Here is a 57,671-nt window from a genome sequence, read left to right as displayed (position 1 = left end):
TCCGCCCTGCATGAAGAGTACAGCGTAATCATCTGATACTCCGGCCAATTCACGCAGATCTTGCTCGGCCATTTCGGCAATTTCCACAAACTCATCACTGCGATGGCTCATTTCCATTACCGACATGCCCGTGCCACGCCAGTCCAGCATTTCATCCCGTGCCTGTGCCAGCACACTTTCCGGCAAGGTTGCCGGACCTGCACAAAAGTTATACGCCCTGCTCATGTTCCTGTGGTCTCTCACGTCTTGCGGATTCGGTGTTCGGCAGTGCCGGCTTATTCCTCGCCAGCATCCTGTTCCGGACTGTTGTTTGCGTTTTCATCTGTTGAGGCATCTTCCATGTCGTCATCGTCGGTTTCGGCAATTCGCTCAACACCTACCAAACGCTCGTCTTCCTGACTCAACCTGATCAGGCGCACACCTTGCGTGTTCCGGCTAAGAACCGATACTTCATCCGTGCGGGTACGAACCAGCGTGCCCTTGTCGGAAATCAGCATCATCTCGTCGCCTTCGAATAACTGCAACGCGGTGACAAGATTGCCGTTACGCTCGGAGCATTGCATAGCAATAACGCCTTGGCTGCCACGACCGTACGTTGGGAACTCTTCAAGCGCAGTCCGCTTGCCGTAACCATTCTCGCTGGCTGTCAGAATAACTCCGCCTTCCTGAGGAATGATCAAAGACACAACATGATGCCCTTCTGGCATTCTGATACCACGCACACCACGGGCAGTTCGACTTAGCGGGCGAACGGCTTCTTCGTTGAAACGAACCGCTTTACCTGCTGTAGAGAACAGCATGATTTCAGCATCGCCTTCGGTAATCGCAGCGCCAATCAGCGTATCGCCTTCATCAAGAGACAAGGCAATCAAACCACTGCTCCGCGGGCGTGAGAAGTTCGGCAAAGGTGTTTTCTTAACGACGCCCGCAGACGTTGCCATCAGAACAAACTGGTTTTCCGGATAATCGCGCACCGGCAGGAAGGTGGTAATACGCTCACCTTCATCCAACGGCAGAATATTTACCATCGGCCTACCACGAGATGCGCGGCTGGCGCGGGGAATCTCGAACACGCGCAACCAGTACACCTTGCCACGGTTGGAGAAGCACAAAATGGTGTCGTGGGAGTTAGCGACCAGTAGCTTTTCAACGAAATCTTCGTCTTTCATGGAAGTCGCAGCTTTACCACGGCCACCACGGCGCTGGGCCTGATAATCCTCAACCGCTTGAGTCTTGGCGTAACCACTGTGGGAAATCGTGACAACCAGTTCTTCTTCATCAATCAGGTCGGCGATCGTAAGATCACGCTGAGAGCTGGTTATTTCTGTACGACGCTCATCACCAAACTCTTCTACTACGGCTTCCAGCTCCTCACGGATAACCTGCATCAAGCGATCCGGGTCACCTAAGATTTCCAGCAGTCCGGCAATTTTCTCAAGGATTTCCTTGTACTCGTTCTGGAGCTTTTCAGTTTCCAGACCGGTCAGACGGTGAAGACGCATGTCCAGGATCGCCTGAGTCTGCTCCGGAGACATAAAGTACAGGCCGTCACGCAGGCCGTAGATTTCCGGCAGATCGTCCGGGCGGCAAGCGTCTTCGCCGGCTCGCTCAAGCATCGCCATTACGTCACCCGGCGCCCAGCCGCGGGCCATCAGCTTCTCTTTGGCTTCCACTGAGCTTGGGGAGGCCTTGATCAGTTCGATCATCTCATCGATGTTGGCCAGTGCTACAGTCAGGCCTTCAAGAATGTGGCCACGCTCGCGGGCTTTACGCAGCTCAAAGATGGTACGGCGGGTCACCACTTCACGGCGGTGGCGCACGAACGCATCCAGCATTTCCTTGAGATTCAGGATTCGTGGCTCGCCGTTGATCAGCGCAACCATGTTGATGCCGAATACCGTCTGCAACTGGGTGTGCTTGAACAGGTTGTTGACCACAACCTCCGGATTTTCACCACGGCGCAACTCGATAAAGATGCGGATACCTTCCTTGTTGGACTCGTCCCGCAGCTCGGTAATACCTTCCAGACGCTTTTCCTTCACCAGCTCGGCGATCTTTTCGATCAGACGGGCCTTGTTCAGCTGATACGGCAGCTCGGTAATGATGATGGCGTCGCGGTTGGTCTTCTTGTCGGTTTCAATCTCGTGGCGGGCGCGAATGTAAATGCGGCCACGACCGGTGCGATAGGCTTCAACAATGCCGGCACGGCCATTGATAATGCCTTCGGTCGGGAAATCCGGGCCCGGAATGAACTCCATTAGTTCATCACAGGTGAGATCCGGATTATCAATCAGCGCCAAACAACCGTTAACCACTTCTGTCAGGTTATGGGGCGGAATATTGGTCGCCATACCTACAGCGATACCGGAGGAGCCATTCACCAGCAGGTTAGGAACCCGGGTAGGCATAACCTCTGGAATACGCTCTGTGCCGTCGTAGTTGTCGACAAAATCTACGGTTTCTTTATCGAGATCCGCCAGCAACGAGTGGGCAATTTTCTTCATACGGATTTCGGTGTAACGCATGGCTGCCGCGTTATCACCGTCGATAGAACCAAAGTTGCCCTGACCATCTACCAGCGGATACCGCAGAGAGAAAGGCTGAGCCATACGAACGATGGTGTCGTAAACAGCAGAGTCACCATGCGGGTGGTATTTACCAATAACATCACCCACCACACGGGCAGACTTCTTGTAGGCCTTGTTCCAGTCGTTGTTCAGTTCAGACATAGCGAACAGAACACGACGGTGAACCGGCTTGAGGCCATCCCGCACGTCAGGAAGCGCTCGCCCGACGATGACGCTCATGGCGTAATCCAGGTAAGACTGCTTCAGTTCGTCTTCAATATTGACCGGCAGGATCTCTTTGGCTAATTCACCCATCGAGAAAGGTTCCTTTGCGTTATCTGGAAGTCGTTTAGGGCAGCTTCTGGGCCCCGTAGTTATTCTTCATCAAGCCGCCGATTCTAGCACAGTCACGCCCTTCAAGGGCATCTGTGAGGCAGCCTTAATCAAATACTACTGTCTTGTTTTCGTGGGTAATCACACGATCTTCGATATGAGAGCGCAATCCCCGGGCAAGAACATTTTTCTCTACATCCTTACCCAGACGCACCATGTCTTCGATGGTATCGCTGTGATTAATGCGTATAACGTCCTGCTCAATAATCGGGCCCTCGTCAAGATCCTGAGTCACGTAATGACAGGTAGCACCAATCAACTTCACTCCGCGACTGTACGCCTGATGATAGGGCCGCGCTCCGGCAAAGGATGGTAGAAAGCTATGGTGTATGTTGATCACCTTGCCAGAATACTTTGCACAAAGCTCCGCAGGTAAAATCTGCATATAGCGCGCAAGCACCACTACATCGGCTTCATAATTCTGGAAAAGTTCGTCAATTTGGGCGAATGCTTCGTCACGGTTAGCCTTACCCACCGGAATGTGATGGTATGGAATACCGTGCCACTCCACCATAGGGCGTAAATCGTCATGATTGGAGATAACCGCAACAATTTCCGCGTTGATTTCGTTGCTGTGCCAACGGTACAGGAGGTCGGCCACACAGTGGGACTCCTTACTGCACATGAGAATCACTTTTTTGGGCTGGGCCGAATCGGCGATATGCCAATTCATATCGAATTCCCGGGCAATCGGCGCAAATGCAGCACGGAACTGCTCAAGACCAAACGGAATAGACTCGGCTTTAATTTCGTGACGCATGAAAAACCAACCACTGTGGGTATCGGAGTGGTGGCTTGCTTCGGTTATCCAGCCATTGTAAGTGGACAGAAAATTACTCACCTTGGCGACAATTCCCACCCCATCCGGGCAAGAAATCACAAGACGATAGGTATGCTCCATGAAAGCCTTTCCTTAACTGAAAAACGGGAAAGCAGATGCGACGGAAACCATTACCAGAAACGGCAGCTCGAAAAGGAACCAAGGTTAGCGGTACGCACCCTATAAAATGACGGGCTATCATAGCCTATATGATCATCAGAAACGAGGAGTGGAGACATGGACAGAGACCTACACCAGCAATCAGGAAAAACCCGCCTTACCGGGCGCTCAAGCGCCTTACGCGTACTAACCCTAAGCCTCTGCCTTACAACTCTGGCAACGCCGGTTCTTAGCCAAGCCATTCTCGAAGGCGAGCGCTTTCATCCTGCCAGCGCACGTAACGGCATGGTGGCGACTAGCCACACCTTAGCCACCGAGGTAGCGTTAAACGTGCTGAAAAACGGTGGCAACGCCGTAGATGCGGCGGTAACGGCCGGGTTTGCCTTGGCCGTCACCCAGCCAAGGTCCGGAAACATCGGCGGCGGTGGCTTCATGCTGATATCCAAAGGCGACGGCTCCGAGCCGGAAGCTATAGATTACCGCGAAAAAGCACCCTCAGGCGCCACCGAAACCATGTATCAGGATGAATCCGGCGAGGTAGTAAAGAACCGCAGCCGGTTTACGCATCTGGCCGCAGGCGTCCCCGGTACTGTGGCAGGACTTGCCCTGGCTCTTGAACGCCATGGCACCCTTTCCCTGAAACAGGCGCTGGCACCGGCCATCAAACTTGCCCGTGATGGCTTCATTGTTCCCAAGCGTTTCAATGAAGGGCTTGAACAAGCGCGAGAGCGTCTTCAGCGCTGGCCTGCAACCCGGGCAACCTTTTACAAAGAAGACGGCTCTGCCTGGCAAGCCGGTGAGCGCTTTCGCCAGCCAGAACTGGCCGATACGCTGCAACGTATTGCCGATGATGGCGTAAAAGGGTTTTACCAAGGTGAAACCGCAAAACTGATTGTTGAAGAAATGGAAAGGCACGGCGGCCTCATTACCCGGCAGGATCTTGAAAACTATCAGCCGGCTGTGCGCACGCCGGTGCATGGAAGTTATCGTGGCTACGATATCTACTCCATGTCACCGCCCTCCTCTGGCGGCGCTCACATTGTGCAGATACTGAATGTACTTGAAGGCTTCCCGATTTCAGAGCTGGGCCACAACTCGGCGGATACGATTCACTATATGGCTGAAGCCATGAAACTGGCCTATGCCGACCGATCCGAATATTTGGGCGATACGGATTATGTTGACGTGCCCCTGAAAGGGCTGACCAGCAAATATTATGCAGAAGAATTACGGCGAGGCATCAAACAAGACAAGGCGCGCCCTGCCCAAGACGTTCGCCACGGCCAGCCAGCGACCTACGAAAGCCCCGAAACCACCCACTTTTCAGTAGTAGACAAGTGGGGCAATGCGGTATCGAACACTTACACCATCAACTTCAGTTATGGCTCAGGCATTACCGTTAAGGGCGCGGGCTTTTTACTCAATAACGAAATGGACGATTTCAGCGCCAAACCGGGCGTGCCCAATGCCTACGGCTTGATTGGCGGAGCAGCAAACAAAGTGGAGCCTGGTAAGCGTATGCTCAGTTCCATGTCGCCCACCATCGTTCGCAAAGGCGAGCGCAACTTTCTGGTCACCGGCAGCCCTGGCGGTTCGCGCATTATCACGACAACCCTGCAGGTAATTATGAACGTGATTGACCACGGCATGAATATACAAACTGCCGTCAACGCGCCCCGTATCCACCACCAGTGGTTACCGGATGAAATCAGAATCGAGCAAGGTATCAGCAAAGACTCAGTGCGCCTGCTGGAAAGCCGCGGCCACAAGGTGGTCACCAACTCGGCTATGGGGGCTATTCAGAGTATTATGATAGGAGACGATGGTACCTTGTACGGTGGCGCAGATCCGAGACGCAGCACGTCCTCGGCCATGGGTTACTGATACAGTCACCACTGGGCAATACTGTGCCAAATACGAAAGCTGGAGGTGTTTATGTTCCTGTCTGTACAACTGAGCTGTTATCCCCTCAAGGATGACTACAAACAACCCATCTGGGATCTCATCGCCCGGCTGGAAGAGACCGGCCTGCAAGTTGTCGCTGGCCGCATGAGTACAGAAATCTTCGGCGAGTACGACGAGGTTATGAAAGTACTCTCCGACACCATGAAGTGGTCGTTCGAGACCTATGGAAAATCCGTTTTCGTGGCCAAGATCATGGAGGGCGACCGGAGACCAAAATGACCAACCCCAACCGTTCCGGAAACCAGACACCGCCTGCTGACCAGAAGCCCGAGGTACCCAAGCAGTACTCCTTTCTCTGGCTTAGCGCAGCCATCTTCCTGGCATTTATGTGGTTGCAGGACAGCGGTACTCCCAAACTTCAGGAGCTGGCGTATTCCGAATTCAAAACTGCCGTGGCTAACAACCAGGTGTCCGAGGTAACGCTGAAGGAAGAGAACATAACCGGCCTGTTCAGCGATCAGGGCCGAGCCTCTTTCAACTCTGAAAACGCATCGCAAAACTCAAGTCCCGGGTTCAACACCACCCGTCCACCCATGGATGATCCGGAACTGCTCTCTCTGCTGGAAGCCCAGGATGTCACTATCCGGGCCCAGTCTGCGGGGCTGCTGTGGTGGCAGGAACTGATTCGTGGCTTTCTGCCCTGGATACTGTTGCTGGCCCTGATGTACTGGTTCTGGGGATCTGCCCAGAAGCGCATGATGCAGGGTGGCGGCATGTTTAACCAGGGCCAGTCGAAAGCCCGTCGGGCGATAAAAGAAACGTCCACCACCACACTGAATGATGTAGCAGGCATTGAATCGGCCAAACGGGAAATTGCGGAAATTATCGACTTCCTGAAATCACCGGACAAGTACCGGGCACTGGGCGCATCCATGCCCAAAGGCGTGCTTATGGTGGGCCCGCCGGGGACTGGTAAAACCCTGCTTGCCCGCGCTATTGCCGGTGAAGCGGAAGTGCCCTTCTTCAGTGTGAGCGCCTCGGAGTTTATCGAGATGTTTGTGGGCGTGGGCGCCTCAAGGGTTCGGGACATGTTCGAGAATGCCCGCAAGGAAGCCCCGGCACTGATATTTATTGACGAACTCGACGCCATCGGCCGCTCCCGGGGCGCAGGCCTGGGTGGTGGGCACGATGAAAGAGAACAGACACTGAACCAGATTCTTACGGAAATGGACGGCTTTGAATCCCACGAGAACATTCTTGTGCTGGCCGCTACCAACCGCCCCGATGTTCTGGACAGCGCCCTGCTCCGGCCCGGCCGCTTTGACCGCAAGATTACTCTGGATCTCCCGCACAAGGATGCACGGGACGCTATTCTTGCAGTGCATGTGCGTAAAGTGCCCCTGGCCTCAGATGTAGATCTGGAACAACTGGCGGCCCGCACCATAGGTTTTTCCGGTGCCGACCTGAAGAACCTGGTGAACGAAGCTGCCCTGACAGCCGCCCGGGAAAACCTCAAAGAAGTCACGGCTCGTTGTTTCGAGATTGCCCGGGACCGCATCGTTCTGGGGGAAAAGCGTGACGCAAGACTGTCGCCGGAAGAACGGGAGGTGGTGGCCTACCACGAGAGTGGTCACGCGATTATGGCCTATTACATGCCAAAAGCTGACCCTCTCACACGGCTTACCATTATCCCCCATGGCATGGCTTTGGGCGTCACCGAGCAAACGCCAACGGAAGATCGCTACAACTACTCCGAAAGCTACCTCAGGGATCGCATCAAGGTAATGCTCGGTGGGCGTTCCGCAGAAAAAATCATCTACGGAGAAGTGACCACCGGTGCCCAGAACGATCTCAAGGAAGCCACTAAACTCATCCGCCGCATGATCGGCCAATGGGGCATGAACGATAAGATTGGCCCGGTAGGTCTGAGCATTGGAGAGGAACACGTATTCCTGGGGCGCGAAATGGGTGCTAGCCGGGAATACAGTGAGAAGATGGCGGAGCTTATTGACGCAGAAATCCAGTCAGAACTTCTGGCCATGGAAGCAGCCACCATCGAATTTCTGACGGATAACAGGGACCAGCTTGAGGCGCTGGCCAATGCCGCGCTCAAGAAGGAAAACCTCTCGGCGGAAGAGATTGAGAAAATCCTTAACAAAAAGTCCACACGTAAAATTGCCTGAGTTATCGGGCCCGGGCCTGAAGCTTTCCTACAAGCCTCAGGCCTGCGTAACCAACATATCGCTGAACAATGCCAGGCAAAATCCCAGCACCGCACCAAGCGGAGGCCCCCAGTGCTTGTCCAGCCGGGACTGAGGCGCTATATCCTGGAAAATCAGATACAGAATCCCGCCAGACGCCACCAGCATTATGGTTCCCAGCACTACGGGCTGCTCAGACAGGAAGAAGTACCCAAGAAGCCCTGCGGCCGGCCCGGCCATTGCGAGACTGGACATGACAGCCAGAGTTTTCTTCGGTGTATAGCCCGGCTTATCCAGAAACTCCCGATAGGCGTTAAAGCCCTCAGGCAGATTTTGCATAGCAATCAGCACCGCCATCAAGGGCGCGAGGCTTGGGTTTACTATGATCAACCCACCCAAAGCGGCGGCTTCAGGTACAAAATCCAGCATTACGCCCATTAGCTGTGGTGATTCCCGGTGATGAACGCCAAGCATTCGCTCTACCCAGAAAAACAGCACGCCACCAGCTATGATCGCTGGGATAGCCCAGAACGAATTACCGATACTCGACTGCCCTTCCGGTATCAGCACTATGGTCACGGCGCCCAGCAAAATGCCACCACCCAAGGCAATCAGGAAGTGCCGGAACTCCTGTTCCAGCCAGTTGGGACCAATGCGCTCAACACTTGCCAGTAATCCGCCAAGTGGAATGCAGATACCGGCAAGTGCCGTCAAACCAACGATGTAGGCAATATCAGACATCATCAAAAAGCCTGAGTTGAGTCAAAGTTGGATAATCAGGAATCTTCTGAGGCACCAGCAAGTTTATCCTGGGTTTTGTGCTCAAAATCGCTCGCATCATGGCGTTCATGCAACTGGGTTTCTGGCTCACCCCAGGCGCGGTTCACCATGCGCCCACGCTGAACGGCTGGCCGTTTTTTAATTTCCAGAGCCCAGCGCATCACATTGGTATAGGTGTGTGCTTCAAGAAACTCTGCGGCATCGTAAACGGCGTTAGTCACCAGAGCGCCATACCAAGGCCAGGCCGCCATATCGGCAATAGTGTATTCATCGCCGGCAATATACTGATTATTGGCCAACTGACGATCCAGTACATCCAACTGCCGTTTCACTTCCATGGTGTATCGATTAATCGGGTACTCGTACTTCTCAGGTGCATAAGCAAAGAAATGTCCAAAGCCCCCGCCTACAAAGGCCGCACTGCCCATTTGCCAGAATAGCCAGTTAAGGGTCTCGGTACGAGCTGTGATATCCGTCGGCAGGAACTTATCAAACTTCTCTGCCAGATAGAGCAAGATGGAACCCGATTCAAATACTCGAACAGCTGGGCCCTGAGAGTGATCAAACAACGCCGGAATCTTGGAGTTGGGGTTAACGCCCACAAACCCACTGCCGAACTGCTCGCCTTCATTGATGCGAATCAGCCAGCCGTCATATTCAGCCTCACTGATGCCCAATTCCAGAAGCTCTTCCAGCATTATTGTTACTTTCACACCGTTGGGGGTAGCCAGCGAATAAAGCTGAAAAGGATGCTTGCCAACCGGAAGCTCTTTGTTGTGGGTGGGGCCTGCAATGGGGCGGTTGATATTTGAAAAAGCGCCACCGCTTGCAGACTCCCACTTCCAGACCTTGGGCGGGATGTAACTGGAATCGCTCATAATGACGGGCTCCTTGAATGCTGTTTTTGCTAGTGGGTGTATTCTGCGCTGATCCCGGAACCTTAAACAGGCCCGTTAGTGATCTTCGACAAGTCCATATTCACATCAAAAATCTTGCCATGAACCTTTTCAACACCAAGCCCTTTGAGCCTTTCTGTGTGCTTCTCAAGATAAGCTTGAGCCGTTTCTTCTGTTTCAAAAAGGTAAATCCCGCCAGCATCGTTTTCAGACGCATTCTCTGTCCATATCTTCCAGATAAAGCCAGGCTCTTCAGTGATAGAAACGGCAAGATCTTTCAGTGCCTCAGCCATTTCTGCACCAAAAGGACCAGTAAACGGAAAATCAACCTGTAATAACTTTGCCATCTGATAGAACTCCTGTTTTTAGCATACACTGCCATAATGCATGATAAGGAATGGAATGTTCTGCCAATCCGGCCGGGACATTCCACTATAGAAAAACACTTCTACTACACGACAACAACCAAAAAGGGAGCCTGACCCATGCCAATGATAGGCTGGATATTTATACTCGTTGCCTTGGGCCTGGTCTTGGGCAGCCTATTCATGCTTCGGGATTCGGCCAGCAAAATGCATATCCCGAAGGACAAGCTGGAGAAAGTCCGCAAGCGAAAAGCAGAACTTGAAGCCCAAGAGAAAAAAGACGATCAGTGGTAAGCCGAGTCTGTTCTCGCGGCCATGATGAAATCGTTTTTGTGTAACCCACCAATTGCGTGGGTCCACCAGCTTACGGTTGATTTGCCATACTCCAGCAAGATGGCCGGGTGATGGTTTTCTCTCTCAGCCAGCTCCCCCACCTTGTTGGTAAAAGCCAAGGCTTGAGAAAAATTCTTGAACTTGAATATCCGGCGTAACTGTTCTTCACCATCGACGCTGAGAATCTCCCAGTCCTGAACGTCTTTATGCAGTGACAGCTTTTCTTCATCAGCTACCTTGGGGGCGTTCGCATTACACGCCTCACAGCGTTGTTCAGCCAATCCATTCATGCTCAACCTCCGAGCTGATATCCGAGTTTTTACCGCTACACACCATACAACATGGGTCCGGCCACTCATTTTATCAACTGGCGTCTTGAAATCAGCGCCTCATCGGAATACTGTATATTTAAACAGTATTCCGAGATTACACCATGAGCGAGCTTCTTAACACGCTAATGAAAGACGCCCGTGTCTGGCAGGGGCACAGGCATACAAAAACCACTCAAGCGGCAGAACCGACCGGTTATCAGGCTCTGGATAACCAACTCGGAGGGCTTGGCTGGCCCCGAGGCGCTTTGAGCGAATGCTTACTGGATGCCCCCGGTATTGGCGAGCTGACTTTGTTAATGCCGCTGATGCAGAAGCTGTCGCAGACCGGTAAAACCGTGTTCTGGTTGAATCCGCCACATACGCCCTATGCCCCGGCACTGGCACGGGAAGGTATCAATCTGGATCATGTCATCATGGTCCACACTGAAGACAAAGGCGATTTCCTATGGACTCTGGAAAACTGCCTGCGCTCCCCGGTTACGGGCCTGGTTATAGCCTGGCCCGGCAAACTGGCCGCTCGGGAAATCCGGCGTTTACAGTTGGCGGCCGAGGCCGGAAGCAATGTGTGCGTGCTTTTCCGTGATCGCCACTATGCCGAACAGAACTCCCCGGCAGCCTTGCGCCTTGATTTGGAGCCTGACGTTCAACAGGGCCTGAAAGTGAATGTGGTAAAGCGCCGTGGCAGTTGGCCAGGCCAGCGTTGCTCGCTGGCGATGGCTCACCGGGCCAGCTTATTTCATCATGAAACACCCCGAGTGGTTCAAGGCCCCTGGCCCGCGGCGACACGGTAATCTTCATGCTTTGGCTGCACTTGCACTTCCCTCACTTGCTGCTGGATCACATTCGCCGTTCCGGTGAAAACGTTGCTGCCCTGGTGATTGTTGAGGGCTCCGGGCAGAAAGTAATACAGGCCTGCCCAACGGCCAGAAACCTGGGTGTAAAGATTGGGATGCGGCTGAAAACAGCCATTAGCCTTGTGCCTGAGCTGGGAATAGTAAGAGCAGACCCGCCACAAGAAGCCCGCATTCTGGAAGACCAGGCCCGCTGGTTATACCGCTATGTGGCTAACATTGTGCTGGTTCCAACTAACGGCTTGCTGGCTGAAATCGGCAGCCTGCAGCGAATGTACGGTGGCCTTCCTGCTGTTTGGCGAACAATAGAAGAAGTCCTACACGAACGTCAGCTTACCGCCTGGATAGGCATTGGTCACACACCGCTAGCCGCGGGTCTGGTCGCACGCAATGGCTTGGGTGAATGCTCATCCGACACAGGCCGTATTCTCCAGATCTTAGGCACGATGCCACTGCTGGCTGCGGAGTTTGACGGGCGCACCTGCACACGCCTGCAAAGGCTTGGCCTGAATACCCTGGGCGAAGTATTCAACTTACCTCCGGCAGAAATGGCGCGCAGGTTGTCGCCGGAAACCCTGGCCTATATCCAGAAAATTCAGGGCGCCAGACCAGATCCTCAAGCACCCTGGCAACCGCCTCACTACTTTCGGCAACAGGCAGACTTTGTGCAGGATATTGAGCAATCACAAGGATTGATGTTTCCCTTGCGCCGCATATTGACTGAGCTTGAGAAGGATCTGTGTTGGCGCCAGCAGGATACCGATTGTTTGCTGCTGGTACTTCAACACAGACGCGGGGAACCAACGCGCCTGCGCATCCGCACATCCGGCCCCGAACATCGGGCGGAAGCCTTCCTGAATCTGATCAGCCTGCGATTTGAGCAGCAGCCATTACAGGCTCCGGTCGCCTCACTACGCCTGACGGTTAAGCGGTTTCTGGGGCGGGAAGTGCCCGGCGGGCAGGACCTGCTGGGCGAAACTCAGGATCTGAACGAAGCCTGGCATACTCTGATCAGCCGCTTGCAAGCCAGACTTGGGGCCACTGCACTCAAGCAGCTAGCACCCAATGCTGATCATCGGCCTGAGCGGGCATGGCGCACGTCGGAAGTGCGGCGACCAAGCCCAGCAACAATAGCAGCAACAGACCAACTGCCTCGCCGCCCTCTGTGGCTTCTACAAGGCCCCCAACCACTTACAGAAACTCCGAAAGCATGGTTTACCGGCCCGGAAAGGATCAGTGGCGGCTGGTGGGACGGTCAGCGTGTACAGCGGGATTATTACATTGCCCAACTGAATAGCGGGCAGCTTGCATGGGTATTCCGGGATATGCGGGAAGGCTGGTTTATACATGGCTGGTTTGGCTGATGAATGAACCTCCTTATGCTGAGTTGTTTTGCTTCAGCAATTTCACCTTTCTGACCGGAGCTTCTCATCCCCATGAGCTGGCAGAGCGCGCCGCAGAGCTTGGGTATACCGCACTGGCCATTACCGACGCCTGTTCGGTTGCAGGCATTCCCCGCGCCTGGGCGGCACTGAAAGAAAGCCCGGTAAAACTGATTACCGGAAGCTGGTTTGAGTTGGCTGATAGCCCAGCCGGTGCCAGCGCCCCCCGATTCATTCTTCTGGCCCGTACCCGAAAAGGTTACGGCCAGCTTTGCCAGTTTATAACCACCGGCCGGCGCCGGGCCGAAAAAGGCCAATATCAGCTTTTCCATAGCGATGCGGAAACCCATGCTCTGGATGACTGCCTGTGCCTGTGGTTGCCGCCCTCACCAGCTGAAGCCGATGCCGATCAGGCTCTGGCCTGTGGCGAATGGTTGCTCCGGCTGTTTGAACACCGCCTTTGGATTGCCGCCGCCCGAACCCTGGAATCTGGCGAAGAGCAACAACTGGCCAGAGCCCGCTGGCTTAGTGACCATTTACGATGCCCGATTACGGCCGTTGGCGAAGCTCACATGCACAACCGGCAACGCCAGCCCTTGCAAGACGTGCTCACAGCCCTCCGTAATCACACCAGCCTTGAAAAGGCCGGCCATTGCCTGTTCCAGAATGGCGAGCGCTACCTACGCCCCCTATCGGTATTGCACCGGTTGTTCCCGGAAGCCTGGCTGCAAGAATCTGTACGCATTGCTCAACAGTGCACCTTTGAGCCAGGCAGCTTGCGTTACGAATATCCCCCAGACCTGGTTCCAGAGGGTGAAACCCCGGCTGCCTATCTGAAGCGTTTAACGCAGCAAGGTGAACAGAAACGCTATCCGTCAGGCACGCCATTGTCTGTTCAGGCCCTGATCCACAAAGAATTGGGGCTGATTTCCGAGATGAAGTACGAACACTACTTCCTCACCATCCACGACATAGTTGCCTTCGCACGCAGTCAGGGCATTCTATGTCAGGGACGAGGCTCTGCAGCCAACTCCGCCGTGTGCTATTGCCTGGGCATTACCGAAGTAAACCCGGCCCAGGTCGACCTGCTGTTTGAACGCTTCATCTCCAAAGACAGAAACGAGCCGCCGGATATCGACGTGGACTTTGAACACGAACGCCGGGAAGAAGTGATTCAGTACATCTACCAACGCTATAGCCGAGGGCGGGCGGCATTGGCAGCCACAGTTATCCGCTATCGCCCAAAGAGCGCTATTCGCGACGTTGGTAAGGCTCTGGGGTTTGATCCAGCACTAGTGGAACAACTGCTGGAAGGCATCGACTGGCGAGACAAAGCCACCAACTGGCGCCAGCAGATTCTCGACAAACGCCTGACCCGCAACCCGAAAGTCGCAGACCAGTTCTTTGCTCTGGTGAACACCCTGCTCGGCTTCCCCCGCCACCTCTCTCAACATGTGGGGGGCTTTGTTATCAGCTCTGGCCCGCTAAGCGAATTGGTGCCCGTGGAAAACGCCGCCATGGCAGACCGCACTGTTATCCAGTGGGACAAAGACGACCTGGAAAGCCTGGGTCTGATGAAAGTGGACGTACTCGCACTGGGCATGCTCACGGCCATCCGCAAGGCTCTCGAACTAATCAGCCAGCAGAAAGGTCACCCCTTTCGCATGCAGGACATTCCACGAGAAGACCGGGCTACCTACAACATGCTGCAAAAAGGCGACAGCATTGGCGTATTTCAGGTGGAATCCCGCGCCCAGATCAACATGCTGCCGAGACTGAAACCCGAAACTTTCTACGACCTGGTGATCGAAGTAGCCATAGTCCGCCCTGGCCCCATCCAGGGCGACATGGTGCACCCCTACCTGCGCCGCAAACACGGACTGGAGCCAGTGGACTACCCCAACGACGCCATCCGTGGCGTGTTGGAACGCACGCTAGGCGTGCCCATTTTCCAGGAACAGGTCATCAAACTCGCCATGGTTGCCGCGGGTTTTACCGCTGGCGAAGCCGACCAACTCCGCCGCGCCATGGCCGCCTGGAAATCCCACGGCGACATGACCCCCTTCCGGGAAAAACTCATCAACGGCATGCTGGCACGTGGCCACAATGCCGACTTTGCCGAACGACTCTACCTGCAGATCTGCGGCTTCGGTGGCTATGGTTTCCCCGAATCCCACGCCGCCAGCTTCGCTCTGCTCGTTTACGTCTCCGCCTGGATCAAACGCCACTACCCAGCAGCCTTCTACTGCGCCCTACTCAACAGCCAACCCATGGGATTCTACTCTCCGTCGCAACTGCTACAGGATGCCAAACGCCATAACGTAGTGGCACTGCCCCCAGACATTAACAAGAGCCAGTGGGACCACACTCTAGAGGGCGCTGACCTGCAACTGCGCTTGGGTTTAAGAATTATCCGGGGTCTCTCGGAAAACGCATCACAACGCCTGAACCTGCACCGCCCAGCAACCGGCTACCGCTCCTCATCCGAACTACGCCGTCTGGCAGACCTCAATCAAAGGGAAATGGAACTCCTCGCCGGTACCAACGCCATGCCTGCTTTCTCCAGCAACCGCCACCAAGCTTACTGGCAACTACTGGCCCATGAAAAACCCAGTGAACTTTTTGCCGGGATAGAAGCAGCAGAAGACAAAGAAAACTACGAACCGGAAACCTGCGACCTGCTACCGGAACCCACAGAAGGCCAAAACATCCTCGCCGACTACGCCAGCCAAGGCCTAACCCTCCAACGCCACCCACTGGCCCTGCTTCGGGAACAAGGCCACCTACAGCTCTGCCTGAGCGCCGAACAACTCAAAACCACCAAGGCTGGCATCCCCGTACAGGTAGCCGGGTTGGTAACCGGCCGCCAACGCCCCGGCTCCGCCTCCGGCGTTACCTTCGTAACCCTGGAAGACGAAACCGGCAACGTAAACGTTGTCGTCTGGCTCGAAACCGCCCGCCGCCAGCGCAAACCGTTACTCACCGCACGGTTGCTGCACGTAAAAGGCATTCTGGAAAGAGAGGGAGAGATTGTTCATGTTATGGCGGGAAAACTCTCGGACCTGAGTCATCTGATACAGGCGCTTCCAGTCACCTCACGAGATTTTCATTAAATCAGTCTTTAAGAAGGCGAATACCGAAGATCAAAGAGTTGGTGCGGGGCTGATTTTCAGGAATGTCGTAGGCCAAGGACGGCCGGAGACAAGCCACAGGGGTGAGGCAAGCGTTTATGAAGCGAAGCTTCATGCGCAGCCGAACGACAGCAATCTATGATTGCTGTCCGGACCCGCTTGCGGGTGCTCGAAGCGGTTCCTGAAAGAAGGCGCCTCTCCGGCTCAGACACCCAAGTTAACAGGCCCAGAAAGCAGAAAACCCCGCACAAAGGCGGGGTCTTCCGTAAAGCACTGCAAGAGCAACAATCAGCTAAGCAATTTGATCATCACACCCGCAGCAACAGCCGAACCAATAACACCAGCAACGTTCGGCCCCATAGCATGCATCAGCAGGAAGTTCTGCGGATTCGCCTCAAGACCAACCTTGTTGGAAACCCGCGCTGCCATCGGCACCGCAGATACACCAGCAGAACCAATCAACGGGTTGATCGGATCCTTACTGACCTTATTCATCAGCTTGGCCATCAGAACACCGCAAGCAGTACCAACACCAAACGCTACGATACCCAGCCCCAGAATACCCAGAGTTTGAGCGTCCAGAAACTTGTCTGCCATCAGCTTGGAGCCAACAGACAAACCAAGGAAAATAGTAGTAATGTTGATCAGGGCATTCTGTGCAGTGTCACTCAAGCGCTCCACCACACCACACTCACGCATCAGATTACCAAAGCAGAACATACCCAGCAGAGGCGCAGCATCTGGCAAGAACAGAACCACAGCGATCAAAACAACCAGCGGGAAAACAATCTTTTCACGCTTGCTGACAGGGCGCAGCTGGGACATCTTGATAGCCCGCTCTTTCTCAGTAGTCAGCGCCTTCATGATCGGCGGCTGAATCATAGGAACCATCGCCATGTACGCATACGCGGAGACAGCAATTGCACCCAACAGATGCGGAGCCAGAACACTGGAAACGTAGATGGATGTTGGACCATCAGCACCACCAATGATACCGATAGCAGCGGCTTCCAGAATGGTAAAATCAAGAATACCTAGCCAGTCCAGCAGTGCAGCACCCAAAACCGTACCAAAAATACCGAACTGGGCCGCTGCACCCAGCAGCATGGTTTTCGGGTTAGCCAGCAACGGACCGAAATCCGTCATTGCACCAACACCCATGAAAATCACCAGAGGCCCGATGGTGCTGCCGATAACTACTGAATAGAAGTTATACAGCATGCCATTACCATAACCGGCATCCTGAGCGACCGTATTCGCTGCCGCCATTTCGGAATAGCTAGCTTCTTTCACGGCCAGCTTGAAGGCTTCTTTCAGCTCGGGCGTAATTGCTTGCCCAGCCTGATAAGCCACATCCAGAGGCGCAGCCAGCGTAGCCAGCAACTCCCCTTTCCCGCCACTCATGGCAAGATGGATAGCATTTTCCGCCGCAGTCAGAGCAAGCCCTGCCTCCGGAATATTCGCCAGAATGCCACCAAACCCGATAGGCACCAGCAGCAATGGCTCAAACCCTTTGCGAATTGCAAGGAACAGAAGAAGCAGGCCAACGGCGATCATAATCACCTGACCGAGTTCTATATTGAACAGGCCACTACCTGTCCATAACGTCATTAACTTATCCATGGAATGCTGGCCCTTTATGCGATTGTCAGCATTTCATCATCAGGGGAGACGGCATCACCGACCTTGATGAAGACTTCGCCGACAGTGCCGGCTTTCGGTGCACGAATCTCAGTTTCCATTTTCATGGCCTCGAGAATAATCAGCACATCGCCTTCTTCAACGGCATCACCCGGTGAAACCAGTACCTTGAAGATATTGCCGCCCAGAGGTGCGATAACAGGCTCACCTTCACCAGCCGCCGGAGCAGGCGCAGAAGCTGCCGCTGGAGCGGATGCAGCACCGCCCTCGCCTTGAATCTGGGTGATTTCACCGCCTTCAGACACAGCAACCACGAACTTTTTGCCGTTGACATCAACAGTGTAGGTTTCTGGGCCGCCAGCCTTCTTGGCAGGCGCCGCATCTTCTGCGGAAGGAACCGGCTCAAAGGCATCTGGGTTGTTGCGGTTTTCAAGGTACTTCAGGCCGATCTGCGGGAACAGTGCATAGGTCAGAACGTCATCAACAACGTTATCTGCCAGCTTGATTCCCTTTTCGTCGGCCAGCTTCTTCAGCTCGTCGGTCAACTTGTCCATTTCCGACTCAATGTTGTCCGCCGGACGACAGGTGATAGCTTCTTTGCCATCCAGAACACGCTCTTGCAGTTCCTTGTTCATCGGCGCCGGAGCAGCACCATACTCACCTTTCAGGATGGCAGAGGTTTCTTTCGAAATGGATTTGTAGCGCTCGCCGGTTAGAACATTCAGGACCGCTTGGGTACCAACAATTTGGGAAGTCGGCGTTACCAGCGGGATGAAACCCAGATCCTCACGCACCTTAGGAATCTCAGCCAATACTTGGTCGAACTTGTCCGCAGCGTTCTGTTCCTTGAGCTGGTTTTCCATGTTAGTAAGCATGCCACCCGGCACCTGAGCAATCAGGATGCGGGAGTCAGTGCCACGAAGGCTGCCTTCAAACTTCGCATACTTCTTGCGCACTTCGCGGAAGTAGCTGGCAATTTCTTCCAACAGTACCAAATCCAGCCCGGTGTCACGCTCGGTGCCTTCAAGAATGGCTACAACCGCCTCAGTGGGCGAATGACCGTAGGTCATGCTCATAGAAGAAATGGCTGTATCCACGTTATCAATACCGGCTTCCGCGGCCTTGATGGCTGTAGCGGTAGACATGCCGGTGGTCGCGTGGCACTGCATGTGAATCGGGATATCGAGTTCTTTCTTCAGGCGACTAACTAGATCAAACGCCACGTACGGCTTTAGAATACCCGCCATATCCTTGATCGCGATGGAGTCTGCACCCATGTCCGCAACTTCTTTTGCCAACTCAACCCACATCTCGATAGTGTGTACCGGGCTTGTGGTGTAGGCAATAGTGCCTTGAGCGTGTTTGCCGGTTTTGCGAACGGCCTTGATGGCGCGATCCATGTTACGGGGATCGTTCATCGCATCGAAAATACGGAACACATCCACGCCGTTTTCGGCTGCACGCTCACAGAAACGGTCTACCACATCATCTGCATAATGCCGGTAACCCAAAAGGTTCTGGCCACGCAGCAACATTTGTTGGGGCGTGTTAGGCATTACTTTTTTCAGTTCGCGGATACGCTCCCAAGGATCTTCACCCAAATAACGAATGCAGGAGTCGAAGGTAGCGCCGCCCCAAGATTCCAAAGACCAGAAACCGACTTTGTCGAGTTTCTCGGCAATGGGCAGCATATCGTCAAGCCGCATACGGGTGGCAAGCAGGGACTGGTGGGCGTCACGCAGGATAACGTCCGTAATCCCCAGCGGTTTCTTTGTGTCAGTCATCGTGTCAGCCTTCTGTTTAAAGGTTGTATCTAATCGGGTGCCAGATCACTTCTTGTGGCGTGACCGGAATTGTGCAATCGCCTTTTTAATAGCCTCGGCTGTATCAGGGTCTACTGATGCAGGCGCCTTAGGCTTGGCACGAGGAGTTCTGGCCGGGGTCACCGGCTCTGGTGGAGCAAACCGGGTAAGCAGTTTGGACATAAGCAGGGTCGCGAACACCAGAATAATCAGGAACACGAACACAAAGCCCATACCCGCAACCATCAGATCGACGGCTTGTGACATCAGGTCATCCATATTGAACAGCTACCTGTATTGGTTTATGGATTTTCCCCGGAGCAACGGAGCCGCATAAGACCTATGTCTTAGCCGCGTCAGAGCAAACCGGGAGGCAAAATCCTGCGTAATTTACCGGTTTCGCAGGCTGTGAGCAACCAAAATGCAAATGACTATACGGAGTTTCCGAGCGTTGCTCGACGGCTCTAACTTGCCGAGAAACCCTGTGACAACAGTTCTCAGACTAGTCTGACTCTTAGTTTGCGACCTTTTATTTTTCCATCCTCAAGGCGCTTTAGGGCGCGTTTGGCCTGTTTAGCCTCTACAGCGACAAAGCACTGAAAGTCAAACAAATCAATCTTGCCGACGGATTGGCCATCCAGCCCCGCTTCGCCGGTGAGGGCGCCCAACACATCCCCTCTCCGGAGCTTGTCCTTGCGCCCGGCAGCAATGCAAAGAGTTCTCATGGCCGGAGGAACAGGCTCTGCAGGCATTGAAAGTAGAATTTCCGCATCCCCCCAGACGACCGAGGTGCCGCGTTCACTCTCAAGACGATTGATTTTGTGCCCCTGGGCCGGGCTACATAGGGTAACAGCCAAACCAGCCTCTCCCGCACGCCCGGTGCGCCCTATCCTGTGGGTATGCACTTCCGGATCCCGCGCGGGTTCGGCATTGATAACCAGCGGCAACGCTTTGATATCCAATCCGCGGGCTGCAACGTCTGTTGCCACCAAAACCTGACAGCTCTGATTGGCAAAGCGCACCAGCACGCTGTCCCGCTCACGTTGTTCAAGGTCACCGTGCAATGCCAGCGCCGAAAAACCTTGAGCACCTAACTCTGCGGCCAACTCATCACACTGTTGCTTCATGGCGCAGAACACCAAGCAGGATGCAGGTTGATATTCGGACAGCAAACTCACAATGGCATGTGTACGCTCAGGTGCAGGAATTTCATAAAACAGTTCGCGGATATCGCTATTCATGCTTTGAGCCTCTGCCCTCACATCAACAGGATCCCGCTGAAAACCCGCGCTTAGCTTTCGAATAGACTCTGGCCAGGTAGCAGAAAACATTAGCGTCTGACGCTTTTTAGGCATGTAACTCAGCATTTCTTCCATAGCAGGCTGAAAACCCATATCGAGCATTCTGTCTGCCTCATCCAGCACCAAAGTAGAGAGGCGCTTTAAATCCAGAGTTCCTTTGCGCAGATGATCCGCAATTCGTCCTGGCGTACCTACAACGATATGAGCGCCATGGGCCAGCGAGCCAATTTGCGGACCAATAGACACGCCGCCACATAGGGTGAGTATCTTTACGTTTTCCTGCGCTCTTGCCATTTCCCGCAATGCTTTCGCAACTTGGTCCGCCAGCTCACGGGTGGGGCATAGAACCAGCCCCTGAACCGCAAACAGCTTCGGCTTGAGGCTTTCAATTAACCCGATACCAAACGCAGCCGTCTTACCACTGCCGGTTTGCGCCATTGCGATCACATCACGACCCGCCAAGCAATGTGGCAAAGCCCTGGCCTGAATATCTGTAGGCTGTGAAAAGCCTAACTGGGCAAGATTGGCCTGCATGGCTGCAGACAGATCAAGATCTTTAAAGGATGGCATACAAGAAAATCCCGGAATCAGCGGTTGCTGGTTAAGAAGGTAAGCTCGAGGGCGTATACTAGCGCGATAGAGTATCAGAAATCATGACCAATTAATGGAGTTATCCCATGGCGTCCCTGCAGGATCAGCTATTGAAGGCGGGCTTGGCCGATCAGAAAAAGGCCAAAGCGATTCGCAATGAAAAACACAAGCAGCGCAAGCAGCAGCCGAAAGGCGCAGTGCAGATAAACGAGACCGAAGTCCGTGCTCGTCAGGCCCGCGAGGAAAAAGCCGAGCGAGACCGCCAGCTGAACCTTAAACGCCAGGAGGAGGCTGAAAAAAAGGCCATTCAAGCCCAGATTCGCCAACTCGTGGATACGAACCGGTTGGATCGTAGCCGAGGCGAAACGTCTTACCAATTCGTTCACGACAAAAAGATCAAAAAACTGTATGTGGACGATACTATGGCCGATCAACTCTCACGAGGCCGCTTAGCTATTGTGTTTGTGAATGGCCAGTATGAGATTGTCGCCGAGGGAGTGGCACGCAAAATTATCGAGCGCGACGCGCAAGCGGTTGTAGTGCTTCACGACCGCAAGAAGGACGATGTGGGTGACGATGATCCATACGCGGGTTATGAGATTCCTGACGACCTGATGTGGTAAACGGTCGTGCGAAAGCGCAACCTAAGCTAGCCGTCAGGCCGCCAGCGCTTGACGGATAGCTTTCACTGCAGCAATGGACTCTGGGTTATCACCGTGGACACACAGAGTGTCTGCCTCAAGAGAAAGCGACTTACCGTCGATCGTCTGGATCGCACGCCCACGGGCAATGGCTACAGCTTGATTCAGAATAATATCCGAGTCCTGATGAACAGCTCCCGCCATATTGCGCGACACTATGTAGCCGTTTTCATCGTAGGCGCGGTCTGCAAAGGCTTCTAATAGCAACTTCACGCCGTACTCGGCACACAGATCCTTTAACGGCTCATTATTTGCGGTCGTCATCGCCATAAGCGCAAGCCCGCCAATGGACTGACTCAGTGCGCCGAGAATAGCACGCAGCACTTTTTCGTCCCGCATCATATCGTTATACAGCGCGCCGTGGGGCTTAACGTAGCTGAGACTCCCACCCTGCGCTGCTGCAATCTGGCCCAGAGCACCCACCTGATAAAGCACCATGGCGTGAATTTCTTCGGGGCTGCACACCATGGGGCGTCGACCAAAACCCTGAAGATCCGGGTAGGCCGGGTGTGCCCCCATAATCACCTTGTGCTGAAGTGCCAACCGTACCGTGTTGTGCATAACAAGAGGATCACTGGCGTGAAACCCACAGGCGATGTTTGCCTGATCTATGAATGGCATTACCTGATCGTCCAGCCCCATGGTCCAGGCGCCGTAACTTTCGCCGATATCACAATTCAATAGCATATCTGCACCCAATTAGTTTTTTTGGAAACCAAATGTCACGACCAACAATAGCCCGAAAAAGGAACTCATGGGAGCCTCTGGGGTCGTAGACCTGCCAATCATAAACAAGGAGCGAAGATGTTATCGGTTAACTTGGGCCCTCTGAGCCTGTCTCTGGCTCACCTTTTGCTGATCAGCGCCTTCGCCATCGCGCTGATTGTTGGCGCTATTAGTGGACGCAAACAAAGCATACCTATTGCCGGAACCCTGTCTGACATATTTCTGGCGTCCATGGTGGCAGCGCGCATAGGGTTTGTTATCCAATACTTCGAACACTATCAAGAAAACCTCTGGGACATTATTGACATACGGGATGGTGGCTTTCACGTTATCGCCGGCCTAATTGGCGCATTGGCACTGACCGTCTGGAAGCTCTGGCGCCACCCCGCAATACGCAGGCCACTCTCACTTGCGGTAACCTCGGGCTTGATAACCTGGGGCTCTATTTCACTACTGACAGCATTGATAGAAACCAGCTCCCGAGGGCTGCCTGAAGCCAGCTTCACACTACTGGACGGTACTCCTGTTACCTTGGCTGAAGTAGCCCAAGACAAGCCAATCGTTGTCAACTTATGGGCTAGTTGGTGCCCACCCTGCATCCGTGAAATGCCAGTATTAGAAAAAGCCCAACAGGACAATCCCGACATCACCTTTGTATATGTAAACCAAGGTGAGCAGCCTGAAACAGTCACCCACTTTATGAGCCAGCACAACCTCTCGCTGCAGAATGTGCTAACCGACACCAGCGCCAGACTTGGCCGCATAACCGGCAGCCAGGCGCTACCGACGACACTGTTCTACGATGCCAGCGGTCAACAGGTCAATGCCCACCTCGGAGAGCTCTCGAAGGCCTCTCTGGCACACAACTTAAGAAGCTTCTAACACCTATCGAAAAGAGATAAAACAACCATGAGCAGCTCTGGAGCCTAGCGCTGGGCTGTTCATTACGGCCAACCAATACTCAATAAGAGCATTTTATTGATAACTTACCAATAAAATCACGATACTTTCTTGATGATTTTTAGCAATAAGTTTGACAGCTGCCTGCCGTACAACTAGTTTTGATCAGACAAAGCACTCAGAAAAATACAACAATAGACACAACTGACACCCACCGTGTGGGCCAGTGCCAGGAGCCAAGCACTATGCAAACAAACACCAGATCCTCACACCAAACACAGGGTTCTACCCCTTATAGAAAGCGCCTTGGCGGTGTGCTCACAGCCGCAGCACTAACGTTTTGCGTCGGCAGCGCTCAGGCCACAGACTGGGATATGCCAACACCCTACGGTGATTCAAATTTTCACACTGTTAACATCCTCCAGTTTGCTGATGACGTGCGGGAAGCTACCGACGGCGAGCTAGATATCACCATCCACAGCAGCGGCTCTTTGATTAAGCATCAGGAAATCAAAAATTCTGTGCGCCGTGGATTGGTTCCCATTGGCGAGCTGATTATGTCGCGTCTAGCAAACGAAGACCCGCTGTTTGAAGTCGACTCAGTACCCTACCTTGCCAGTGATTATGATCAGGCGTGGAAACTCTGGCAGGCATCGAAAGATGTGCTCGCTCAGCGTCTCGAAGGCCAGCGCCTGAAGCTACTCTTTGCAGTACCCTGGCCTCCCCAAGGCATTTACACCCAGTTTGCAGTAAACACCGGCGAAGAATTGAAGGGCGTTAAAATGCGCGCCTACAATAAATCTAGTGAACAGCTTGCCGACCTGCTTGGCGCACTACCAACTCAGGTTGAAGTGCCTGACATTCCTACTGCTTTTGGCACAGGCCGTGTTGACGCGATGATTACCTCTCCCTCTACCGGCGCCAATACCCGAGCCTGGGACTACCTGACACACTTCAACCATGCCCAACTGTGGCTTCCCAAGAACATGGTCGTTGTGAACGTAAAAGCTTTCGACAGCCTGTCGGAAGAAGCACAGAAAGCGCTGGAAAGCGCCGCTGAAGTGGCAGAAAAGCGGGGCTGGGAAGCGAGTAAAGCGGAAACCGAAGCTAAAATAAAAATCATGCGGGATAACGGCATCGAGGTCTCGGAGCCCTCACCGCAGTTGGTCAAGCATCTGCAAAAAATTGGCGAAGCCATGACAGAGGAATGGCTCGGGCGTGCAGGCGAAAGCGGTCAGGCTCTGCTTGACGCTTATAACAAGCAGTAATCGCAAAGCAACGTCACAGCACCCTGTGGCCGGGTGCTGTGGCATTTGAACGACTCCCTCCCTGCAATACGGGTCACAACAAGAGGACAGGCCCATGCGCAGAGCACTTGATGCCTTTTACAAACTGGGGGGCGCGCTTTCCGCAGTGCACCTGACTCTCATTATGGCATTGATTGTGGCTCAGGTGCTGGGCCGCGTTCTGGATAAACTGCTGGGGTGGGCGGGCTTTGATGCTCTCGGGCTCAACGTGCCAGGGCTTGCGGAAATTGCTGCGTTCATGCTGCTTGGCGCAACTTTTTTTGGTCTTGCGTATACGTTCTGGCAAGGCGGTCACATCCGCGTCACCTTGATAATTCAGTATCTACCCAAACCCTTGCATCGCGTCATGGATATAGCGGTAACTCTGGTTGCTGTTTCGATCACGGGCTTTGCGGCTTGGCACAGCGCACGGCTGGCTCTCGACAGCCACAACTATGGCGACCTCTCAATCGGTATGGTGCCGGTGCCACTGTGGATTCCACAGGCCGTTATGACACTTGGTCTAGTTTGGCTGTTAATTGCCCTTCTGGACGCACTAATTCTACTTGCCAGTGGCAGGATCACCCAGCTCAAAAACGAAACGCCTCAGGAGTAAGCTCATGGAAATGATCTGGATGAGTTTACTGTTGCTATGCGTACTTCTGGCGCTTCTTGCCAGCGGCCTGTGGGTTGCGTTCTCACTAACCACTATTGGCTGCATTGCACTGTTTTTTTTCAGCGGCATCCCTGTCGGAGACAGTCTTTCCACAGCCTTTTACAGCGCAAGTGTATCCTGGGATCTGGCAGCGCTTCCCATGTTCATCTGGATGGGGGAGGTTCTGTTTCGCTCGCGCCTGTCCGAAGAGATGTTCCGAGGCATATCCCCCTGGGTTGGCAAGGTACCCGGGCGCCTGCTGCATACCAACATTTTAGGCTGCGGCATTTTCGCGGCAATTTCCGGCTCTTCTGCCGCAACCGCCGCAACAATCGGCAAAATGTCGATACCGGAGCTCACCAACCGTGGTTACAACAAGAACCAGATTCTCGGTACGCTGGCCGGCTCCGCGACTCTGGGCTTGCTGATCCCCCCCTCCATCATTCTGATTGTATACGGAGTAGCCACGGAACAGTCCATCGCCCGTCTTTTCGTTGCTGGCATACTGCCCGGGTTGATGCTCATATCCCTGTTTGCTGGGTACGTCATGATCTGGTCCATGATGAACCCGTCCGGCGTGCCCGCTGGTGAAGCCGAATCCTTCTCCTTTGGTGAAAAAGTACGTCGTAGCCGCCCTCTTATTCCCGTAATGCTGCTGATTGTTGGCGTTATTGGCTCAATTTACACGGGGTTGGCGTCGCCCACGGAGTCAGCTGCGATCGGTGTGGCTCTGGCGCACCTTCTATCCTGGAAAAGCGGCTCACTGAACTGGAACACCTTTTCAACCGGGCTGATGGGAACCGTAAAGACCTCATCAATGATTGCCTTCATCCTTATAGGTGCTCATTTCCTGACTAGCGCTATGGGCTTCACCGGTATCCCGCGCGAGCTTGCGGCTTGGATCGACACTCTGGGCCTGTCACCTTATATGTTGTTGGTGGCACTGACCCTGTTCTTCGTTCTCCTAGGCTGCTTTCTTGACGGTATTTCAGTTGTGGTGCTGACCACTTCGGTCATTCTACCAATGGTTGAGGCTGCGGGTATTGACCCACTGTGGTTCGGCATTTACCTCGTAATCGTTGTTGAAATGAGCCAGATTACTCCGCCTGTAGGGTTCAACCTTTTCGTCATCCAAGGGCTGACCGGAGAGAACATTCTGCGAATTGCTTGGGCCGCACTGCCCTACTTCCTTCTGATCCTGAGTGGCGTAATTCTCATTACCCTGTTCCCGGAGATTGTGACCTACCTGCCAGGGAAAATGGGCAACTAGTGGAGTTCGTGGCGGACAACCTAAAGAAACTCCGTTAATAAAGAGCACTTGTTTTATCATGAAAAAAACTAGAGATTCTTCGCAAAGTCCAGATCAGAGCGCAGCGCAGCGTAAAGTGGGCCCCATTGTGTCATCTGCTCACCTCGCCTCCGACAGTGCAATGGAATTATCCGAGCTAGAATTCGGGCTGATCGTGGCCAGCAACGCCTTCAACCGATGGATGGTTCGCTGCATGAACGCGGCTGGCCTACCTGAATTAAGCCCTTTAGACATATTGGTTTTACACAGCGTAAACCACCGCGATCGCGCGAAGAAAACCGCTGACATTTGTCTGGTGTTGAACGTGGAAGACAGCCATACCGTGACCTACGCGCTCAAGAAGTTGTTAAAACACGGAGTGGTTGCTTCGGAGAAACACGGTAAAGAGACTTTCTATTCAGCCACGGAAAAGGGCAAGACTGTCTGCCGTCGCTACCGCGAAATCCGTGAAGAGTGCCTTATAGATTCGCTACGGACATTAGGGTTCTCTGGGTCCGACACCGGGGCTGTAGCGGGCTTCTTGAGAGGGATATCGGGGCTTTACGACCAAGCGGCGCGTTCTGCTGCGTCGCTTTGAGTCGTTACATACGTAGCGTCATGCAGGGTTAGAAAGCAAAACGCCTCAGGATGTGAAGTTCACAAGCTGAGGCGCTTTGATCTTAATATGGCGCGGCTGGGAGGATTCGAACCTCCGACCGCTCGGTTCGTAGCCGAGTACTCTATCCAGCTGAGCTACAGCCGCCGATAACTTTTTATCCTGCCCGGATGGGTGTGAGCCAATGGGAGGATTATTCGGGCTTTCAGCCCTCACCCCTTCGGGGCCGCCGTCGCTTCGCTCTGGCGTTCCTCAACCTGCTTTGCAGGTTTCGGTCGAACCTCTTTTCGGTTCAAATCCTGTCTGACTTGTGAGCCTGACTCTAAAGCAGGGTTCATTCATCAGTGTTCTTAAAAGTGGCGCGGCTGGGAGGATTCGAACCTCCGACCGCTCGGTTCGTAGCCGAGTACTCTATCCAGCTGAGCTACAGCCGCGCATTGATCACTTTTTCTGGTTGAAAGCAACTTCAACCTGTTCCGCTTTTCTTATCAAAAAGAAAATGGCGGAGAGGGAGGGATTCGAACCCTCGGTACGATTGCTCGTACGGTTCCTTAGCAGGGAACTGGTTTCAGCCACTCACCCACCTCTCCTTCAGAACGGGGCGTATACTACCATAATTTTTCTGTTTTCATAGGGTTGACACGATTTTTTTAGCCTTCGTTTTCCCTAAATACAAAAAAGCCGCTCAGATTCACCCTGAACGGCCTTTTTTCGCTACTCAGCTGTTGCCGGGTTCCTGCTCATCCACGCCTTTTTCAGACTGAATACGCTGGTAAATTTCTTCACGGTGTACAGCAACTTCTTTCGGTGCATTTACCCCAATCCGCACTTGGTTACCTTTTACCCCGAGTACGGTTACGGTGATGTCATCACCAACCATCAAAGTTTCGCCAACGCGGCGAGTTAGAATCAACATATTCCTTACTCCCTATCCTGAGCTACCTGTTCCGACAAGTAATTTTTTAATTGGTTCTACGTTTATAGTGAGATCACTGGCCGACCAAAAGCCGCACATTCCCTTATACGGTCCCGTGCGATCATAAGGTCAGAAAATAAACCTCTTTTTATAACGCCCTGCAAACCAGACAAATGCCCATGTTACAGGGTTTCTTCTACCCCAGGCTTGTCTAGTTCAAACGCACTGTGCAGGGCGCGAACCGCAAGCTCAAGATATTTCTCGTCAATCACCACAGAAATCTTAATTTCCGATGTGGAGATCATCTGAATATTGATGCCTTCAACCGAAAGGGCTTCGAACATTTTGGTTGCCACACCAGCATGGGAGCGCATACCAACACCAACAATACTGACCTTTGCAATCTTGGTGTCACCGCTTACACCGCGTGCACCCAGTTCGTCTGAAACTTTCTGGAGAACGCTTTTTGCGCGATTGAAATCATTGCGGTGAACCGTAAAGGTAAAGGCTGTCCGGTTGTCTTCACCTACGTTCTGGACAATCATGTCCACATCGATATTGGCATCACTGATTGGCTTTAGAATGCCCAGCGCACTACCCGGGGTATCGGGCACGCCCGAGATAGTAACTTTGGCTTCATCACGGTTAAAAGCGATGCCGGAAACGACCGGTTGTTCCATGGCGATTTCTTCCTCAAATGTAATCAGAGTGCCCTCACCTTCTTTAAAGCTGGAGAGAACCCTTAACGGAACGTTGTATTTGCCCGCAAACTCTACGGCGCGAATCTGGAGCACTTTGGAACCAAGACTCGCCATTTCCATCATTTCTTCAAATGTGATCCGCTCTAGACGGCGAGCACTGTCCACAACTCTGGGGTCAGTGGTGTAAACACCATCCACATCGGTATAAATCTGGCATTCATCAGCCTTTAACGCTGCCGCCAATGCAACGGCTGTGGTGTCTGAGCCGCCCCGGCCCAGCGTTGTGATATTGCCGTGTTCATCAACACCCTGAAATCCGGCAACCACCACCACGCGGCCAGCATCGAGATCTTCGCGCATGCGCTGCTCGTCGATCTGCTTGATACGGGCTTTAGTGTGCATACTGTCAGTCAATATGCGCACCTGAGAACCCGTATAGGAGCGCGCATCACAACCTTGCTTCTGCAGTGCCATGCAAAGAAGTGCGATCGTTACCTGCTCCCCGGTGGAGACCAGAACGTCCATCTCACGCGGTGTAGGCTCTTCCGTAATACTGTTGGCCAGAGCAATCAACCGATTGGTTTCGCCACTCATGGCAGAAACCACGACCACCACACCATGACCTTCGTTACGGAAGCCGCAAACTTTTTCAGCAACCGCTTCTATCCTCTCGGCTGTTCCCACCGAGGTGCCACCAAATTTCTGAACCAACAGAGCCATTGTCTTTCCAGTATCCGAATCAGAGATCTGTGGCAGGGCGGAGCGCCCTGCCAGTCAGTAAACAAGCGGCCAGAATTATAAACCCCGACCGCTTCAGAAAAATAGTTGCTTAAGCGAGATTTTTTTCAACCCATTCAGGCACACCAGCAAGAGCCTCGGCAAGCTTGGAAGGATCATTACCTCCGCCTTGCGCCATGTCAGGTCGACCGCCACCTTTACCATCGACCAAGCCAGCAAGGTGCTTCATCAAATCGCCGGCTTTGATCTTACCCGTTGCAGACTTGGTTACACCTGCAACTAGAGTTACCTTCCCGTCATCAACACTGGCAAGCACCACAACGCCTTCACCAAGCTTGTTTTTAAGCTGGTCAGTGGTTTCCATAAGTGCTTTTCGATCTGCACCTGCAAGCTCAGAGGCAACGACCTTTAGGCCCGCAACGTCTACCGCAGAGTCAGCCAGATCGCTACCTGCGGAGCTAGCAAGCTTAGCTTTCAAGGCATCAACGTCTTTTTCGAGCTGGCGATTGCGCTCAACCGTTTGCTGCACCTTGTCGACAACCGTTTCCCGACTGCCTTTTACCAAGCGGGCAGTTTCACGCAGAGTGCGCTCGGTATCGTCTATCCACTCAAGCGCTCCCAAGCCAGTCACTGCCTCAATACGACGAACACCGGAGGATATGCCACTTTCGGAAGTGATGCGAAGCAACCCAATATCGCCGGTGCGTGATACGTGTGTACCACCACACAGCTCTACAGAGTAGTTGTCTGAACCCATGCTCAATACACGAACTACATCGCCATACTTTTCACCAAACAGCGCCATGGCGCCTTTGGCCTGCGCCTGCTCCATATCCGTAATGTCAGTTTCTACAGCTGTGTTGCCGAGAATCTGTTCATTTACCTGAAGTTCGATTTCCTTCAACTGTTCCGGGGTAACGGCCTCAAAATGAGAGAAATCAAAACGCAGTTTATCCGGGTCGACAAGTGAGCCTTTCTGCCCTACATGCTCACCTAACACTTTGCGTAATGCTGCGTGTAATAAGTGTGTGGCAGAGTGATTTCGACGAATCCGCTCACGCCGCGCGTGGTCAATCCGTGCATCAACTTCCAGCCCTTCGAATAACTCACCCTCGATAAGTGTGCCCACATGTAGGTGGTTATCGCCGTCTTTGCGGGTATCGGTTACCTTGAAGCGTCCACCACTCCAGGTAAGCAAACCGGTATCGCCTACCTGACCACCAGACTCTGCGTAAAATGGCGTGCGTTCCAGCACTACAACGGCTTCATCGCCAGCTTCTGCGGTTTTCTGCTCACCGGCAACAATCACCGCGCGTATGCGCTCATGACCATCAATATGTTCGTGGCCAGTGAATTCGGTTTTACCATCGATGCTTAGACCCGCTGCGTTGTAATCTATTCCGAACTTACTGGCTGCCCGCGCACGTTCACGCTGGCTTTCCATAGCTTTTTCGTAGCCTTCATAATCAAGCGTCAGGCCGCGCTCACGTGCTATATCATTGGTGAGATCCACGGGGAATCCGAAGGTGTCATACAGTGTAAACACCGTCTCGCCGGGAATAACATCGCCTTTCAGCTCGGCGATATCCTGCTCCAAAAGGCGCAAACCTTTATCAAGCGTTTTCACAAACTGCTCTTCTTCCTGAAGCAACACTTTCTCTATTTGCTTCTGGCTGCTCACCAACTGCGGGAACGCCTCGCCCATCAACTCAACCAAAGCAGCAGTTAACTTGTAGAAGAAGGGACCAGTGGCACCCAGCTTGTTGCCGTGTCGCGCTGCTCGACGAATAATCCGGCGGAGAACAAAGCCTCGCCCTTCATTGGAAGGCATAACGCCATCAGAAATCAGGAACGCGCAGGAACGAATGTGATCAGCCACTACTCGCAAGCTAGCCTCGGTTTTTGCGGCGCCGCCCAAGATGGCTGATGCGGCTTTCAGCAAATCATCAAACAGGTCAATTTCATAGTTGCTGTGCACACCTTGCAAAACTGCTGTTACCCGCTCCAATCCCATGCCCGTATCCACGGAGGGCTTCGGAAGGTTAAGCATTTCACCATCTGCGGTGCGGTTATACTGCATAAAGACCACGTTCCAGATCTCAATGTAGCGGTCTCCGTCCTCCTCGGGGCTTCCGGGAGGGCCTCCGGCTACATTGGGGCCGTGGTCGTAGAAAATCTCAGTACAGGGGCCGCAAGGGCCGGTATCACCCATCTGCCAGAAGTTGTCTGAAGCATAGGGAGCACCTCCGTTATCCCCGATACGCACAATGCGATCTGCTGGCACGCCTACTTCTTTATTCCAGATATCGTAGGCTTCGTCGTCGTCTGCGTAGACGGTTACCCAGAGCTTTTCAGAAGGCAGATTCAGCCATTGTTCTCCAGTCAGGAAGGTCCACGCGTAGTTAATGGCTTCGCGCTTGAAATAGTCGCCGAAGCTGAAGTTGCCCAGCATTTCGAAGAATGTATGATGGCGCGCCGTGTAACCCACGTTTTCCAAGTCGTTATGCTTGCCGCCAGCACGAACGCATTTTTGAGAACTGGTCGCGCGGTTGTAGTCGCGCTCCTCACGGCCCAAAAATACATCTTTGAACTGGTTCATTCCCGCATTGGTAAACAGCAGTGTCGGATCATCTGCCGGCACCAACGAGCTGCTTGAAACAATGGAGTGACCTTGCTGTTTGAAATAATCGAGAAATGCCTGTCGCAACTCTGCGGTTTTCATAGCCCTTTGATACCTTTCCAGAAATCCCACCGTAAATCGGCCGGATCCGCGATTGAATACGAATACTTACATGCGTGTGCAAATCGGCTACTCTAGCACACGCCGGTTATAGGAAAAATGAATACAGGAAAAACGTGAAACATCACAGGAGACCCCATGCCCCGCCGCTTCGACGCTGCTGACGAACTACTTCCGCCAGCCACATTCCTAAAAAGATCATTGGCCATCATCTACGACGGTTTGATCAGCATCGCTGTGCTTTTGGTTACCACATGGATTTACACCCTGATCACCGGCTGGATTACAGGCTGGGATCGTCTTGAACAAAAAGCAGAAGCAGGCCAGTTATCCGGAGACCCCGGCCTGACGTTCGTGTTGTTTCTGGTGATGTATTTGTTCTTTGCTTACTTCTGGACGCGAATCGGGCAGACACTGGGCATGCAGGTTTGGCGCGTTCGTATTCAAAATATCGACGGGTCTTCTGTGAGCTGGAGCCAAGCACTTCGGCGTTACGTTACCGCTGCCGCAGTGTTTTTTTTGGCGCTTTTAGCAGGTCACTATCTTGGGTCTGCAACTCTATTTCTCTCCGTACCGGCCATGATCGCTTTGTTCTACCCCATCAACGGGCTTTCGGTAACAGACAGGTTTTCAGACAGTGTAGTTGTTGCTCTGCCCGCAAAAGCTAAGGCGGGTTGAAAAAGAGTGCCGGGCAGCTAACCTGCCCGGCGCATTAACAAGGCCCCCACCGCTGCATTTACAGCAATCGGCGCTGCAACCGCCAGTATTGGGTTAAACCCGAAGACCAAGCTCATCGGGCCCAGCAAGTCCTGCATATATTTAAACAACAGCCCCACCAGGAGCCCGGTAAAAATACGAAAACCCATGGTTACCGAGCGCAGCGGCCCGAATATAAAAGAAATCGCCACCAGTACCATCACGCCGGTACCCAAGGGCATTAGTGTCTTTTTCCAAAAAGCCAGCCAGTAGGGCGCGCCATTTAGTTCCTGATCACCAAGATAGGTGGCATAGGTGTATAGGCCTGTCATTGACAGGTTTTCCGGCTTAACGATCAGCACGCTCAACACACTTGGGGAAAGGCCTGTATCCCAGCGCAGGCTCTGATCGTCCACACGGCTGGTCGAGACACCCTCAAGCCGGGTAGTTTTGGTGTTTTGCAGAATCCAATGATCGCCCTGAAAAATCGCGCGCTCAGAAAAACTGGCCGCTACTAGCTGCCTCTGTTCATCGAAACGGAACAAGGAAACGCCATGTAGAACTCCGTTCGTTTGCACCGCGTTTAGATGCATAAAAACGTTACCTTCGCGGTGCCATACCCCATGAGCCGCTGCAACATTTTGGCCCGCGCCCAGGGCAACTGCCTTGTGGCTCTGAGCGGCTCGTTCTGCAGGCGGCGCCAAATACTCACCTATAAGCACACCCGCCAAAACAATCACCAGTGCTGGCTTCATGGCTGACCAAACAACTCGTTTTATAGAAACCCCGGCAGCACGAATAACCGTAAGCTCAGAGGAACTGGCCATGCCACCCAACCCAATGAGGCACCCCATAAAGGCACCCAGCGGCAGGTAATCGTAAATTCTGCGCGGTAAAGTGAGGGCCACATACCAGAGCGCATCCAGAATCTGGTAATTGTTCCGGGTGTCCTCCAGCTCGGCAACAAAGGCAAAAATAAGATCCAGAGACAGCACCACAACCATGACCAAAAACATGGCGCCGCCAACATTGCGCATCACATAACGATCAATTTTACGCACTAGCCACAGCCTCCCGCTTCACTTTTCTTTTGTGAAACCAGGCTGGGCCAAAATGCAGCCAAAGGCCAAGCGCTAGGAAAATAGCGTGCACCCAAAGCATGCCGAGCCACTCAGGCACCTTATCCTCAGCCATGGCGTCGCGGGCGACAATCAGCAAGCCAAGGTAAGCAACATAAACGAGCATGGCAGGTAAAAGGTGGAAAAACCGCCCTTGGCGGGGGTTTACCCGGCTAAGCCGAACCGCTAACAGCGCCACTATGGGTACAATCAACGGCAACGAGAAGCGCCAATGCAACAAAGCTCTATCTCGCGGGTCGTCGGAACGCATAAGTTGGCCAGTAGTAACCCCTTCATCCAACTCCACATCGCCGCTACTACCGCTGCGAATCTTCAATCCATAGGCCTCGAAGCCGGTAATCTGATAATCCAGTTTGCCCGGAATGCCATCGAAACGAGCCCCGTTTTCAAGAATAAGAAAGCGACTGCCGGTTTCTTCATCAATTAACTGCGAGCCGGAATCAGCAGTAATAACGCTTACGCCGGTCCCGCCTTGGCCGTACTCGGCAATAAAAACTCCTTTCAAACGGCGTTTATCATCACTAAGAGCTTCGGTATAGGTGACTCGACCACCCGATGAGAGCTTCTGAAATCGCCCCGGCGCAAGCAAATCGAACTCAGTTGCCTTCGCTTGTTCCGCAAAAATTTTCTCAACCTGTTTCATCCCCCAGGGCGAAACCATCAGGCTCATGCTTCCAACGATCAACATCACAAAAAGGCTGCCAATTAGAGTTTTTGCAAGCAGCTGGCGATCACTCACGCCACAGGCGTAGAGCACCGTCATTTCGCTTTCCATGTACATACGGCCGTAGGCGAGCAAAATGCCAATGAACAAGCCCAGTGGGAGGATGAGTTCGAGAAATCCTGGAAAGCGGTACGCCATAATTTCAAACAGCACACCCGGCGCAATCTTGCCCTCGGCAGCACCCGCCAAGTATTTGATAAAACGCCCGCTCATGAATACCAGCAAAAGGATGCCCGAAACGGCAACCATGCTGACCATAACTTGTCGTATGAGATAGCGAAAAATAATGCTCAAAACGGTTTCTCTGCCCGTGTAAACCGGAACATGGAGGAATAGGAAAACTGCGCGTATTCTATGTAACCTTAGGGCCGAATGACAGTGTAGCAGCGTTAAGGTAACTACAGATTATGCCCCAATAAACCGAATCAACCTGCTAACTCAACTTGATAATCCACCTGCAAACCCCAATGCTTAGTGGAACAGAATCGAATCAATTCTGCCGCATACATTTGCGGCCTTTCCCGGACAACTATAGGAGTTTCCATGAACTTCAGCCTTAATAATAATGCCATTGCGAGCACCAAAGCCGACTGCTTAGTTGTCGCCCTTCCGGAACAAGGCGACTGGCCAGCCTCGACCACCGAGGCCGACAGCGCATTAGGCGGGCTGATCAGCAAACTCCAGAAAGCCGGTGATATCAATGGCAAGAATGCTGAGACAAATCAGGTTCCACTCGTCGACCAGCCATGGAATAGATTGCTTGTAGTTGGCACTGGAAAAGATGCCGAGCGCAACAGCGCATACTTCCGCAAGGCATTGATTGCAATGATGGGTGCCCTTAAAGGCGGCCCTTCAAAAAGCGTGCTGATTGCCCTAACCGATACCAATGTCACCGGAGACGATAGCGTTAGCTCTGAACAGGCGAAACTCAGCTTGATTGGCCGTACTCTTGAAGACCAGCTCTACATATTCAGCGAATTTAAAAGCGAAAAGCCGACCGACCGCAAACTCAACAAGGTTTTGGTAAATGCGTCAGAGGCGGGCAAAACTCGAAAAGAAGCCTTTAATCTGGGCTTGGCAACCGGTCGCGGCATGAATCTGGCCCGTGATCTGGGCAATATGCCACCGAATATCTGCCACCCTTCATGGCTGGCAGAGCGAGCCAACAAACTGGCCACCGAGCACGATTGCATCAAGACCGAAGTGCTTGATGAAAAGCAGATGAAAGAACTCGGCATGAACTCCCTTTTGGCCGTTGGCCAGGGCAGTGCTCAGCCACCCCGCCTGATCATCATGGAATACCGCGGCGGCAATGCTAAAGACAAGCCTCATGTTCTGGTAGGCAAAGGCATTACCTTCGATACTGGCGGCATCAGCCTCAAGCCGGGCGCTGGCATGGATGAAATGAAATACGATATGGGCGGCTCTGCCGCTGTATTCGGCGCCATGCAAGTTCTTGCGGAAACCCAACCCAAAATCAACGTGGTTGCGGTTATCGCTGCTGCTGAAAACATGCCAGACGGGAATGCCACCCGCCCCGGCGATATCGTAACCACCATGTCCGGCCAAACGGTAGAGATCCTCAACACAGACGCCGAAGGCCGTCTGGTATTGTGCGATGCCCTCACCTACGTGAAGAAGTTCGATCCGGAAGTGGTCATTGATCTGGCAACACTTACCGGTGCCTGCATCATTGCACTTGGCCACGAGACAACAGGCCTGATGGCAAACAACGACGATCTGGCCAACGAACTGCTGGCTGCAAGCGAGCGCGCTAGCGACAAAGCCTGGCGCCTGCCTATTTGGGATGAGTACCAGAGCCTGTTGGACAGCAACTTTGCAGATATGGCCAACATCGGTGGCCGCACCGCGGGTACCATTACCGCGGCCTGCTTCTTGGCACGTTTCACTAAAGATTACCGCTGGGCGCATCTGGACATCGCTGGCACTGCTTGGCACTCAGGTAAAGCCAAAGGCTCTTCTGGCCGCCCGGTTCCCCTGCTGGTGGATTACCTGATGTCCCGTGCTGGTAAGTAATGGAAAGCAATGAGACACAAAGACCCGGCAGCCCGGCTGCCGGTAACTCCCAGTCCGCGTCCGCGCAGGAAGATAAAAACCAGCGTTACTGGTTTCACATTCTTCTGCAAGACACCCCTGCCGCCCGCCACTTGCATGCTACAAAGCTTGTAAACAAGGCCTGGCAGCAGGGTGACCGGGTTTGCATCGTGTGCGACACCCAGCAACAAGCTGAAGAACTGGACGAACTAATCTGGAACTTTAGCCCGGACGCGTTTATCCCGCACAGTGTCATTCTCGATACCGGCACACCCTGCACCGAACCTGTCGGCATACTGCTGTGCCCGCCGGTAGCGGAGGACTGGGATACAGTGATCATTCTCTCCGAGACGCTTCCTGCGAACGCGGACAAATTCAAACGCCTCGCCTTGGTGGCCCATAACAATCCCGCGGTTCTCAATCAGGCTCGATCGCACTTCAGGCAGCTTAGGGCTCTGGGGATTGAGCCCAGAGTTCACGATCAGAGAAACCGCTGAACCTATTAAGCGAATAGCACAATGCCTGAATGTGAGCACGGCAGGGCTGTGCCAAAACTGTAGAGGGCCAAGGACGGCCCGAAACAAGCGCACAGGGATGTGCTTGTAGCGTGTTTTGGTACAGCCCTGCCGTGCTCGCAGTACTCCCAACGTCCAGTCCTGAGTAGAAAGCAACGACCCAAGGTTCGCCCGACAGAAGGCGACCATGTATAATCCAGCGTTTCAATTTCCCCTTGTGAATCAATCAAACGGTCGCCAGAAAAACCCATGGAAAAAACCTACCAGCCAGAAAACATTGAGCGCCAGTGGTACCAAAACTGGGAATCCAAAGGCTACTTCCGCCCCAGCGGAGAGGGCGAGTCCTACAGCATCGCCATTCCGCCACCCAATGTGACCGGCAGCCTGCACATGGGCCATGCCTTTCAGCACACCATCATGGACACCCTCACCCGCTACAAGCGCATGCAGGGCCATAACACCCTATGGCAAGTGGGCAGCGACCACGCAGGTATCGCTACTCAAATGGTGGTTGAGCGCAAGCTGGCGGCCGAAGAAGGCAAAACCCGGCACGACTTGGGTCGCGACGAGTTCATCAAGCGTATCTGGGAATGGAAGGAAGAATCGGGTGGCACCATCACCGGCCAGATGCGCCGGTTAGGCAACTCCGTTGATTGGGACACCGAACGCTTCACCATGGACGACGGCTTTTACAAAGCTGTACAGGAAGTGTTTGTGCGCCTGTACGAAGACGGCCTGGTATACCGAGGCAAGCGTCTGGTGAACTGGGATCCGAAGCTGCACACCGCCATTTCAGACCTGGAAGTTGAGAACAAGGAAGAAAAAGGCTTTTTCTGGCACCTGCGCTATCCACTGGCCGATGGCGCCACCACTCAGGATGGTAAAGACTATCTGGTTGTGGCCACTACCCGCCCTGAAACCATGTTGGGCGATACCGCCGTAGCCGTTCACCCAGATGACGAGCGTTACCAGCACCTGATTGGCAAGTTCGTGATGCTGCCGCTGGTAAACCGTCGCATACCGGTGATTGCCGACCACCACGCCGACCCTGAGAAAGGTTCCGGCTGCGTGAAGATTACGCCAGCACACGACTTTAACGATTACGCCGTAGGCAAACGTAACAATCTGCCAATGATGAACGTGCTGACTCAGGATGCAGATATCCGTGAGCAGGCCGAAGTGTTCAACAGCGACGGTACAGAAAACACCGAACTGGATGCCAGCCTACCCGCAGCTTACGCGGGTCTGAGCCGGGAGGACGCCCGCAAACAGATAGTGGCCGATATGGAATCTGCCGATCTGGTTCAGCAAGTGGAAGATCACGTACTGAGCGTACCCCGTGGTGACCGCTCTGGCCTGATCATCGAGCCGATGCTGACCGACCAGTGGTTTGCCGATGCGAAGAAACTAGCCGAGCCTGCCATTGAGGCGGTCGAAGACGGTCGCATTCAATTTGTGCCCAAGCAGTACGAGAACATGTACTTCTCCTGGATGCGTGACATTCAGGACTGGTGTATTTCCCGCCAGCTTTGGTGGGGCCACCGCATTCCTGCCTGGTACGACGCCGAAGGCAATATTTATGTGGGTCGCAGTGAGGAGGAAGTCCGCCAGAAGCATAATCTGGCCGCCGACTTCGGCCTAAAGCAGGACGACGATGTGCTGGACACCTGGTTTAGCTCTGCCCTTTGGACATTCGGCACACTGGGCTGGCCAGAAATCACCGAGCGCCTTAAAACCTTCCACCCGACGGATGTTCTGGTGACCGGTTTTGACATCATTTTCTTCTGGGTTGCCCGGATGATCATGATGACCATGCACTTCATGAAAAATGAAGACGGCACCCCGCAGGTTCCCTTCAAAACCGTTTACGTCACGGGCCTGATCCGCGACGAGCACGGCGACAAGATGTCCAAATCCAAGGGTAACGTGATTGACCCTCTGGATATGATTGACGGCATCGATCTTGCCCCGCTGCTGGAAAAGCGCACCGGCAACATGATGCAGCCCAAGCTGGCGAAGAAAATTGCCAAGCAGACTGAAAAGGAGTTCCCGGAAGGTATTTCTGCCCACGGCACCGATGCCCTGCGCTTCACTCTGGCAGCCATGGCAACGACTGGTCGCGACATCAACTGGGATATGAAGCGCCTGGAGGGCTACCGCAACTTCTGCAACAAGCTGTGGAACGCTGCCCGTTACGTGCTGATGAACGTGGAAGGCGAAGACTGCGGCGTGAATGGCGAGCCGGTAGAGCTGTCTTTGGCCGATCGCTGGATTATCAGCGCCCTGCAGCAGTGCGAGCAGGATGTAACCCGCCATTTAGATCAGTACCGTTTCGATCTGGCCTCTCACGCTCTGTATGAGTTTATCTGGAATGAATACTGCGACTGGTATCTGGAGCTTTCCAAGCCTTGCCTGAGCGACGACAGCGGTAGTGTTGAAGCGAAGCGCGGCACCCGCCGCACTTTGGTGCGCGTGCTGGAAACCGTTCTGCGCCTGGCGCACCCGATCATGCCGTTTATCACGGAAGAAATTTGGCAGCGCATTGCACCGCTGGCTGGCAAATCCGGCGACAGCATCATGTTGCAGCCTTTCCCGCAGGTGGATACCAGCAAGCACGATGCTAAAGCCGTCGAAGATATTGAATGGCTTAAGGGTGTGATTGTGGCCGTGCGTAACATTCGCGGCGAGATGAATATTTCCCCGGCGAAGAAGATTCCGGTTCTGTTCCGTGGCAACAGTGCGGAAGGTCAGCGCCGAATGAATGAAAATCGTCAATTCCTGAGTTCTCTGGCCAAACTGGAGAGCCTTGAGTGGTTTGAGGGTGACAATGCGCCCATGTGTGCCACTCAGCTGGTTGGCGATATGGAAGTGTTGGTGCCTATGGCTGGGCTGATTGATAAGGATGCGGAGCTGAAGCGGCTGGATAAGGAGCTTGAGCGTTTGCAGAAAGAGATCGGGCGTCTTGAGGGTAAGCTGAACAATGAGAAGTTTACTGCTAAGGCACCTGCGGAAGTTGTGGCCAAGGAGCAGGAGAAGCTGGCTGAGGCTCAGGGTAATATGGGCCGGTTGCAGCAGCAGCGCGCAGATATTGAGGCCATGTAGGCATGGTGTCTGCGGATGAGCGTTCCGGGGGTGGCGGGGTGATTGCCATTCTTGGAGCGGGTTCTTTGGGGCGGCTTTGGGCCGCCCTTTTGCCGTCTGGCCAATGTGGCTTTTTGCCTCGGTGCTCTGGTGGTGAACTTCGGAGAAGCTTCAGCCTTCAGGAAGTCCCTCCCGAAACACGCTGTGAATACATCCTTGTACACTCTGCTCCGCCATCCATGGCTCCGCAAGGTTTCGGGAGGGACTTCCTGAAGGCTTCGCCGGACTCGGGTGAAGCCTGCATCCATGTTGATTTGCCTTGGCTTAGGTCAGCTGAGAATGTAAAGCTTCTGCTCGTAACCACCAAGGCTGGCGATACGCTTACGGGCCTTAATGACTGGTTACCTCATACTCCGGACGACACCCCCGTTGTTTTGTTTCAAAACGGCTTAGGCAGCCAGCAAGCAGTTGCTGAGCGCTGGCCGCAACGGCCGATTTTGGCTGCCAGCACTACCGAAGGGGCGAATCGGCCATCGCAGGATGTGCTGGTTCATGCCGGGGCTGGTGACACCTGGGTAGGTGCACTTACTGCTTCTGCGGCTGAACATGTAACAGGTGTCGTTCAACAGTTGACTGAAACCGGTCTGCGAATTCATGCTGAGAACAAGATTCTGCAGCGGCTTTGGCAAAAGCTGGTGGTTAATGCCGGGATAAATCCTTTTACCGCCCTGCTCGACTGCCCTAATGGCGATATTCTGGCCTTGCCACTCTATCAACAGAATATTGACGGGCTTTGTTCAGAGATATCTCTTCTGCTGCAGGCCGAAACCTCGGAGGCTGTAGCGCCGTTGGTCCTTCGGGAGCGTATTGAGAAAGTGGCGAGAAATACCGCCGGCAACACTTCGTCCATGCGCGCAGACGTTATAGCTAGGCGTAAAACCGAGATTAATTTTATCAACGGCTATCTTGTGCAGTGCGGAAAGCGCCATGGTATTGCTACGCCGGTAAACCAAATGCTGACCGAGCGAGTAAAAGGTCTCTAACGCTTTAAATAAATGGGTTTTAAACAGGAGCACTCATCATGGGCAATCGCCTTTCCAAGATATACACCCGCACAGGTGACGACGGTACCACCGGCCTGGCCGATGGCAACCGTATTGCCAAAAATGCTCAGCGTGTTGAAGCCATGGGCATGGCCGATGAACTGAACTGCCATATCGGCCTGCTGATTGAAACCTTGGACAGCGACGACGAGATGCTGGAATCCATGCGTCGCATTCAGCATCACCTGTTTGATCTGGGCGGTGAATTTGCGATTCCGGGAAGCAAGGCGATCACTGAAGACCATATTAGCTGGCTGGAAAACCTGCTGGATGAAATGAACGAGCCTCTCCCACCTCTGAAGAACTTCATCCTACCCGGCGGAAGCCCTGCAGCAGCCCAGTGCCACTTAGCCCGCGCCGTTTGCCGACGAGCAGAGCGTGTGGTGGTAGCCCTCAGCCATGAGGACTCCATCAACCCGCTGGGACGCCAGTACTTGAACCGTTTATCAGACTTGTTGTTTGTAGCTTCAAGGGTGTTAGCGCGCAGAGAAGGCGCTGAAGAGATTTTGTGGGATCAAAAGAAGTCGGGGATGTAACACTCACTACGACTAGAAGTGCGTGACGGCCTGCACCAAAATCAGGTCAGGTAGCGGTATTAACTTCAGAAACTGTGCGTAGCCATGGATGGCGGAGCCAAGCATACAAGGACGTATTCACAGCGTGTTTCTGAAGTTAATACCGCTACCTGACCGTCTTAACTTAAACCTTAAATGCCTCAACAAGCCTCTGCAAAGAAGCCGTCAAATCTGACATTTCCCTAGACGAAGCCAGAGTTTCTTCCGCATTAGTAGCGGTGGAAGCGCCCAACTCGCCAATATGCGCAACGCTAGCATTCACATCCTTGGAAACCGCCGACTGCTCCTCAGCAGCCTGAGCAATCTGGTGGCTCATATCCACAATCACCGAGATGCCTTGCGCAATCCGAGTCAACGCTTCTGTCACCTCTCCCGATTTCTGAACCGTTGCCTGAGTAACATCATGGCTATTGGTCATGGCTGCCACGGCATCTTTCACGCCGCTCTGAAGACGCGTAATCATGCCCTCGATTTCTTCAGTAGACTTGTGAGTGCGTTGCGACAAGGAACGCACTTCATCAGCCACCACCGCAAACCCACGCCCCTGCTCACCAGCTCTGGCTGCCTCAATGGCGGCGTTAAGCGCTAAGAGGTTGGTCTGTTCGGCAATAGCTTTGATTTCTACCAAAACCTGACTGATATTGTTGCTGTCTTCACTCACCCGGTTAATTACATCCACAGCGCCCGAAATCTCGGTCGCAAGGCGATTGATGGTTTCCACGGTATCAGAGACAACGCCGCGGCCGGTTTCTGTGTCTTGTTCTGCTGCGGTCGCACTGTCTGCAACCCGGTGGGCGCTTTCAGTTACTTCACTCACCGCTTCTACCATCTGGCTCATGGCTTCATTGATTTGGCCGCTTTCGGCCATTTGGTGAGCTACCGCTTCGCTATTGGCAGACGCTGTTTCATTAACGCGAGCGGCTTGCTGGTCAACTTCCGATGTTGTCTGGCCGACCGACCTTATAAGCTCGGCAATGCGATCAGTCATGTTATTGAACTCGCCGGTAAGCTCGCCCAGCTCATCACGGTTATCGAGGGAAATACGAGTCGTCATATCGCCTGCAGCCACCTTGCGAGCCGCTTCACTAAAGCGATTGATCGCTGTGCGCACAGACATAAAGAAGCCAATATAGAGATAAACGACAAACAACAACACCACAACCAACGCCACCACAATGATGCGGCGCTGACTTACTTCCTGCTCCAATTTGGCGCTCAAATTCGCATCTATTACATCAAATGCTGCACCTTTCAGCTCACCGTAACTCGCCAACTCTGCAGAAACGCGGGATTCGAACTCCTGCCAAGTCATCTCTAGCCGCATCGGAGTAATAATATTTACATCAAGCAGTTCACGCACATTCAGAAGGCTCTCATCGACCTGTTGAAGCGCTCGGTCAGCCTGAGATGCCAGAGCAGGAGAAGCATCGGCAGTCAGTGTCAGCGCAGGAGAAAGGAGCGAACTTCGGTTGGTTAAAGCGTCATAGATTTCGTTAAAGTTTTCGCTAAGGGCAAAGCCTACCTGGCCATCAACCAGAGCAAACAAACTGTACGAATGAGCCTGCCCAATTACGCTGCGGGCCTCAGGCAAGGTTTCCCGGATAAGCCCCAAGATAAGTAAATTTTCTCTTGAAGCACCCTGCCCCAACCCTGATGTCTCAATAGTAGCTGGCAGCAACGCGAGTGCTTTCTGCACAAACTCATGAAAGTATTTGAATTGAGGGTCAAAGTTGGTCTGGTAATTATCATCGGCACGAAGGGCTTGCCACTGAGCCTTGAGACCTTCGACTTGATCAGCCCAGGCTCCAGATGTATCGAACGAGCGGGGCTGGGCCGTTAGCGCTTCCAGAGTAGAGCTTATCTCGCTTGCGGCTTCGTCGGACAGTTTCTTAATGGCGTCGTCATTTTTGGCTACTGCCGGCGCACGGTAATCGCGGTAGTCCATGGAAGCATCAACAAGGCGGTCGATGTGGCGCAACTGCTCTAACCCTTCTACGCCACGAGTCATGGTCGCAACCGAGCGATTTAACTCGGTCATCACAAGCCAGGATAAGCCACCAATCGGCAAGAGGAACAAGATGCTGATGAGACTGAACTTATACAGCATCGGCAACCGGTTCATCAGTGCTACTGCGGGATAAATGAGTTGCTTCACATCGGCCCTCTCTTTGAAACGCAAACAATTGAATGCATGTTCTTTTTTTATTATCGCCCAAATACCGGAAAACTTAAGCTTTATTTACTACAACCCTGCTATTCAGACAACGCCTGCAATCACCAGCAAAGCCAAAGTGCAAATCCATACCAGCATACTCCGGTTGAGCAAATCCCTCACCGCGCTCAGGCTGCGCCCGCCATAATTGGCCCACTCATCCGGGTGAATTTGGGAAAAGCGCGCCGGATCAAGCGCATAACCGGTTAACGACCCATTGGCAGAAATCATGAGGATTTCTGATGTCTTTTTCGTGATACCCGCAATAGCCACTCTCGCCTCACCCAGCCACCCTGACAGATCACCGGCGATACCAAAGGTTATTGAAAGCAGCCGCACAGGTATCCAGTTAAACCACTCGCAAACTGCCATATACCGAGGTCTCGCGGCCGCCTGAGGCCACTGTTCCGACAGCGCCACCAGCCCGCGCACAAAAATCGCAAATCCGATGCCGCCCACCACGTACCAGAAGGCAATCAGGAAGAATCGCTGAAATACTGCCAACATAAGCGCTTTGCTCAAAGAAAGATGCATAAGCTCAGGCGATGCAGCAGCTCCGCGCTCGCTGGCAGGCAGGCGTTCCTGAATAAGGTGCCAAGCCGCCTGCATGTCTCCTTTATGCCAAGCCAGCGCATAGGGCTCAACCGATTGCCGCCACCCGGGCGTGCCCATCATCAATACAAGTACGAGAGTTTCGATCGGATAGGCTGCGATTCGCCAACCGTACAACGCCAAAATATAAACACCTAAGGCCGCGAGGAAGGCTGGCACAAACACTAAAATCAGGCCATTCCAGATCCCTGACTCGTGACCGGCCTTGACAACGCTCCCTTGACGAAACCAGCGCCGCCAAAGCTCGTCACTGGAGACGGCATTTAAGCTATCAAGCCGACGCCGCACCAAATAGGCAAAAAGAAATACCACAAAAACCATTCACACGACTCCTTTACTGGGCGGCTCATCGCTGTGCTGACCAGACTTAGCTTCTGCCAAAGCAACCCGGAAGTAGTGCCATTTAAAGGCAGGCCCAGGATCGGTCTTGCGGCCAGGGGCGATATCGCAGTGGCCAGTAATACGGTCGTTGCTAATGTCCGGCCAGGCCACGCAGATCACCGCTGAGAGCTCAGCCAGTGCCCGGTACTGCTCGGGGGTGTACGGAATATCGTCTGTGCCCTCCAGCTCAACTCCGATCGAGTAGTCGTTGCACTCTTCTATCCCCTGAAAGCAAGAGCGTCCAGCGTGCCAGGCCCTGTCGAGCAGGCTGACAAATTGAGTCAAGCTTCCATCTCGGCGGATCAACACGTGGGCCGAAACGCGCATGTCGGCGATGGTTTCAAAGTATGGGTGTTGAGCGGGGTTCAGGTTGTTCGTGAAAAAATCTTCAATATAACGGCCGCCAAACTCGCCTGGCGGCAAGCTGATGCTGTGCACTACCAGAAGACTTATTGAAGCGCCATATGGGCGCGGGCCGTAATTAGGCGACGGACACCAACGGGCAGCTGAAAGACGCCCCGTTCGACGGAGAGCGCTTACATCTTCGCTGAAAACGGTCGCGCTTAGGGAATTTCGGGCTGAATAGGACAATATGAATCCATAGCTATCAGAGCGTTACAATGTGGATTGATTGAATCACAAAGTAAGGCTTGTTACTACGGATCAATCCCTACGACTGCTGCGAAGATTGTCGATAATGGACTCAAGCGCCCTGTCAAAAATGAGCCCATCATCAAGCATGCTTATGGCTCCATTTGCCATAGCGGCGGCCAGCTCCGGTCGATGGTATTCCGCAACCTTTGCACCGCTGCGATTAACGAAGATGTACTTACCCGTAGCCCTTATCACGGCCGCCAGCTTGCAACGAAGCTTAGTTCCATCTCGACTGAGCTCAATCCATGCACCAACACGGAGTCTATCCGCCTGAATCAGCCATTGTTCGGCAACCTCTTCCATTTCCGGTTCGGCCGAGGCTTCCGCTTGAGGTTCTGCAACATTAAGCTGGGGCTGTGACTCTGCAAATGTCTCGCTCGGTTCGTTCAGTACGCCAAAGGGCTTATCGATGACCGGTACAGCTGCTTCTGGATCTGAATTTTCAGCAGGCTCAGACCAGACCTCTGTTCCAGCTTCTTCCGGAGCTGATGCCGCGGTACTGGAAGGCGCTGTTGCCAAGCTCTGTAATACATCAACGTGAGCCAACTCCAGATCACGTACTGCCGTATCCGTTGCAAACGGGTCCCACGAGATTTCCTGAAGAGCTAAGCGGAAGTCGTCCACAATTGCCGGGATAGCACGGAGCAGGTCGCTACGGGTGGAGCTTTCAACCGGCTGCGGGTCAACACTCCATACCAGATGCCCTGTTAGCTCTTTAGCGTCTGCCCAGCGCTCACCATCTTCACCTTCACGCAATACCACCCACTGCAAGTACTTTGTCCATGCTTCGTTGAGCATCGCAAGAACAGGCTCGGGAATATCTCTACCAAACGTGTGTTCCTTCACTAACGACTCGGCAATCTGGGTGGCCTGCTCCTGTCGTGCCCGGCCTTCTTCGGCATCTCGCAACCGCTGCTCTACAAGCTCTCGGCGACGACGATCGAGATCGGTGAAATGGCAAAAATCCTCTAGCAACTCGTCGAAAAGCGACACATTGGTGCTAAATTCACTCAATACCCGATCGACAACCGACTCAATTTTTTCATGCAAAGGATCACGCTGGCCGGGGCGCTTTTCGCTCCAACCAATAGCAGACAATGCCAGCTCATTCAATAGCTTACGAACCGGATGCCCACCACGATTGAAGAAATTTTTATCGCTTAGGGCAACCTTCAATACGGGGATCTGGAGACGCCCGATAAGTGCCTTCATAACCGGGTGAAGCTGTCGGTCTTCCAAAATAAAATCGAACAGCATCGAGACTAGGTTGATAACATCATTGTCTACCTGTCCAACACTCGCCTTTTGGCCATTGGCTGCCGTGAGAACAGGTTGAAGGCGTTGATCGAGAGAAGCAACTTCACCACCTTCCCACTGATCGTAAGACGACTGTGCCTCGCTGAGAAGCGCCATCAACCGCTCGGTATCAAGGTAGGCTTCATCAGCCTTATCCGGCTCAACCACAGATTGGGTTGCACCCCGCTGGTGCAGGAGCGCGCTCAATTCGGAAAACGTTGCATAGGAAGCACCGCCCTGAATCTGGTCGTGACTATAATACTGGCTGCCAGCCACCTCATTCGACAGACCGCTGGCCGCCCCATGCTGCGAAGAGCTCGGCGGCACAGGGGCCGAGGTTGCAGACCGAGCACCTGAAGGGGCAACGGGTGAACGTACTGGAGGCCGCTTTGCATCCGGCAAGACACCTTCCGCAGCCAAAGTCCGGTTCGCTTCTTGATAAAAATCACCGAGCTTATCCCCCAGCAATCGATCGAACAGCTTGAGCACCACAAGCTTTGCTCGGATATCTATATCGAGATCTGAACAGGCTTCAGCCAGACCTCCACAGATAACTTCCGGGCTCAGTGGCATCTGATTGTCTGCCAACTCCACGCTCGGCACCAGATGGTTCACCCGCACAGACAAAAGCTGAATAGGGGTCTGGTACTTATTACGCATTTTATTGATCAAGTTGTCGATGGCGACCTGCTGCTCCAGATCTGAATGCTCAACAAGGCTCAAAGAATCTTGATCAACCTCGTCCAATGCACCACCGGACTGCTTGGGCCGAAACTGGCCAATATCGTTAAATGCCTGACTGACGTATTGCAGCACAGAAACCACCATGGCTTTGCGTCTGAGACGCAATTCCCGCATGGCATCAAAATAGATGGTTTGATCTGTGTTGGAACCGGCGCGATCTGCGAGCTCGAACAAGGCGTCGTCGGCACGCTCGAAAAAACGTTCGAGAACGCCTTTTAGAGTTTGTCCGGAGGTATCACGCAGGCGAACAAGAGCAGGCGGCAGATCAAACCGTGAGAACGGCTTCTGGCCTGAAAAGCTGACAACCTTGTTTTCCTGTTTCATCGACTGATCTCCCGGCCGTTGCATCTGAAGCACCTGACCATAAACTTCAAACTACTCTGATTACACATCATACGATTAGACCGTGTCATCTTGTGTCAGAAATTGTCACCTTTTGTGTACGCCTGTCTCAGATCACGTTTCTGGCATAATTTGGCGAAACCGTTGTCGAACTATAGAATCGTTCATCCGGAATATTTCAGAACCATTTAGCCAGTCACAAGCGGATGCAAAACCATGAATTTCAGTGAACGCCAACGCCAGTCACTCATCGAAACAGTAGCCGCTAGCTTGCGCGAAGATATCGGTGATGGCGATATCACGGCCCAACTTATTCCTGCGGATAAACAGGGCTCCGGCCATGTCATAACGCGGGAGCACGCAACAATAGCTGGGCGAGCATGGGTGGACGAAGTTTTTCGTCAGGTGGACACGTCAGTAGCGATAGAGTGGCTAGTTGAGGATGGCGAGCGAGTGAGCCCCAATCAGGTTCTATTCCGCATGAAAGGAACCGCAAGAAGCCTGCTTACCGCCGAGAGGACTGCACTGAATTGGCTGCAAACGCTTTCAGCTGTTGCGACAAGCTGCGCTGGTTATGCCGAGCGGGTTGCTCATACACCCGTGCGCCTACTCGACACTAGAAAGACTCTACCCGGCTTACGATTTGCACAAAAGTATGCTGTGACTTGCGGCGGCTGCCACAACCATAGAATCGGCCTGTGGGACGCTTTCTTGATCAAGGAAAACCATATTTCCGCATGTGGTTCCATCGCCGCAGCTATCGCAGAAGCTCATAGAATCGCACCGGGCAAGCCTGTCGAGGTGGAAACCGAGAATATGGCGGAACTGGAGCAAGCACTCCGAGCTGGCGCTGACATCATCATGCTCGATGAGTTTTCCATGGAAGATTTGCGGGCTGCAGTCGCAATGAATGAAGGACGCGCAAAGCTCGAAGCTTCCGGGGGTATCAACTCAGGCTCATTGGTTCCCATTGCAGAAACCGGAGTCGATTATATTTCTATCGGCGCCCTCACCAAAGACGTCAAAGCGGTAGACTTGTCGATGCGCCTAGACTGACGTGAATGGTCAGCATCAATAGGCGTTGGTCAGCTCCCCGAAAGTAGCTGATCGATCGCCTCAAGCGCTCGGATCAAGCCCTGTCCAGATTCTGGGCGGCCGCGAAAGTACTCCTCAGCCATGGGCGCAATGCCAGAAACAGAGGGCAAAGGATGCCCGCTTTCAACGATCAGCTTCATGCGCTCAAGAAACACAAACTGAACCCATTGGGTGAACTCTAAGGTATCGATACAGAAAGGCTCAGTGCTTTGAAATGCCGCCTGTGGTGGGCGCTCGGTTGCCCATAGGCCAATCGTGCGAAGCTCCATTTCTATGGCCAGAAGACAATCCGCAACCTGCCCTGCAATCTTATTGGAATCCGTCATAAAGCTCCCGGTTCAATCGGCCAAAGGCTCTAGCTCTACCGCCTCGCCATTGAGTACGCGATACAGATCTTCGAACTGACGTGTGAGCGGGTGTTTTGGTGCCATGTGAATCAGCGGTTGCCGGCTCTGGTGAGATTCTTTCATTTTTACGGAGCTGGATAAGCGCACTGGCAATACCGGCAGTCCCTCTGCAACAAGCTCTTTAACCAACTGTTTTGGCAGGCTAGCCCGAGGTTGAAACTGGTTTGCAACAATACCTTCAACCACCAACTCTTCGTTGTGATCCTCTTGCAAGTCGCGAATTTCATTAAGAATGTTATAAAGTGCCTGACGGGAAAAATCATCACAGTCAAACGGAATCAAGCACCGATGCGCAGCAATAAGCGCGGAGCGGGTATAAAAATTCAGGGCTGGCGCTGTATCAATGTATATTTCATCAAAAGAATCACCCAGCTTCTTCAGCGCCTCTCTCAGCTTGTAGATTTTATGCTTTGCCTCAAGCTTGCGCTCAAGAAAATCCAGCTCAGGGCTGGAAGGCAAAACAAAGAGATTTCTGAACGGTGAAGCATGAACAAACTCTTCAGGGCGACGATTGAATACCTTAAACGCTACCGTTTGCTCCAGCATGTCTGCCACAGTATCTTGAAGCTCGCTAGCAGGCTTGCCCAACAAGTAATGCGTTGAGTTACCTTGGGGGTCAAGGTCAACCACCAGAGTGCGCTTGCCGCGTGCAGCGCTGATTGCAGCCAGATTGCAGGTAATACTGGATTTGCCGACTCCGCCTTTCTGGTTAAATACTACCCGTCTCATGTCGTCTCTCCATCTGGCGCTTCATTCAGCGTCTTATCGTTTAAGTTCTGTTTTGTGTGATGTAACGCTTGGCTTCTATGTTTTTACCACTTCATGACTGCTTTCACGAACGGCACAGTCAAGCGCCTTTGCGCCTGCAAGGAGTTTTCATCGAGGGTATCGAGAATGCCTAACAATTCGCCAAGTCCCCTTGGGGCTCTGCGCATAATAAAGCCTGCGACATCGTCCGTCATAGTCAGCCCGCGCTTTTGTGCACGAGCCATCAGAATCTTCAGGCGATCATCGTCACGATAGGTTCCCAGTTGCACAATAAAGCCGTGATGCAGTCGGGAAACTAAATCTGGCAACACGAAAGGCAAGGACCCGGGGACTTCAGAAAGACTGACAACCAGCATATGACCACCATCATGCAGCCGATTATAGAGATGAAAAACCGCTTCCTCCCAGCCGGCCTTACCCGCCACCCGGTCCAGATCATCCAGTGCAACCACATCCATGGCATCCAGTCCCGCCAGTGCTTCCGGCCCGAAGGGCTCCAGCTCGGCAATACTAATACAAACCGCCGTTTTCCCTTCCGCTTCTGCCTGATGACAAGCTGCCTGCAACAAGTGACTTTTGCCGGTATCCGAGTCGCCACAAACTACGACCACTGGCAAGTCAGCCGGCTGACTACATACCGAAGACAGGCGCAATGCCGCTTCCCGGTTGCGATCACCATGAAAGTTGTCAAAACGTGCGTCGTCCCGAAGCCGGACGCCAAGCACTAACTGAGAGCTGCTCACGGGTGTTTGGCCCTCCATGCGCGCTTACCCCAAACGACAATATAGTGCCCGCCACTGAAGACCGTTGAAACTGCGACCAGCCAAACTCCAATATCCAGCCATATCGCCTGCACCGGCAAGCCAGCCAAAATGACAATAATGCCTAAAATAACAACAATTTGAATCAGCGTATTCAACTTGCCGGGTATGCTGGGCTCCATCTCGAAGCGGCCAATACTGTAATGGTATACCAGCGCACCTCCCACAATAAGAAGGTCTCGACCGAGGATCAGCGCAAACAACCACAGAGGTAAAACCGAGGTATAAGTCAGCATTAAATAGGCGGTAATCAGTAGCGCTTTATCGGCCAGTGGATCGGCCACAGCACCGAAACGGGAGCGCCAATTAAAATGCCGTGCAAGAAAGCCATCAAGGCCATCTGTCACCGACGCCACAGCAAAAATGAGCAACGCGAGGCGGTACTCCTGTACCAGCAACGCTCTGGCAAAGGGAGCTATCAATAAAATGCGCACAAACGTCAGAGCATTGGGAATCCAGCGCCAGGCGTGTGACCTCACTCAATCGCCTCCGGTAGCGGCTTACTGCCCGCCATTGTTTCCGATAGCTGGCAAGGGTTGCCAGCGGTAATAAAGAACCTGATAAAGTGATTCGAACGCCTGCTCGGCTTCCTCTTTGTCTACCGGCGATGGCTGATAGGTAAACATAGACTGCTCAGAAGAATCTTTCTCCAACTCATCTTCCGGAATCGCTTCTTGCTGATTTTCGTTAGAGTCGAGTTGTGTCGGTTTTGCCGAAGCGGCTGCTGACGACGGGAGTGATGACGAACCAGCCGCTTGGCTTTCCTGTGATCCACCCTCAATGGGCACAAACCGGGAATCCAGCGCAATATACTCCCTGAGCTGATCAAGCTCACCGGAAAAGCCAACTCTCAGTGTTAACTGCTCGCCCTTAACCCGGGATGCCCCTACATTTACAACTGGAGTTAAGCCCTCCAGAACTTGAGTGGTGTTGCCGTAATCTTTAACAGTCTTAACACCGCGCAATACGATTTCCACCTGAGGTAGCTCCCCAACCTCACCTGCTGCCACAGCATATCGGTTGGCGTACAACTCCGCCCAGCGATTAACCAATGCCTCTGCAAGAGCTTCCCGCGTGTCAGCGCTAACAGACTCTTCACTATTATTGAGCTTTGCACCTTCAAATACCCAGCCTGCACGCCACTGATTGCCTGAGCGGCTAACACGAACCAGCGCAAGCACGTCATGCTCCACGCCTTCAGACGCCTTGCGAACGCGCCCGGTGAACTGTCCCCATATATCCGACAACAGCTCTCTATTACCACTGAACCCTGCGGGAGGCAGGGCTACTGGGAGCCCACGTTCCTGAGCAGCGCGAGCAAATGCTGCCGACCAAACGCCCGTTTCGGCAGAGTTGGCTCGGTCGTCGCCAGCACCTGTCACGAGTGTACGAACACCACGGTCTTCGACCGCCACCCAAGCGAGGGTTAAGGGTCGATTCGCACCCCACACGGGAGCGTTAACTGATGCCAAAGCCCGGTTAACACCTACAGCACCAAACGCCATACTCAGGCGGCTTTCGCCACTTGCGCCGCGAAGTATCTGATAGGACAGCAACAAAGATTCCGCATTTGCCAGCAGAGCGTCTACACCATCAAGAGCAAGCACCTCGCGGGTGCCTGAAATCCTCACAAAAACCCGAGCCAAGCCATCAGCATAACCTTGAGCAAGAGCGGCTTGCCCGGAGCCAGACACAGGAACTTCTACTGAATAGAGCCCTGATACTGTTACCGCAGTGGCAGATGCGGGCATTAAAGCCAGTATGAGCGTACAAAAAACGCCAAGCCATAGGGCTCGCAATGGTTTAAAAAACCGGATCTGGTCTGTTACTGGCATGAAACACCCTGCAGTTCGCATGAATGGCGCATAGGATACACCATGCCCCTATGCCTGAGTAGCCAGCCCGGGTTTCCGAAATGCAATCTTGCTTGCGCGAAAACTGCCGGATTCAAGAATCCGGAGCGGCGCAAGGCTTTTGCACTTGGAGCCCTACACTGCACCTGCTAAAATCCGCCGCCTGACCCATTGCCCAACGGTTTAAGAACACCATGAGCGAACAGAAGCCTTCCCTGACCTACCGCGATGCTGGCGTTGACATTGACGCCGGTAATGAACTTGTCAGCCGTATCAAGGAAACCGCCGCCCGCACGCGGCGACCCGAGGTTCTAGGAGGGCTTGGCGGGTTTGGTGCCATGGTCGCTATCCCTTCCGGGTATAAAGAGCCGGTTATGGTTTCTGGCACTGACGGCGTGGGCACCAAGCTGAGATTGGCGATGCAGCTTGAAAAGCACGACACCATTGGCATTGATCTCGTTGCGATGTGCGTGAACGATCTTATTGTTGGTGGTGCGGAGCCGCTATTTTTCCTTGATTACTACGCCACCGGAAAGCTCAATGTTGATATAGCTGCAAACGTGGTTGCAGGTATTGGCCAAGGCTGTGAGTTGGCCGGTTGCGCACTGGTGGGTGGTGAAACCGCCGAAATGCCCGGGATGTACGAGGGTGACGATTACGATCTTGCCGGCTTCTGCGTAGGTATCGCAGAGCGCAGCGAAATCATCGACGGCAGTAACGTTCAAGCAGGAGATGTACTGCTCGCGCTAGAATCTTCAGGCCCCCACTCCAACGGCTACTCGTTGATCCGGAAAATCCTTGAAGTCAGCAAAGCCGACTTAGATCAACCAATCGGCGACACAACACTAGCAAATGCGCTGATGGCTCCTACACGCATCTATGTAAAAAACCTGTTGCAGCTGATTCGTGAAGTGGATGTAAGCGCTCTTTCACACATCACTGGTGGTGGTTTGCCGGAGAACATTCCCAGAGTTCTGCCCAAGGGTGTAGTCGCAGCCATCGACACCGAAAGCTGGGAACTCCCCCCAGTATTTCAGTGGCTTAAAGACGCTGGCGGTGTTGCCAGTGAAGAAATGTACCGCACCTTTAACTGCGGCATTGGCATGATCATCTGTGTTCCCGAAAGCCAGAAAAGTTTGGCGATGGACACCTTGAAGGCCTTGGGTGAGAAAGCTTGGCAGGTGGGCATTATCGAGCGCGCTGAGGATTCCGAAAAAGATGCAGTGGTGCGTTATGCACCGGGGCTTTTGGCAGAATGAAGGCAGATCAACCCACTCTGCCCAAAATTCTGGTCCTTGCCTCTGGCAGCGGAACCAACTTTCAGGCTCTTTTAGATGCAAGTCGCGGGCGGGATTTTCCCGGCCAAATTGTTGCTCTGGGGTGCAATCAACCAAAAGCATTTGCACTCGAGCGGGCCGCACAAGCCAACGTGGAAACCTTTGTAGTCAACCACAAGGAATTCGGCTCTCGGGAAGAATTCGATGCCGCGCTTATGGCTCACATCCTCCGCTACAATCCGGACCTCATTGTGTTGGCGGGATTCATGCGAATCCTAACAACAGATTTTGTCAGGGCATTCCGTGGAAAACTGGTGAATATTCACCCCTCGCTGCTGCCGAAGTATACAGGCCTCAATACGCATCAAAGAGCACTGGAGGCTGGCGACGCTTCTCATGGCGTCTCGATTCACTTCGTAACCGAAGAACTTGATGGCGGGCCGGTTATCGCCCAGGCAGAAGTGACCATTACGGCAGAAGACACCCGCGAAACACTCGCGGAAAAAGTGCAGCAAAAAGAGCATCTGCTCTACCCGATTGTTGTTCGCTGGTTCTGCGAAGGCAGAATCCAACTCGGCGATGATCAGGTACTGTTTGATGGGCAAGCTATTGAAACACCCATGCGCCTCACGGACAACTGAGGCGCACCTTAACAGACTGTCACTAGGCAACACTCCCTGACCCGCTAAACTTCCAACATAAATGAAGGATTCGAGGTCAACGAAATGTTTGCAGCTCAACGGATTGTTTCCGCCCTCCTAACGAAGGGGCGGGTTACCATCGCCAGCCTTGCGTGCACGCTGGCGTTAGTATTGAGTGCGGCCGCACACGCGGAGCCAGTTCCCGACCTCTTCCCCTTCGAAGTCAGCTATGGCGCCTCCATGGAAAAGGGGATATCGCTTAATGGCAGCGCTAGACGCATCCTCACCTCTCAAGGCAACGATGTATGGCTGTACCGAACCGAGGTGAAGTCTTTCATCGCCGACCTCGACGAATCACTAATCCTAAAATGGGAAGAGGGTCAGGTTATTCCCCTCAGGTATCGGTACAGCCTTTCCGGTTTTCTTATTAAAGACAGGAAGCAGTCTATTGATTTCGATTGGAAAGCTGGAATCGCCACCGGCAAATATAAAAGCAAAGATTTCGAGATAGAACTGGAGAAAGGCATCCTCGATCCACTAGGCTTTCAGGTGCAACTGCATCAGGACATTCTGAATGGCAAAAGGGAGATGGAATATCAGGTTCTGGATCGCGGCAAAATAGATAGCGAACGCTTTGCCGTCGTAAACGACGATGCCGCTCTTTCCGATGACAGCCAATCCTCCCTTCTCAAAGCCGAAAAAGTTCGCGAAGACTCAAAGCGGGAAACCCTGATGTGGTTTGACCCCGATAAGAACTTTGTACTGGTTCGCCTGATTCAAGTTGAGCCCGACGGCAGCGAATACAAATTGGAGCTGAAGAATGTGGACTTGGGAGGTTAAGCCTAACGAAACTCTGATCAACTACCAATCTTCATCAACATCGGATTGAGCCCGGGCCAGCCGCAATTCCGTAGTTCCTACCTATTTACTTCTATATTCTGCGCCTGTTACGCGCCATTGAAGCGCGCAACAAGCGTCCTTCATGCCGTCACACGTTCATCACAGGTTCACAGTGGCTGAAATATCGCTGACGTTATCACCATCCAGATCCGCCTCATAACTCAAGAAACCGTCTTCAATGGTAATTTCTAGAGTGCGCTCGGGTGTTTTTAGACTATAACTGCCAGCCGTCAACTCACTTCCACTCTCGCTATATATCAGGTCCGAGATTATTGTCTGGAAAAGCTCACCGGTTTCGCCCAAGCCCAAACCGAACGCCTCGGGCGCATTCATTGTCCATTCCCTAATATAAGGTGAGGCGCCTGTTTCTTCGATTTTGAGGGTATAGTTTTCAAGCGCATAACCGGGTGCACTGTACCTTGGTGGCTTAACCTTCAGGGAGGTGCCGTTAATCGACACATCGCTGCCGTTTTGGATGCTGCGGGTAATATCACCATCTGTATAGGCCAGCGTCTGGGAGCCGTCGTGAATACCAACACTTCTGTGCTCTAGGCTTATGCTGCCTGATAGACTGAGAAACTCATCGAATGAATCGTAATAGCCAGTTTCAACAGTCGCGGTTGTGCTACCTTCTTGAATTAGGACGCCTTGTGAGCCCTCAATTTTGCAGCTTTCATAAGAAAAAGTGAACGTGTTTCCAGCACTGAAAACAAGCACGCTCTCAGAGGTCTGACGAGGACGGCCATAGTCAAAAATAATAGATTGTGTTCCGCCAAGTGGACATAGCGCTGAACCGAAATTAATGGAGCTTTGGGATATAGGGCTGCCCAGATCTGATTCTGCAACCGGTTCTATAAATTCGAGATAGCTGACGTTTGAGCGAACAATTTCATTTAATGCGAAATAGCTACTCAGTGCCACAGAGTCCAATGTGGCTTCGTTTAGGGTGCCTTGCACATAATCAGGGATGTTTATGCTATTGGTTTCGGGGGATGTAGTTCCGGAACCCGTTGAATTGTCCGGAGTGGTTACTTCGCCGTTACCCCCAGATGAACCTCCGCAGCCAGCCAAGGCTACGGTTAGGGCTGCGAGTGCAATGCCG

General features: G+C 53.2%; 50 protein-coding genes and 3 tRNA genes (2 of these 53 cut by a window edge). 23 read left to right on the top strand and 30 right to left on the bottom strand.

Going from position 1 to position 57,671, the window contains the following annotated elements; genetic code table 11:
• From serC to purU, 3 genes are all read right to left on the bottom strand, one after another.
• Positions 1–225: the 5' portion of a 3-phosphoserine/phosphohydroxythreonine transaminase gene (serC, locus tag MWU62_RS12985; RefSeq protein WP_247115320.1), read on the bottom strand. It extends 858 nt beyond the left edge of the window; 225 of the gene's 1,083 nt are visible here — the first part of the coding sequence; the start codon lies at positions 223–225; its stop codon lies off the left edge, out of view.
• Positions 226–275: 50 nt separating this feature from the next.
• The gene (gene gyrA, locus MWU62_RS12980; protein WP_247115319.1) at positions 276–2,882 is read right to left on the bottom strand and encodes a DNA gyrase subunit A; all 2,607 of its coding nucleotides are present in this window, start codon (positions 2,880–2,882) and stop codon (positions 276–278) included.
• Positions 2,883–3,006: 124 nt separating this feature from the next.
• Positions 3,007–3,861, bottom strand: coding sequence for a formyltetrahydrofolate deformylase (gene purU / locus MWU62_RS12975; protein WP_200366118.1), 855 nt, complete (start codon positions 3,859–3,861; stop codon positions 3,007–3,009).
• A 156-nt stretch (positions 3,862–4,017) separates the two neighbouring features.
• On the opposite strand from purU, the gene ggt reads away from it, so the two are divergent.
• From ggt to ftsH, 3 genes are read left to right on the top strand one after another with little or no spacing between them, the layout of a single operon-like run.
• The gene (gene ggt / locus MWU62_RS12970; RefSeq protein ID WP_247115318.1) at positions 4,018–5,784 is read left to right on the top strand and encodes a gamma-glutamyltransferase; all 1,767 of its coding nucleotides are present in this window, start codon (positions 4,018–4,020) and stop codon (positions 5,782–5,784) included.
• Between the two features lie 51 nt (positions 5,785–5,835).
• The gene (locus MWU62_RS12965) at positions 5,836–6,084 is read left to right on the top strand and encodes a YkoF family thiamine/hydroxymethylpyrimidine-binding protein (RefSeq protein ID WP_247115317.1); all 249 of its coding nucleotides are present in this window, start codon (positions 5,836–5,838) and stop codon (positions 6,082–6,084) included.
• Positions 6,081–7,988 (top strand): ATP-dependent zinc metalloprotease FtsH, encoded by a 1,908-nt coding sequence (gene ftsH / locus MWU62_RS12960; protein ID WP_247115316.1) that lies wholly within the window; start codon positions 6,081–6,083, stop codon positions 7,986–7,988. Before MWU62_RS12965 ends, ftsH begins: the two co-directional genes overlap by 4 nt.
• A 36-nt stretch (positions 7,989–8,024) precedes the next feature.
• On the opposite strand, the gene MWU62_RS12955 is transcribed toward ftsH, so the two are convergent.
• The 3 genes from MWU62_RS12955 to MWU62_RS12945 all read right to left on the bottom strand — a co-directional run bounded on the left by MWU62_RS12955 (position 8,025) and on the right by MWU62_RS12945 (position 10,029).
• Positions 8,025–8,750 (bottom strand): divalent cation transporter, encoded by a 726-nt coding sequence (locus MWU62_RS12955; protein ID WP_247115315.1) that lies wholly within the window; start codon positions 8,748–8,750, stop codon positions 8,025–8,027.
• A gap of 32 nt (positions 8,751–8,782) precedes the next feature.
• Positions 8,783–9,664, bottom strand: a complete 882-nt coding sequence (gene yghU, locus MWU62_RS12950) for a glutathione-dependent disulfide-bond oxidoreductase (protein ID WP_247115314.1) — start codon at positions 9,662–9,664, stop codon at positions 8,783–8,785.
• Between the two features lie 62 nt (positions 9,665–9,726).
• Positions 9,727–10,029, bottom strand: coding sequence for a monooxygenase (locus MWU62_RS12945; protein ID WP_247115313.1), 303 nt, complete (start codon positions 10,027–10,029; stop codon positions 9,727–9,729).
• Positions 10,030–10,167: 138 nt separating this feature from the next.
• Between MWU62_RS12945 and MWU62_RS12940 the strand changes: the two genes are divergently transcribed.
• Positions 10,168–10,341 (top strand): DUF2897 family protein, encoded by a 174-nt coding sequence (locus MWU62_RS12940; RefSeq protein WP_247115312.1) that lies wholly within the window; start codon positions 10,168–10,170, stop codon positions 10,339–10,341.
• Here the strand turns inward: MWU62_RS12940 and MWU62_RS12935 are convergent.
• Positions 10,332–10,670: a 4a-hydroxytetrahydrobiopterin dehydratase gene (locus MWU62_RS12935; RefSeq protein ID WP_247115311.1), complete on the bottom strand. Its 339-nt coding sequence runs from the start codon at positions 10,668–10,670 to the stop codon at positions 10,332–10,334. The genes MWU62_RS12940 and MWU62_RS12935 overlap by 10 nt on opposite strands.
• Positions 10,671–10,813: 143 nt before the next feature.
• Here MWU62_RS12935 and imuA point away from each other — a divergent pair, with 143 nt between their 5' ends.
• Genes imuA through MWU62_RS12920 form a run of 3 tightly spaced genes read left to right on the top strand, consistent with a single transcriptional unit; the run spans position 10,814 to position 16,058 of the window.
• Positions 10,814–11,503 (top strand): translesion DNA synthesis-associated protein ImuA, encoded by a 690-nt coding sequence (gene imuA / locus MWU62_RS12930; protein ID WP_247115310.1) that lies wholly within the window; start codon positions 10,814–10,816, stop codon positions 11,501–11,503.
• 5 nt (positions 11,504–11,508) lie between these two features.
• Positions 11,509–12,927 carry a DNA polymerase Y family protein gene (locus MWU62_RS12925; RefSeq protein ID WP_247115309.1) on the top strand — a complete coding sequence of 473 codons (1,419 nt, stop codon included), beginning with the start codon at positions 11,509–11,511 and terminating at the stop codon, positions 12,925–12,927.
• Positions 12,927–16,058, top strand: a complete 3,132-nt coding sequence (locus MWU62_RS12920; RefSeq protein ID WP_247115308.1) for an error-prone DNA polymerase — start codon at positions 12,927–12,929, stop codon at positions 16,056–16,058. Before MWU62_RS12925 ends, MWU62_RS12920 begins: the two co-directional genes overlap by 1 nt.
• Positions 16,059–16,364: 306 nt before the next feature.
• Here MWU62_RS12920 and MWU62_RS12915 read toward each other — a convergent pair whose 3' ends face one another.
• The 4 genes from MWU62_RS12915 to dbpA form a co-directional block, all read right to left on the bottom strand.
• Positions 16,365–17,687, bottom strand: a complete 1,323-nt coding sequence (locus MWU62_RS12915; protein WP_247115307.1) for a sodium ion-translocating decarboxylase subunit beta — start codon at positions 17,685–17,687, stop codon at positions 16,365–16,367.
• 26 nt (positions 17,688–17,713) lie between these two features.
• Entirely contained in the window at positions 17,714–19,501 is a 1,788-nt protein-coding gene (gene oadA / locus MWU62_RS12910; RefSeq protein ID WP_247115306.1) for a sodium-extruding oxaloacetate decarboxylase subunit alpha, read from the bottom strand.
• 45 nt (positions 19,502–19,546) lie between these two features.
• Entirely contained in the window at positions 19,547–19,798 is a 252-nt protein-coding gene (locus tag MWU62_RS12905; RefSeq protein WP_247115305.1) for an OadG family protein, read from the bottom strand.
• 218 nt (positions 19,799–20,016) lie between these two features.
• Positions 20,017–21,390, bottom strand: a complete 1,374-nt coding sequence (dbpA, locus tag MWU62_RS12900; protein WP_247115304.1) for an ATP-dependent RNA helicase DbpA — start codon at positions 21,388–21,390, stop codon at positions 20,017–20,019.
• Positions 21,391–21,497: 107 nt separating this feature from the next.
• On the opposite strand from dbpA, the gene MWU62_RS12895 reads away from it, so the two are divergent.
• Complete coding sequence (locus tag MWU62_RS12895; RefSeq protein ID WP_247115303.1) at positions 21,498–22,034, top strand: DUF2058 domain-containing protein; 537 nt, start codon at positions 21,498–21,500, stop codon at positions 22,032–22,034.
• Positions 22,035–22,067: 33 nt separating this feature from the next.
• On the opposite strand, the gene MWU62_RS12890 is transcribed toward MWU62_RS12895, so the two are convergent.
• Positions 22,068–22,799 (bottom strand): 5-oxoprolinase subunit PxpA, encoded by a 732-nt coding sequence (locus MWU62_RS12890; RefSeq protein ID WP_247115302.1) that lies wholly within the window; start codon positions 22,797–22,799, stop codon positions 22,068–22,070.
• Positions 22,800–22,916: 117 nt separating this feature from the next.
• Here MWU62_RS12890 and MWU62_RS12885 point away from each other — a divergent pair, with 117 nt between their 5' ends.
• The 5 genes from MWU62_RS12885 to MWU62_RS12865 all read left to right on the top strand — a co-directional run bounded on the left by MWU62_RS12885 (position 22,917) and on the right by MWU62_RS12865 (position 27,565).
• Positions 22,917–23,720 carry a TlpA disulfide reductase family protein gene (locus tag MWU62_RS12885; protein WP_247115301.1) on the top strand — a complete coding sequence of 268 codons (804 nt, stop codon included), beginning with the start codon at positions 22,917–22,919 and terminating at the stop codon, positions 23,718–23,720.
• 263 nt (positions 23,721–23,983) lie between these two features.
• Entirely contained in the window at positions 23,984–25,006 is a 1,023-nt protein-coding gene (locus MWU62_RS12880) for a TRAP transporter substrate-binding protein (RefSeq protein WP_247115300.1), read from the top strand.
• A 94-nt stretch (positions 25,007–25,100) separates the two neighbouring features.
• The gene (locus MWU62_RS12875; RefSeq protein WP_247115299.1) at positions 25,101–25,640 is read left to right on the top strand and encodes a TRAP transporter small permease; all 540 of its coding nucleotides are present in this window, start codon (positions 25,101–25,103) and stop codon (positions 25,638–25,640) included.
• A gap of 4 nt (positions 25,641–25,644) precedes the next feature.
• Positions 25,645–26,949: a TRAP transporter large permease subunit gene (locus MWU62_RS12870; protein WP_247115298.1), complete on the top strand. Its 1,305-nt coding sequence runs from the start codon at positions 25,645–25,647 to the stop codon at positions 26,947–26,949.
• Between the two features lie 58 nt (positions 26,950–27,007).
• On the top strand, positions 27,008–27,565 hold the full coding sequence (locus tag MWU62_RS12865) for a winged helix DNA-binding protein (protein WP_247115297.1): 558 nt from the start codon (positions 27,008–27,010) through the stop codon (positions 27,563–27,565).
• Between the two features lie 88 nt (positions 27,566–27,653).
• Here MWU62_RS12865 and MWU62_RS12860 read toward each other — a convergent pair.
• The 6 genes from MWU62_RS12860 to alaS all read right to left on the bottom strand — a co-directional run bounded on the left by MWU62_RS12860 (position 27,654) and on the right by alaS (position 32,660).
• Positions 27,654–27,730, bottom strand: a tRNA-Arg gene (locus tag MWU62_RS12860).
• Positions 27,731–27,940: 210 nt separating this feature from the next.
• Positions 27,941–28,017 (bottom strand) — tRNA-Arg (locus MWU62_RS12855).
• A 66-nt stretch (positions 28,018–28,083) separates the two neighbouring features.
• Positions 28,084–28,173, bottom strand: a tRNA-Ser gene (locus tag MWU62_RS12850).
• Between the two features lie 128 nt (positions 28,174–28,301).
• A complete protein-coding gene (csrA, locus tag MWU62_RS12845; protein ID WP_247115296.1) occupies positions 28,302–28,499 on the bottom strand; it encodes a carbon storage regulator CsrA in 198 nt (65 codons plus the stop codon).
• Positions 28,500–28,681: 182 nt separating this feature from the next.
• Positions 28,682–29,920 (bottom strand): aspartate kinase, encoded by a 1,239-nt coding sequence (locus MWU62_RS12840; RefSeq protein WP_247115295.1) that lies wholly within the window; start codon positions 29,918–29,920, stop codon positions 28,682–28,684.
• A gap of 109 nt (positions 29,921–30,029) precedes the next feature.
• Positions 30,030–32,660 carry an alanine--tRNA ligase gene (alaS, locus tag MWU62_RS12835; RefSeq protein WP_247115294.1) on the bottom strand — a complete coding sequence of 877 codons (2,631 nt, stop codon included), beginning with the start codon at positions 32,658–32,660 and terminating at the stop codon, positions 30,030–30,032.
• Between the two features lie 156 nt (positions 32,661–32,816).
• Between alaS and MWU62_RS12830 the strand changes: the two genes are divergently transcribed.
• Entirely contained in the window at positions 32,817–33,356 is a 540-nt protein-coding gene (locus MWU62_RS12830) for an RDD family protein (protein WP_247115293.1), read from the top strand.
• A gap of 17 nt (positions 33,357–33,373) precedes the next feature.
• On the opposite strand, the gene lptG is transcribed toward MWU62_RS12830, so the two are convergent.
• Complete coding sequence (gene lptG, locus MWU62_RS12825; RefSeq protein WP_247115292.1) at positions 33,374–34,435, bottom strand: LPS export ABC transporter permease LptG; 1,062 nt, start codon at positions 34,433–34,435, stop codon at positions 33,374–33,376.
• Positions 34,428–35,531: an LPS export ABC transporter permease LptF gene (gene lptF, locus MWU62_RS12820; RefSeq protein ID WP_247115291.1), complete on the bottom strand. Its 1,104-nt coding sequence runs from the start codon at positions 35,529–35,531 to the stop codon at positions 34,428–34,430. Before lptF ends, lptG begins: the two co-directional genes overlap by 8 nt.
• A 249-nt stretch (positions 35,532–35,780) precedes the next feature.
• Between lptF and MWU62_RS12815 the strand changes: the two genes are divergently transcribed.
• From MWU62_RS12815 to MWU62_RS12795, 5 genes are all read left to right on the top strand, one after another.
• Positions 35,781–37,274 carry a leucyl aminopeptidase gene (locus MWU62_RS12815; RefSeq protein ID WP_247115290.1) on the top strand — a complete coding sequence of 498 codons (1,494 nt, stop codon included), beginning with the start codon at positions 35,781–35,783 and terminating at the stop codon, positions 37,272–37,274.
• Entirely contained in the window at positions 37,274–37,789 is a 516-nt protein-coding gene (locus MWU62_RS12810; RefSeq protein ID WP_247115289.1) for a DNA polymerase III subunit chi, read from the top strand. The genes MWU62_RS12815 and MWU62_RS12810 overlap by 1 nt, the downstream gene beginning before the upstream one ends.
• Before the next feature lie 267 nt (positions 37,790–38,056).
• Entirely contained in the window at positions 38,057–40,909 is a 2,853-nt protein-coding gene (locus tag MWU62_RS12805; RefSeq protein ID WP_247115288.1) for a valine--tRNA ligase, read from the top strand.
• A 2-nt stretch (positions 40,910–40,911) separates the two neighbouring features.
• Positions 40,912–41,931: a ketopantoate reductase family protein gene (locus MWU62_RS12800; protein WP_247115287.1), complete on the top strand. Its 1,020-nt coding sequence runs from the start codon at positions 40,912–40,914 to the stop codon at positions 41,929–41,931.
• 38 nt (positions 41,932–41,969) lie between these two features.
• Positions 41,970–42,527 (top strand): cob(I)yrinic acid a,c-diamide adenosyltransferase, encoded by a 558-nt coding sequence (locus MWU62_RS12795; RefSeq protein WP_247115286.1) that lies wholly within the window; start codon positions 41,970–41,972, stop codon positions 42,525–42,527.
• Positions 42,528–42,690: 163 nt separating this feature from the next.
• Here the strand turns inward: MWU62_RS12795 and MWU62_RS12790 are convergent, their stop codons facing one another.
• The 4 genes from MWU62_RS12790 to MWU62_RS12775 form a co-directional block, all read right to left on the bottom strand.
• Entirely contained in the window at positions 42,691–44,721 is a 2,031-nt protein-coding gene (locus MWU62_RS12790) for a methyl-accepting chemotaxis protein (RefSeq protein ID WP_247115285.1), read from the bottom strand.
• Between the two features lie 102 nt (positions 44,722–44,823).
• Positions 44,824–45,711, bottom strand: coding sequence for a regulatory signaling modulator protein AmpE (gene ampE / locus MWU62_RS12785; protein WP_247115284.1), 888 nt, complete (start codon positions 45,709–45,711; stop codon positions 44,824–44,826).
• Entirely contained in the window at positions 45,712–46,362 is a 651-nt protein-coding gene (ampD, locus tag MWU62_RS12780; protein WP_247115283.1) for a 1,6-anhydro-N-acetylmuramyl-L-alanine amidase AmpD, read from the bottom strand.
• Positions 46,363–46,434: 72 nt separating this feature from the next.
• The gene (locus MWU62_RS12775; RefSeq protein WP_247115282.1) at positions 46,435–48,789 is read right to left on the bottom strand and encodes a DUF1631 domain-containing protein; all 2,355 of its coding nucleotides are present in this window, start codon (positions 48,787–48,789) and stop codon (positions 46,435–46,437) included.
• Between the two features lie 234 nt (positions 48,790–49,023).
• On the opposite strand from MWU62_RS12775, the gene nadC reads away from it, so the two are divergent.
• Complete coding sequence (nadC, locus tag MWU62_RS12770) at positions 49,024–49,863, top strand: carboxylating nicotinate-nucleotide diphosphorylase (RefSeq protein WP_247115281.1); 840 nt, start codon at positions 49,024–49,026, stop codon at positions 49,861–49,863.
• Positions 49,864–49,892: 29 nt separating this feature from the next.
• On the opposite strand, the gene MWU62_RS12765 is transcribed toward nadC, so the two are convergent.
• The 5 genes from MWU62_RS12765 to MWU62_RS12745 form a co-directional block, all read right to left on the bottom strand.
• Positions 49,893–50,228 (bottom strand): YqcC family protein, encoded by a 336-nt coding sequence (locus MWU62_RS12765; protein WP_247115280.1) that lies wholly within the window; start codon positions 50,226–50,228, stop codon positions 49,893–49,895.
• 12 nt (positions 50,229–50,240) lie between these two features.
• Positions 50,241–51,038 (bottom strand): ParA family protein, encoded by a 798-nt coding sequence (locus tag MWU62_RS12760; RefSeq protein ID WP_247115279.1) that lies wholly within the window; start codon positions 51,036–51,038, stop codon positions 50,241–50,243.
• A gap of 83 nt (positions 51,039–51,121) precedes the next feature.
• A complete protein-coding gene (gene hda / locus MWU62_RS12755; protein WP_247115278.1) occupies positions 51,122–51,838 on the bottom strand; it encodes a DnaA regulatory inactivator Hda in 717 nt (238 codons plus the stop codon).
• Positions 51,817–52,377 (bottom strand): CDP-alcohol phosphatidyltransferase family protein, encoded by a 561-nt coding sequence (locus MWU62_RS12750; protein WP_247115277.1) that lies wholly within the window; start codon positions 52,375–52,377, stop codon positions 51,817–51,819. Before MWU62_RS12750 ends, hda begins: the two co-directional genes overlap by 22 nt.
• 21 nt (positions 52,378–52,398) lie before the next feature.
• Positions 52,399–53,733 carry a DUF2066 domain-containing protein gene (locus tag MWU62_RS12745; RefSeq protein WP_247115276.1) on the bottom strand — a complete coding sequence of 445 codons (1,335 nt, stop codon included), beginning with the start codon at positions 53,731–53,733 and terminating at the stop codon, positions 52,399–52,401.
• 212 nt (positions 53,734–53,945) lie between these two features.
• Here MWU62_RS12745 and purM point away from each other — a divergent pair, with 212 nt between their 5' ends.
• From purM to MWU62_RS12730, 3 genes are all read left to right on the top strand, one after another.
• Positions 53,946–55,010: a phosphoribosylformylglycinamidine cyclo-ligase gene (gene purM / locus MWU62_RS12740; RefSeq protein ID WP_247115275.1), complete on the top strand. Its 1,065-nt coding sequence runs from the start codon at positions 53,946–53,948 to the stop codon at positions 55,008–55,010.
• Entirely contained in the window at positions 55,007–55,669 is a 663-nt protein-coding gene (gene purN / locus MWU62_RS12735; RefSeq protein WP_247115274.1) for a phosphoribosylglycinamide formyltransferase, read from the top strand. The genes purM and purN overlap by 4 nt, the downstream gene beginning before the upstream one ends.
• An 84-nt stretch (positions 55,670–55,753) precedes the next feature.
• Positions 55,754–56,509 carry a DUF3108 domain-containing protein gene (locus MWU62_RS12730; protein WP_247115273.1) on the top strand — a complete coding sequence of 252 codons (756 nt, stop codon included), beginning with the start codon at positions 55,754–55,756 and terminating at the stop codon, positions 56,507–56,509.
• A 159-nt stretch (positions 56,510–56,668) separates the two neighbouring features.
• Here MWU62_RS12730 and MWU62_RS12725 read toward each other — a convergent pair whose 3' ends face one another.
• On the bottom strand, positions 56,669–57,671 hold the 3' portion of the coding sequence (locus tag MWU62_RS12725; protein WP_247115272.1) for a hypothetical protein. The gene runs 35 nt beyond the window's last position; the window shows 1,003 of its 1,038 coding nt (coding positions 36–1,038); its start codon lies beyond the right edge, outside the window; the stop codon is at positions 56,669–56,671.

Source organism: Marinobacter sp. S6332, assembly GCF_023016045.1.
Lineage (GTDB): Bacteria > Pseudomonadota > Gammaproteobacteria > Pseudomonadales > Oleiphilaceae > Marinobacter.
This window is presented reverse-complemented; position numbering and strand designations above follow the sequence as displayed.

Bases quoted from the DNA above. Each gene is read 5' to 3' on its own strand.
- MWU62_RS12935 (WP_247115311.1), bottom strand. From the start codon at position 10,670: ATGAATGGATTGGCTGAACAACGCTGTGAGGCGTGTAATGCGAACGCC.
- MWU62_RS12940 (WP_247115312.1), top strand. From the start codon at position 10,168: ATGCCAATGATAGGCTGGATATTTATACTCGTTGCCTTGGGCCTGGTC.
- MWU62_RS12965 (WP_247115317.1), top strand. From the start codon at position 5,836: ATGTTCCTGTCTGTACAACTGAGCTGTTATCCCCTCAAGGATGACTAC.
- hda (WP_247115278.1), bottom strand. From the start codon at position 51,838: ATGGAGGGCCAAACACCCGTGAGCAGCTCTCAGTTAGTGCTTGGCGTC.
- MWU62_RS12745 (WP_247115276.1), bottom strand. From the start codon at position 53,733: ATGCCAGTAACAGACCAGATCCGGTTTTTTAAACCATTGCGAGCCCTA.
- MWU62_RS12875 (WP_247115299.1), top strand. From the start codon at position 25,101: ATGCGCAGAGCACTTGATGCCTTTTACAAACTGGGGGGCGCGCTTTCC.
- dbpA (WP_247115304.1), bottom strand. From the start codon at position 21,390: ATGCCATCCTTTAAAGATCTTGATCTGTCTGCAGCCATGCAGGCCAAT.
- csrA (WP_247115296.1), bottom strand. From the start codon at position 28,499: ATGTTGATTCTAACTCGCCGCGTTGGCGAAACTTTGATGGTTGGTGAT.
- MWU62_RS12880 (WP_247115300.1), top strand. From the start codon at position 23,984: ATGCAAACAAACACCAGATCCTCACACCAAACACAGGGTTCTACCCCT.
- MWU62_RS12895 (WP_247115303.1), top strand. From the start codon at position 21,498: ATGGCGTCCCTGCAGGATCAGCTATTGAAGGCGGGCTTGGCCGATCAG.
- MWU62_RS12830 (WP_247115293.1), top strand. From the start codon at position 32,817: ATGCCCCGCCGCTTCGACGCTGCTGACGAACTACTTCCGCCAGCCACA.
- purN (WP_247115274.1), top strand. From the start codon at position 55,007: ATGAAGGCAGATCAACCCACTCTGCCCAAAATTCTGGTCCTTGCCTCT.
- yghU (WP_247115314.1), bottom strand. From the start codon at position 9,664: ATGAGCGATTCCAGTTACATCCCGCCCAAGGTCTGGAAGTGGGAGTCT.
- MWU62_RS12775 (WP_247115282.1), bottom strand. From the start codon at position 48,789: ATGAAACAGGAAAACAAGGTTGTCAGCTTTTCAGGCCAGAAGCCGTTC.
- MWU62_RS12955 (WP_247115315.1), bottom strand. From the start codon at position 8,750: ATGATGTCTGATATTGCCTACATCGTTGGTTTGACGGCACTTGCCGGT.
- MWU62_RS12840 (WP_247115295.1), bottom strand. From the start codon at position 29,920: ATGGCTCTGTTGGTTCAGAAATTTGGTGGCACCTCGGTGGGAACAGCC.
- MWU62_RS12920 (WP_247115308.1), top strand. From the start codon at position 12,927: ATGAATGAACCTCCTTATGCTGAGTTGTTTTGCTTCAGCAATTTCACC.
- purM (WP_247115275.1), top strand. From the start codon at position 53,946: ATGAGCGAACAGAAGCCTTCCCTGACCTACCGCGATGCTGGCGTTGAC.
- MWU62_RS12890 (WP_247115302.1), bottom strand. From the start codon at position 22,799: ATGCTATTGAATTGTGATATCGGCGAAAGTTACGGCGCCTGGACCATG.
- MWU62_RS12915 (WP_247115307.1), bottom strand. From the start codon at position 17,687: ATGACGTTATGGACAGGTAGTGGCCTGTTCAATATAGAACTCGGTCAG.
- ftsH (WP_247115316.1), top strand. From the start codon at position 6,081: ATGACCAACCCCAACCGTTCCGGAAACCAGACACCGCCTGCTGACCAG.
- purU (WP_200366118.1), bottom strand. From the start codon at position 3,861: ATGGAGCATACCTATCGTCTTGTGATTTCTTGCCCGGATGGGGTGGGA.
- MWU62_RS12905 (WP_247115305.1), bottom strand. From the start codon at position 19,798: ATGGATGACCTGATGTCACAAGCCGTCGATCTGATGGTTGCGGGTATG.
- MWU62_RS12925 (WP_247115309.1), top strand. From the start codon at position 11,509: ATGCTTTGGCTGCACTTGCACTTCCCTCACTTGCTGCTGGATCACATT.
- imuA (WP_247115310.1), top strand. From the start codon at position 10,814: ATGAGCGAGCTTCTTAACACGCTAATGAAAGACGCCCGTGTCTGGCAG.
- MWU62_RS12810 (WP_247115289.1), top strand. From the start codon at position 37,274: ATGGAAAGCAATGAGACACAAAGACCCGGCAGCCCGGCTGCCGGTAAC.
- MWU62_RS12760 (WP_247115279.1), bottom strand. From the start codon at position 51,038: ATGAGACGGGTAGTATTTAACCAGAAAGGCGGAGTCGGCAAATCCAGT.
- MWU62_RS12870 (WP_247115298.1), top strand. From the start codon at position 25,645: ATGGAAATGATCTGGATGAGTTTACTGTTGCTATGCGTACTTCTGGCG.
- MWU62_RS12765 (WP_247115280.1), bottom strand. From the start codon at position 50,228: ATGACGGATTCCAATAAGATTGCAGGGCAGGTTGCGGATTGTCTTCTG.
- MWU62_RS12815 (WP_247115290.1), top strand. From the start codon at position 35,781: ATGAACTTCAGCCTTAATAATAATGCCATTGCGAGCACCAAAGCCGAC.
- MWU62_RS12805 (WP_247115288.1), top strand. From the start codon at position 38,057: ATGGAAAAAACCTACCAGCCAGAAAACATTGAGCGCCAGTGGTACCAA.
- nadC (WP_247115281.1), top strand. From the start codon at position 49,024: ATGAATTTCAGTGAACGCCAACGCCAGTCACTCATCGAAACAGTAGCC.
- alaS (WP_247115294.1), bottom strand. From the start codon at position 32,660: ATGAAAACCGCAGAGTTGCGACAGGCATTTCTCGATTATTTCAAACAG.
- ampE (WP_247115284.1), bottom strand. From the start codon at position 45,711: ATGGTTTTTGTGGTATTTCTTTTTGCCTATTTGGTGCGGCGTCGGCTT.
- ggt (WP_247115318.1), top strand. From the start codon at position 4,018: ATGGACAGAGACCTACACCAGCAATCAGGAAAAACCCGCCTTACCGGG.
- MWU62_RS12730 (WP_247115273.1), top strand. From the start codon at position 55,754: ATGTTTGCAGCTCAACGGATTGTTTCCGCCCTCCTAACGAAGGGGCGG.
- MWU62_RS12945 (WP_247115313.1), bottom strand. From the start codon at position 10,029: ATGGCAAAGTTATTACAGGTTGATTTTCCGTTTACTGGTCCTTTTGGT.
- MWU62_RS12795 (WP_247115286.1), top strand. From the start codon at position 41,970: ATGGGCAATCGCCTTTCCAAGATATACACCCGCACAGGTGACGACGGT.
- MWU62_RS12800 (WP_247115287.1), top strand. From the start codon at position 40,912: ATGGTGTCTGCGGATGAGCGTTCCGGGGGTGGCGGGGTGATTGCCATT.
- oadA (WP_247115306.1), bottom strand. From the start codon at position 19,501: ATGACTGACACAAAGAAACCGCTGGGGATTACGGACGTTATCCTGCGT.
- MWU62_RS12865 (WP_247115297.1), top strand. From the start codon at position 27,008: ATGAAAAAAACTAGAGATTCTTCGCAAAGTCCAGATCAGAGCGCAGCG.
- MWU62_RS12885 (WP_247115301.1), top strand. From the start codon at position 22,917: ATGTTATCGGTTAACTTGGGCCCTCTGAGCCTGTCTCTGGCTCACCTT.
- gyrA (WP_247115319.1), bottom strand. From the start codon at position 2,882: ATGGGTGAATTAGCCAAAGAGATCCTGCCGGTCAATATTGAAGACGAA.